Raw genomic sequence first — 57,671 nt, 5'->3', positions numbered from 1 at the left:
TTTCCATGTAAGCTTCAATAGGAGCACAGCTGCAAACTAGGTTTCTGTCACCATAAGCGTCGTCTACGCGGCGAACAGATGGCCAGAATTTATTATCAGCGATATACTCTAATGGATAAGCCGCTTTTTCTCTAGAATAAGGGAAATCCCAAGAATCAGAAGTTAACATTGCTAATGTGTGAGGTGCATTTTTTAATACATTGTTTTTGTCATCAGCAGTTGCAGCTTCAATTTCTTTTCTGATTGAGATAAGCGCATCACAAAAACGATCCAATTCAGCTAAATCTTCAGATTCAGTTGGTTCAATCATTAAAGTTCCGGCAACAGGAAAAGAAACCGTAGGAGCGTGGAAACCGTAATCCATTAAACGTTTAGCGATATCACCAACCTCGATTCCGTTTTCTTTAAATGCACGGCAATCTAAAATCATTTCGTGAGCAGCTCTTCCGCATTCTCCAGTGTAAAGAATTGGGTAGTGGCCTTCGAAACGAGATTTCATATAGTTCGCATTCAAGATTGCGTGCTCTGTAGCACTTTTTAATCCTTCAGCACCCATCATTGTGATGTAGCCGTAAGAGATTAAACATACTAAAGCAGATCCGTAAGGTGCAGATGAAATAGCAGTAATTGCTTGTTCGCCGCCTACTTTTAAGATTGGGTTTGTTGGCAAGAACGGAACTAATTTTTCGTTCACACAAATTGGTCCAACTCCAGGCCCGCCGCCGCCGTGAGGAATAGCAAATGTTTTGTGTAAGTTTAAGTGACAAACGTCAGCACCAATTGTAGCAGGATTTGTTAATCCAACCTGAGCGTTCATGTTTGCACCATCCATATATACTAATCCGCCATTGTCGTGGATTAATTTAGTGATTTCAATAATCGAAGATTCAAAAACTCCGTGAGTAGAAGGATATGTTACCATTAAACAAGATAAATCATCTTTGTGTTCAATTGCTTTTTCTCTTAAATCTTCTACGTCAATATTTCCTTCCGGAGTAGTTTTTGTAACGATGATTTTCATTCCGGCCATAGCTGCAGAAGCAGGATTTGTTCCGTGAGCCGATGAAGGAATCAAACATACATTACGGTGACCTTCGTTTCTTGATAAATGGTAAGCACGAATAGCCATTAAACCAGCATATTCTCCCTGAGCTCCAGAGTTTGGCTGTAATGTTGTTCCGGCAAAACCAGTAATTACATTTAATTGCTGCTCTAATTTTTTAAGCATTGTGATATAACCTTCTGCTTGCTCAACTGGTGCAAACGGGTGAATGCTGTTCCAGTTTGGCATTGAAAGAGGCAGCATTTCAGAAGCAGCATTTAATTTCATCGTACAAGAACCTAATGAAATCATCGAATGATTCAACGATAAATCTTTACGCTCTAATTTTTTGATGTAACGCATTAATTGGCTTTCAGAATGATGATTGTTGAAAACATCATGTGTCAAGAAAGAAGATGTTCTTTCTAATGAAGCTGGTAATTGACTAGCTGTAGTTAATTCAGAAACCGTAACAGCTTCTTTACCTAAAGCTTCAGCAAAAATTGCAATGATTTGGTTGATGTCTGCAACAGAAGTTGTTTCGTTTAATGAAATCGAAACTGATTCAGCATCAGGATAAAAGAAGTTAACTTCGTTTTTCTCAGCAATCGCTTTTACTTTTTGCGCATCAGCTTTTACTAAAATTGTATCAAAGAAAGCTGTGTTTGTTTGGAAAACTCCTAATTTATTTAAAGCTTCAGCAGTAGTAACTGCAGATGCGTGAACTTTGTTTGCAATATATTTCAATCCTTTTGGTCCGTGGTAAACAGCGTACATTCCGGCCATAACTGCTAGTAAAACCTGAGCAGTACAAATATTAGAAGTTGCTTTTTCACGTTTAATGTGCTGTTCACGAGTTCCTAAAGCCATACGTAAAGCGCGGTTTCCGTTTGCATCAACAGAAACTCCAATAATACGGCCCGGCATTGAACGTTTGTACTCATCTTTAGTCGCAAAATATGCTGCGTGAGGACCACCGTAACCCATTGGTACACCAAAACGCTGAGTTGTTCCAACTACTACTGCAGCTCCCATTTCTCCCGGAGAAGTTAAGGCAGCTAATGATAAAATATCAGCAGCAAAGGCAACTTTAATTTCATTTTCTTTTGCTTTAGCAACAAAAGCACCGTAATCGTTTACCTGACCGTATTTTCCTGGGTATTGTAAAATAGCTCCGAAAAACTCAGTTGAAAAATCAAATGTTTCGTGGTTTCCAACAACTAATTCAATTCCAATTGGAGTTGAACGCGTTTGAAGTACAGATAAAGTCTGAGGTAAAATTTCTTCAGAAACGAAGAATTTGTGTGTATTATTTTTCTTTTGATCTCTCGTACGAACGTCAAATAATAACGCCATAGCTTCTGCAGCTGCAGTTCCTTCATCTAATAAAGAAGCGTTAGCAATTTCCATTCCTGTTAACTCAATAACAGTAGTCTGGAAATTTAAGATAGCTTCAAGACGACCTTGAGCAATTTCTGCCTGATAAGGTGTGTAAGCTGTATACCATCCCGGGTTTTCAAAGATGTTTCTCTGAATTGGAGCCGGAACGATAGTTGGATGATAACCCAAACCAATATAGGATTTGAATACTTTATTTTTCTTTCCTAATTCCTGAATGTGGTTTGCGAATTCGTATTCTGTCATAGCAGGATCTAAATTCAAAGGAGCTTTTAAACGAATATCGTCCGGAAGGGTTTCATAAACAAGTTGTTCAATCGAGTCAACACCAATTGTTTGTAACATGTGTTGAAGATCTGTTTCTCTTGGACCAATGTGTCTTAAAGCAAAAGCATCTGTTTTCATTTGTAGCAGTCTATTTTTTAAAGATCAAAAGTAATTTGCCGGGTGTTTTATTTGACGTAATCTCATGCTACACAAGGTTTATTACATTTTATAGTAAATGTGTTGTTTTTTTGTGGCGCAAAATTAAGTATTATTAATAATTTAATGGGTATTTTTAACTTCAATTTTTGTCAATTTTCTAACTAAAGAGTTGATTTGTTACCAATTGATTAGATTTCGGGATATGAAACTTCTAAAACAAATATTTAATTTTTATTTAAACAGCAGTATTCACGTGGCTTTATCGTGTTATGCTTTAGTTCGAATTACGTTTCATGTATTTCATATTCAATACGATGCGCCAATGGCGTTATTTGTTTTTTTTGGAACAATTGTAGGATATAATTTCGTAAAATATGACGCATTAGTCCGCGTAAAGAAAAATCCAATTGGGACTCAATTAAAAATTATCGCCGTTTTAAGTTTTATTTCTTTGATTTTGGTTGGTTATTATTTTTTTCATTTAAAGCGGATTACTCAAATTGTCTCTGTAGTGATTTTTTTGATAACGGCACTTTATACGCTTCCGTTTTTCCCAAACCGAAGAAATGCCCGAAACTGGGCAGGAGTTAAAATTTATATTGTAGCACTTTGCTGGGTTGGTGCGACTTTGGTTTTACCTTTAATAAATGCCGAAATTCCGTTTACAACAGATTTCTTCATCAAATGCATTCAGCGTTTTGTATTGGTTTTTGTTTTGATATTGGTTTTCGAAATTATCGATTTGGCAAATGACGATCCGCATTTGCAAACCGTGCCGCAGACAATTGGCGTTAAGAAAACAAAACTGTTAGGCTTTTTACTTCTGATTCCGTTTTGGTTTTTAGAAGTTTTTATTTCAACATTCAATTACCACGATGCTATTATAAATCTTATCATGGTGACTATGCTGATGTTATTTATCTTTTTTGCCAACTCAAACCGTTCTAAATATTACACTTCCTTTTGGGTTGAAAGTGTACCCATTTTTTGGTGGCTGATGATTGTGTTTTTATAAAAATAATTTGGGCGTGACCCTCCGGGTCGGGCTTTCGGCTATATCTTTTATTCCGCTCCGCTGCATAAAAGGATACCGCCTCTATCCCTCACGCAAAACGTAAAACGAGGAAATTCATTTTTAAAAGAAGATTGCGTTTAAATATTGGGCTTTGCCAAATTAATTTGTTAAAATCTGCGTGAGAAAAAATTATTTCGCTTTCTGTTCCGCCAAAGCTTTACTCAATTCAGCTTTTGCTTCATTTAGTTTTTTTCTTTTTTGTCGATTTTTTCATTGCTTTCCTTGTCTTTAATCGCTTCGTTCAAATCGGCAGTTCTTTCGTTGACTTCTTGCTGTTTCTCTTTTACCTTTTTGTCAAGATCTTTGTTGACTGTTTTGGTGGTGCAGTTTTTTTTGGTTTGCGCAATAGCTTCTTCAACACCTTTAATCTGATTTTTATTTCCAGCTTTTTTTGCAGCAACCAATTTTGTGTTTAATTCACAAAGCTTTCTTTCACATCCTTTTAAATTTGTACAATTGCTTTGAGAAAATCCGATAAAAGAAATGGTAAAGAAAACTACAGTTAATATCGTTTTTAATTTCATAAGTATACTTTTTTGATTTCTAATTATTCATTTTAAGGATAATACTTATAAAAGTAAGCAAATTATATTAAACGACTTTTCCGAAATGGCTTTCAAAATCTTATTTCTTTCCAAAAGAAAATTAGTAAGATGCTTTTCCAAAAACAAAATATCAAAAAGTTCTCCGAATATTCCAAACGGAGTTTCGTATTGCAATTTGTCTTTCATAATTGTAAAGCCATTTTCCTCTTCAAAAATATGTTCGTGTTTAAACGATTTGAATTTGCCTTTCTCCATTTCATCCACAAAATAATCATAGAGATTCATTGCCGTAATTCGACTTTTGTGAGTAAGGTAAAGCCCAAAATGTTTACCTCGCCAAGTTACGGTTTCGTTTAAATTAATTAAACCAGATGTTACACCCGCAATTGCTTTTTCTTTTGACGGACTTGCCGATTGCTGGTGAATGTCGATATTTCTTGCGGCGTCAAAAACGATTTGTTTTGAGGCTTTTATTTGGTTTCGAGGTTTATTGTTGTCATGATTTAAGTCTGTTTTTTACTTACTCTTGTCATTTCGGCGAAATGACAAACTATGTGAATTTGGGTTCTAAATTAAATCTCGAAAAGCCTCATCAATATTCCCAAACTTAAATCGAAACCCATTTTCTAAAAGACGTTTCGGAACTACATTTCGACTTTTTAAAACCAATTCTGTTTCTGTTCGAATAATAAAAGATCCAATTTCCAGAAAGAATTTATTCAGCGGAATTCCGAAAGGAAAACCAGCTGCTTTTCGAAGTTTCTGCATAAAATTGACATTACGAATAGGTTCAGGAGAAACAATATTAATAACGCCAGTCATTTCTTTTTCAATAATAAAGTCAACAGCATTGGCAAAATCATCTTCATGAATCCAGCTTACAAACTGATTTCCATTTCCCTGTTTTCCTCCAAAACCAATTTTTGCCAAAGTCTTTAAAGGAACAAAAGCACCGCCATTTTTTCCTAAAACAATTGAAGTTCGCAAAGCCGTTTTTAAAGTTTTTGGAGTTTCGGTTTTAAAGAATGCTTTTTCCCATGAAAGTGCAACATTTATAGAAAAGTCATTTCCAATTTCACCATCAGCTTCATTCATTTGTTTGTCAAGAGAATATCGATAAATGGTTGCGGTTGATGAATTCAGCCAATGTTTCGGCGGATTTTGACAATTTAAAACGGCTTTATTTAGAATTTTGGTGCTTTCAATTCGGGATAAAAGAATCTCTTTTTTATTCTTTTTCGTATAACGACAGTCAACTGATTTTCCGGCAAGATTGATTAAAACCGTTGCATTTTCTAATTCCTTTTCCCAGCCGGAAAGAGTTCTGGCATTCCAGTTTACATATTTTATTCCGTCAATTGTCTGAGATTTTCCGCGTGTTAGAATTACAATTTCTTCAAATTTATTTTTAAAATGATGGACTAAAACTTGTCCGAGAAAACCTGTTCCGGCAGCTATAATAAGTTTGTTCATTTGTTGAGTTTTGTTTTGTGTCGAATCAAACCCGACAGTCCCGAAGCCTCGGGAGAAAACCTGCCGGGTTTAGTTACGAATTAAGCTTTAAAAACCAATCTTTCTTCTCTTTGAGCTTCTTTTGCTTTTCTTTTTCCTCTAAAAAAGAAATATAAATTGAAGAATAACATGATGCCAAGATAAATAGAAAATCCTCCAATTTTGTAACTTAAATTTTCAATTAATTCCTGATAACTGTCACGGTTTAACTGCATTTCCAAAATCATTAAGGCAAAACCAATGTTTAAAAGATAAAATCCGGTTTCAAAAAGTTTGTTGGTTGCCTGAGCAATATCTTCACGGCCTTTAAATATATCAAGCATAAAGATTTTTCCGTTTTTAAAAAGAGTTTTAGAAACGTAATATGTTAATAATAAAGCGACTGGTAAATAGATTCCGTAACCGATTATAATTTTTGTAGTTTCCATAATATTTAGTTTTTATTGTTATGAATTAGTTTTTGAGCGTATTTAGTTATAATTAAAATGTTGAGGTAATGCAGAATTGAAATAATAAAAATTATAACAGCTGTTTTTATGCAGATGGTTTCAATTAATTGAGTGGATGAAATAATTTTTTGCCAGGAAATTAAAGTCATAGCACAATAGCCAATATTTAAAAGATAATAGGCGAGAAGTAAAACCTGATTTATTTTCTGGCAGAGATCGGCATGGTTTGGAATTAGCTCTAAAACAAAAACATTTCCGTTTTTGTAACAGATTTTTCCAACTTTTAGGATAATGAAAATAGTTATGATGAGATAAATAAAATAACCAATAATATTAAAATTCATGATTTCCAGGTTTACAAGGTTTAATACATTTCTTCCAGAACAGGAATAACCTGCAGTTTTCTTTTATTTTTTACCGTAATTTTTGATCCTTTAGCCAGAAAAATAGAAGTTGGTTTTTGAGTTTGAAGAAATCCGAAATCACTTCCATAATTTTTTTCAAAATCAATATCAATGCGATGATTTAAGACTTCATATTGTTCCCATCTTGGATGTGTAACTTCGTATTCAAAAGTAGTTTCTTGATCAATTTTTGTATACCCAAAATAATGTTCAGTAATAAATTCAGCTTCAGAATCATTTTCAATTTGTGTCAATACATTTTTAGTTTCTAATTCAATTGTATTCCACTCTTTGTCATTTTTCCATTGATAAATAAAAGTATTGGTATTGTTACTTTCAATAATTTCATGTCTCATTTTCTGAGTTTCATAATGTTCCTGATACAAAGTATTGGCAATAAATGTGATTGCTTTTTTAGGAACAATCTCTTTTATGAAAACCACTCCGCGTTTCCATTCGGCGTTTTCAAAACGTTTTACATAAAATCGCAGATTGACTTCTTCAAAATCAACATGAAAAGGAACTTTAATACCTAAAACTTTGGTGTTTTTAAACATAAAACCAACCAGACTGACATAACATTTGTTGTTCCAAATATCGATTTCTGTTCCTTCGGGAAGATATTTTTCTAAAATTTCTCTATCAACCTCATAATTAAATAAGGCTAAATTTTTCCATTCTGCTTTTAAGAAATCCATTTTAATTGTTTTTAAATTTTTAAACTTTCAGAAAAAATTGAAAGTTTGAATTAAATTTTTTTATTTGAGTAATTTGATAACCATACGGCCCAGCCAGTTTTCATTCATTTCTGTTACTTTGTCAAGCATGTTGTCAACTTTTAAAACGAAATCATATAGTTTTTCTGTTTGATCTACAAAGTGTTTTTCTTCAGCAGAATCTTTTGGTTCTATTGTCGAAACTTCTTTTAAGATTTTTAGAGTAGGTTTAATTTCTCTTTTACTTCTTTCTCTGGAGATTTTTACTGCTAGTTCATCCAAATCTTTTTCTGCGGTAAAAAATTCTTTTCTTTCTCCGGCTTTATATTCTTTATAAACAATTCCCCAATCCATTAAACCTCTCAGGTTCATACTTGCGTTTCCGCGGGAAATTTGCAATTCTTCCATAATTTCTTCCATAGAAACAGGTTCATTCGAAACCATTAATAAAGCATGGATTTGTGCCATAGTTTTATTAATTCCCCATTGAGAACCTAAAGCTCCCCAGGTTTGTACAAACTTATTTTTTGCTTCTTTGAATTCCATGAGACAAATGTATATAAAAGTTTTCAAACTTTCAAAAATAATTGAAAGTTTGAAAGTTTTTGCTTCGTTATGTGTAAGAATAGTTTTAGTGTTGTTGTTTTAAGTGGTTCATACATAATATTTTGTGTTTTATGACATTTTTTCTTAGTGTGTAAGAATTGTAATATAATTTCGTTCGTGGAAATATAATTAAGCTAGCCCAAGATCTATTTTCTACTTGATTTAAATGTGGAGCAGAACCCACTATAAAAAACGAGGCGGAACCCGAAAAGCCTTATGAGTAAGGAAAATAAACCAAAAAACAATGTCAATACCTACAAATCAATGCACGGTCTTTGTTCAAGTGTGGGCAGATGTCAATTCACTAAAACAAGGAAGTACTAACGGATGTTATGCTGTTAGTAACAAAAGCCAGCAATCAACTGGTGAAGGTTCGGCAAACTTAACTACTAAAGTAATCACTGGTAGTAATGTATGCTGGTCGGTTTTACCAATCGATCCTCAGTTTGCTAATGAATTTGCAATTACTCAGGTTGGAGCTCAATCTGGATGGGCGACTCCGCCGGCTCCAGTTCCAGGATCTCCTAATATGTTTACAGGACAGCTTACAACATCAACTGTTGGAGGAAATGTTAATTCAAATATAGTATTCAGCTATAATGGAGGAGGGCAATCTATAACAGTAACTCTGCCTGTAACTATTATACCTGTTACTGCTTAATAATTAATTAAAAAATAAAACTATGAATAATAGAACAAATTTAGCTTTTAGCGCAAGCTCTGTAATTCCTGCAAGAGTAATCAATATTGCAGTTGATACAGTCTTTTTATATAGCCAGACTTCTGGTCCATACGCAGGAACTGGTATTTATATGATGGATAATAATGCAGTTGGCGGCAGTACAGGAGAAGGTGGACTTGAGCTGTCTTCACAAGTTACAGCAGGTTTTGGAATCGCATTTAATGTTTTTCCTATTGATGCCGCTGGACAACAGGGAGATACTGTTCAAATTGTGGGGCTTGAGATTTCTAATGGTACAAATATTTTTGGAAATTGGGGATGGCCGGCACCACAGGCGACAGGATCATATCAGTGGTTAGGAACTGCTATGGTTCAAGGACAATGTACTTATCAAATTAAAATAGGAGTATCTGTTGGGGGGGCACCTATGCAGTATTACTGGTGGGACCCATTTTTAACATGCACCGCATAATATTTTAAGTGTATTACAAATTAGTACCTCCTAGTTTCCTCGGAGGTACTAATTCTTTATTATTGAAAATATTTTATATGTCATTCATTAAGAATAAAATTGACAGCAGTTGGTTAAACTCAATAAATTAATACTGTGATTGAAAGTAATAAAGAAATAAGAAAATCTAAAATTGCTCCGTCAACATGTACTGTCTTTATCCAAGTATGGGTTGATGTTAATATGTTGTATACAAACAATCCAGAAAAAGGCTGTTATGTAGTTGATAACAGAAGTAAATATTCTGAATTTGAAGGCACTGATCAATTACAGACTTGCGTTGTGTCTGGCAGTAAAATCTGCTGGAGTATACTGCCTGTTGATCTGCAATATAGCGGCAAGCTAATTATAACTTCAATTAATGTAGAATTTGCCTATAATGACCCGCCTTTGCCTTACGATGATAATTTAAATGTTTGGACTGGAATTGCTGCGGTTACTCTTACACTTAAAAGTATTCCTGGTAATTTAACTTTTAGTTACAATGACAGTTCCTTGAGCCGTACAGTTGTATTGCCTATTTGTGTAAGACCTTCTACGAGCGGATGCTGAGGACTATCTGAAGGACTCGTTTTACGGTGTTTTTGAAAGTCATTTTTAAGATAATTGAAAAAAATAAAAACAGCTTATTTTTTCTTTTGTCATCTTTTTCGAGTTTTATGACTCAGAATTCTCATTTCATAACATTTTTTTAATTATGTCTATCTATCTAATATAGTTTTGGTATAGAAATAAACCCAATCCTATTATTTAAAATGTTGGTTAAAAGCAATTAAATAATAAAACAAATCAAATAGGTGGAGCAGAACCCACTAAAAAAAACGAGGCGGATCCGAAAAGCCATACGAGTAGGAAACCAAAAACGAAAAGTTATGTCAGATTTATTAGCAGGTGCTTACTTAGCAAAAGGCACAATTGGAAATGTTGGAACACCAGGTGCTCCAATTGCATCATTTAGTTTAGTTGTTGTACCATCACAAAATTCTGTTTCTGGTACAGTAGTAATTACTCAGGCTGTACATGGCCCTGATAGCCATATTGTTGTTCCGGTAACTGGAAAAATATATGCAACTGGATTTGGACAATTTACTCAAGTTGTGAGTTTAAAAGGACAGTATGTTCACACTTTCCCTCCTCCTGCAATTGGTGCTTTTTTAGCAGATTTTGATGCTCATTTAGCGATTGATGGTTCATGGAATGGAACAGGAGGTTTTTCATATTATCAACATGATATTGAAAACGTACCAGTAAAAGCTGCTGCAAATTTACAAGCTGAGTTGGCATAAAAAAGACCCCAAATTTTAACAACTCCAAAAACGATATGATTAGGAATTTAATAGAGTTCCTGATTTGGTTACTGTTTTGATTTAAAGGGTCGTCTAGTTTAGACGGCCCTTTTTTATTACCCAAAAAATAAATCTCAAAAAATGAAAAAGAAAACAATTATAACCACAGCAGTTGTTCTTACAGCAGCAGCGGGCTCATTACTTTTTTTGAATAAAGAAAAAATAATGGATAAAACCGCGTATGCCGATAATGCAGCTGAACCTTGTAACTGCGAAGCCAGCTGGTTTCCGCATGAGCAGACTCCCGCGCCAGCAGAAGGCGACGGAAGTCCATTTGATACTTCAAGCACTACCAATTGTATTTTTCATCAATGGTCATGGCAAAAATTTTTATGGGTAACAAAACCTCTTCCAAGCGGCAATCCGCTGTTTTTAGATTCTTTAGATATTGTTACTCCCGAAATGGAACGTGTCAGCCCGCAGCTAGGCGTAAAATTGGTTTTAACCTCAATTGCTCAGGCAGGTCCGGGCGGCGTTTTAGTCTCTAATCCAAAGGTCGTTCCGGGAAAAACGGCTGGCGATACTGTATTTTATTCTATACACGTAAACAAAATATTATTTGATAAAGCAATTATTGCAGCTTCAGAAATCAACAGCGGAAAAACACCTTATTCAAATCTGGAAACATTTCCGGTTGGTTCGCTTGAATTAAAAGTTTCATGGATCAGCACAGCTTCAATTCCAAAAGAAAAATTAGGAGATTACTTTATTACTAAAGCTGCAGTTAAAAATAAAACCGGACAATACGAAGCAAAATCGGTTGCATTATTGGGAATGCATGTTGTAGGAGTTGTAAAAAATCATCCTGAATTTATCTGGGCTACTTTTGAGCATAAAGACATGGCTCCAATTTATGACTGGAAAAATAATTCTGTAACATCAAAGGATGAAAAACTGCTTTATGAAAGCGGTACAGATTCAGGCTTAAAAGGTATTACTTGGGATAGAACTAATAAGAAACCATTAGTGCCAGGTAAAGCATTTGTTCTTTATGAATATGGTGTTCCAAAAGTTGTTGAAACTAATGCATACATGAAAACAAGCCAGTCAGAGCCAGTTAATTTTAATAATATTGATTTCATTAATAAATGTGTAGCTTCAAAACTAAATGATGTTTTCAAAAACTACTTTTACAATGGCTCAATTTGGCTGGATACTGATGGAATGTCTCCTTCAGATCAGGCGAAAGCAATTGTAAAAAGACAAATATCAAGTGTGCTTCCAGATTCATTGGCAAGAGGCTCTTCAAATTTGGCCAATATTACAATGGAAACTTATACGCAGACATTTAAAGACAGCATTCATAAAATTAATGCCGGCAATTTGGTAAACTGCTTTACTTGTCATCAATCTCAAAATTTTGATAAAACCCGCGGTATAGGAAAATCGCCTTTGTATTTAAGCCACATTTTCGAGTCTTACTTATACACAACAAAACCTAAACCGGTAACAGGGAAAAATGCAGGTAATGCTAACCTGAAAGTACAACGTATAGAAGAAACAGAATCACTTAAACTAAAACAGTTTGATGAGTTTGTTCGTAACAATAAATAATACACTAAGGTGTTTTATTGATTTTGCTCCAAAAGGTGAAAAACCGAAGCATTGCTTCGGTTTTTCTATTTATTGTTTGTTTTCTTTTGAAAGAAGTTAGGCTTTTTAAGAATGTTTTTCTGAAAATTATAAAGTTATGTTAATTCACTACTTGAAATTTTAAATTAAATAATGAGAAAGATATTTTTGTAAAAATCACAATTTATGGAATTATACTACACTTTTTCAGTACTTATTGTACTAGCTTCTTTCTTCGCCTATTTGAATTTAAGATTTTTAAAACTTCCGGGAACGATAGGAATCATGATTATTGCCATGTTGGTTTCAGTTGGAATTCGCTTACTGGGAGATTCTTATTTTCCTGCTACTACAAGACATTTTTTTGATTTAATAAAAGAATTTGATTTCAATGAAATCTTAATGGGAGCAATGTTGAATTTTCTTTTATTTGCTGGAGCACTGCACGTAAATATGGCTGATTTGAAAGAACAGAAAGTGCCTATTATGATTTATTCTACAGTAAGCGTTGTATTATCTGCTTTAATTATTTCGATGCTCTTATATTATATCGCACCGTTTTTAGGAATCAATATTCCTTATGTATTCTGTCTGGTTTTTGGAACACTGATTTCTCCAACCGATCCAATCGTGGTTCTGGGAGTTTTAAAAGAAGCCAAAGTTCCTAAAAGAATAGAAACTAAAATTGTTGGAGAATCCTTATTTAACGATGGAGTAGCGGTAGTAATGTTTGCTGTTGTTCTTAAAATGGCAACTGACCCAACATTTGACGTGAGTTTTAGTTCTATCGCCTGGCTTTTTGCAAAAGAAGGAATTGGCGGACTTTTATTAGGAGCCGTTTTTGGATTTACAGCATCAAAAGTCATGAAGAAAATCGACGATTATAAGGTTTCGGTTTTAATAACACTTTCAATTGTAACTGGCGGATTTTTAGTTGCACAGAGTTTACACGTTTCAAGTCCGCTGGCGATGGTTGTTGCCGGATTAATTATTGGAAACTATGGTAAAAAAGTTGCGATGAGCGAAGTAACTAAAGATTACTTAGGAAAGTTTTGGGAACTTATCGACGAAATCTTAAATGCAGTTCTATTCTTATTTATTGGTTTTGAATTGTTATTACTTCCAGATTTGAACAAACAATTGCTAACAGGATTTGTAGCTATTTTTATTGTTCTTTTCTCAAGATTGACTTCTATAGTTCTGCCTTGGAAATTCTTCGACATTTTTAAGTTCTTCGGAATTAAATCTGCTTATAATAAAGGTTCGTTGATGGTTTTGGTTTGGGGCGGAATTCGCGGTGGAGTTTCGATTGCTTTGGTACTTTCTATGCCTGAAGGAGAATATAAAAACCTTTTACTTGAAGTGACTTATATCGTGGTCTTATTTTCAATTGTTGTACAAGGACTTACAGTTGGAAAATTAGCTAAAAGAGTTTTGGAGAAAGAATAAGAAAATAGAATCAAGAATAAAGAGCAAAGAAAATAAATGCTAGAATAAAGATTTTATTTTTAAAACTAAAAAAAGGACTTACTCACTTTTGAGACAGTCCTTTTTTTATAGCTCCAGAGGAGCATAATATTTATAGAAAATGCGATTCCAAATATCAAAAGCTCCAGCGGAGCGACACAATATTTTATTTATCGTTTATCTTCTTTAGAATAGTTCGATTCTCCGTTAATATTAATCTCTCCGCCTAAAAAACGAGGTTCGCGATTTCTCAGAACATCAAAGAAAGATTTAAAAACAGAAAGGTATTCTCTAAAAGTAACATATTTGTATCCTAAATATTCTCCATTATTAGCAGAAAAACCAACTGACTTTATTTCTAATTTGTTGCCAATATAAACCGCACGGTTTAAATGATATTCCTGAGAGATTAAAGTGGCTTTCTTAATTTTGAAAATATGTTTAGCACGATACATTGTTGAGTAAGTATCAAAACCCGCATAATCAACAAATATTTTAGTTGTATCAACACCCTGATTATAACAGTAATTTTTCATTACAGTTAATTCATCATATTCATCACGGCCATTATCTCCCGAAAGTAAAATTTTATTGATACGTTTTGCTTTCCAAAGCATAATTCCGGCATCCAAACGATCTTTTAAATATTTGCTCGGCTGATCTCCGTTAATTCCTGCTCCAAAAATAATTCCCACATCATTTTTAGGTAACTTTTTAATTGAGTAATAAATCTTGGTTTCGGTTGAAGATTTTACCCAATAATTTACTGCAACAATCGCAATTAACCCGATAATGGCAAGGTAAAACGCTATTTTGATATATTTTTTCACGACTTATTTTTGTAAGATTAAGATTTAAAAAATGCGAAGATAGTTAAAGTAAAACAAATAAAAAACCGAAGCATTTCTACTTCGGTTATAATCTGAAATCTATCCCGATAGCTATCGGGTCTAAAATCTAAAATTAAAGCAATCCCGCTCTTTTCAGCAAAGCTTCCGGTTTTGGTTCCTGACCTCTAAAACGTTTGTATAAAGTCATTGGATGTTCTGTTCCTCCTTTTGAAAGAACGTTATCTTTAAATTTCTTAGCAATTTCTTCGTTGAAAATTCCATTTTCATGGAAATATTCAAAAGCATCAGCATCCAGAACTTCAGCCCATTTGTAGCTGTAATATCCAGAAGAATAGCCGCCTTGAAAAATATGAGAAAAAGCGGCACTCATAGCATTTTCTTTTACATCTGGATACAATTGTGTATTAGCAAATTGTTCAGTTTCGAAAGTCTTTAAATCTGTAATAGAAGTTGGATCTTGTCCGTGCCAAGCCATGTCTAATAATCCAAAACTTAATTGGCGCAGCGTTGCTAAACCTTCTTGGAAACTTGCACTTTCTTTAATTTTCTGTACATATTCAATCGGAATGATTTCTCCCGTCTCATAATGATTCGCAAACAAAGCCAAAGCTTCCGGTTCGTAACACCAGTTTTCCATAATCTGACTTGGTAATTCTACAAAATCCCAGTAAACAGAAGTTCCGGATAAACTTGGATAAACTGTATCAGCCAGCATTCCATGCAAACCATGTCCAAATTCGTGGAATAAAGTCGTTACTTCATTAAAAGTTAATAATGAAGGTTTTGTTTCGGTTGGTTTCGTGAAATTACAAACGTTAGAAATATGCGGTCTTTCGTTTACGCCGTCTTTCACATATTGCGATTTGAATGAAGTCATCCATGCACCGTTTCTTTTTCCTTTTCTTGGGAAGAAATCAGCGTAGAAAATAGAAACTAAATTGTCATTAGCATCTTTTACTTCATAAGTGGTAACTTCTTCATGATATTTATCGATATCAAAAACCTCGGTAAAAGTTAAGCCGTATAATTTTTTAGCAACTGTAAAAGCGCCGTCTAATACTTTTTCTAATTGAAAATAAGGTTTCAGCTTTTCATCGTCTAAATTAAAAAGCTGTTGTTTTAATTTTTCAGAATAATAAGCACCGTCCCATTTTTCTAATTGTTCTATTCCGTCCAATTCTTTCGCGAAAGCAGTTAACTCAGCAAATTCTTTTTGAGCTGCTGGTTTAGCTTTTGCCAATAAATCATTTAAGAAAGAGAAAACTTTCTCTGGACTTTCAGCCATTCTTTCTTCCAGAACAAAATGTGCGTGTGTTTTGTAACCTAATAAATTGGCTCTTTCGTGACGGAGTTTAGCAATTTTTAGAACATTTTCTTCATTGTTAAATTCGTTATTCTGAAATGCTTTTGCTCCAAAAGCAATCGCCATTTTTTTACGCAGTTCGCGATTATCAGCATAAGTTAAAAACGGAATATAACTTGGATGATCTAAAGTGAAAATCCAGCCTTCTTTTTCCTGATTTTTGGCTAATAATCTAGCAGCTTCGATCGTTCCTTCTGGTAAACCAGATAAATCTTTTTCATCAGTTAAATGCAATTCGAAGTTGTTGGTTTCTGCTAAAACATTTTCGCCAAATTGTAAACTCAATTTCGATAATTCTTTGTCGATTTCTCTTAACTGGTTTTTCTTGTCTTCTGGCAGATTAGCTCCGTTTCTCGAAAAACTTTTGTATTTTTTATCTAATAAAGTTGTTTGTTCAGGATTTAAACCTAAACTTTCTTTTTGATCGTAAACGGCTTTTACTCTCGCAAATAAATCTGCATTCAAACGAATGTCATTTCCAAATTCTGAAAGTAAAGGCGAAACTTCCTGTGCAATTTTCTGCATTTCGTCATTCGTTTCAGCTGAATTCAAATTGAAGAAAATACTCGAAAGACGATCCAAAATATCGCCTGAATAATCCATCGCTACGATTGTGTTTTCAAAAGTTGGCGCATCTGGATTATTTACAATCGCATCAATTTCGGCTTTAGCCAAAGCAATTCCTTCGTTGAAAGCAGGAACATAATCTTCGATTTTAATTTGCGAAAAAGGCGCGGTATTATGTTTGGTGTTAAAGTATTGTGTTAAAACGCTCATTTTTTTAGTTTTCAGTCTCAGTCCCAGTTTTCAGTATGAAAAAATGAGACTAAAGAGTTGTTTTTTTAGTTTTCAGTCACAGTCTCAATTTTCAGTGCTCTCTGAGACTGAAAACTATTTAAGACTTTCAGCCGCTTTATTAACCGCAGCTTTGAGTTCTTCTTTATAAGAAATAATAGTATCTAAAACTTTTTTGTCATGGCTTCCAATGATTTGCGCTGCTAAAATTCCAGCATTTTTTGCACCGTTTAAAGCTACAGTTGCAACAGGAACGCCTCCTGGCATTTGCAGGATTGATAAAACAGAATCCCATCCATCAATCGAATTGCTTGATTTTACAGGAACTCCAATTACAGGAAGCGGAGACATTGAAGCCACCATTCCCGGTAAATGTGCTGCACCGCCCGCTCCAGCAATAATTACCGAAATGCCGCGAGTATGTGCATTTTTACTGAAATCGAATAATTTCTCTGGCGTTCTGTGTGCCGAAACGATATCTACTTCAACTTCTACATTAAATTGTTTTAATATGTCGATTGCATCCTGCATAACTGGCATATCTGAGATGCTTCCCATTATAATGGCTACTTTGCTCATGTTTTTTATTTGTTTCAAGTTTTAAGTTTCAGGTTTCAAGTTATTTCTGATACTTAAAAAATATTATAGTTTTAAACTGTAAACTGTAAACTGTAAACTGTGACTGCAAACTAATTTAAGCGCTAATCACTTTAATTGTATTCTTAACTTCTTGTGCAATTCGTCTTGCTTCCTGCATATTTTCATTTACAATTGTCACGTGACCCATTTTTCTGAACGGACGTGTTTGTTTTTTACCGTAAATATGCGGTGTAACGCCATCCCAGCCTAAAATGGTTTCGATGTTTTCATATACTACATTTCCAGAATGACCTTCGGCACCCACTAAATTTACCATAATTCCGGCAACTTTACTGTCTGTGTTTCCTAACGGAAGATCTAAAATAGCACGTAAATGATTCTCGAATTGTGAAGTATAACTTGCTTCAATAGAATAATGACCTGAATTATGAGGGCGCGGAGCAACTTCGTTTACCAAAATTTCATCTTCATTGGTTTGAAACATTTCAACAGCCAAAAGTCCAACGTGATTGAATTTTTCTGAAACATTCAAAGCAATTGCTCTGGCTTTTTCTGCCACTTTTTCGTCGATTCTTGCCGGGCATATTACGTATTCAACTTGGTTTGCTTCTGGGTGAAATTCCATTTCTACAACCGGATATGTTTTAATTTCTCCTGATGGATTTCTTACTACAATTACCGCCAATTCGTTTTTGAAAGGAACCATCGTTTCTGCAATACATTCTACATTTGGTAAATCGTCCATGTCTGAAATCTGACGAATTACTTTTACGCCATTTCCGTCATATCCAAACTCGGTGCATTTCCATACAAACGGAATAGTGATTTCGTTGTTTCCAACAGATTTTTGCAAATGTGCAGGACTTTCAAAACGTAAATATGATGCAGTTGGGATATTACTTTGAGTATAAAAATCTTTTTGAGTTCCTTTATTCTGAATTCCTTTTAAAGTTTTAGGAGACGGATATACTTTTACGCCTTCGTTTTCTAACTGCGTTAAAGCTTCAAGGTTTACCAATTCGATTTCAAAAGTCAGAACATCGACTTGTTTTCCAAAATTGTAAACCGTTTCGTAATCCATTAAATCGCCTTTAAAGAATTTGTTGCAGGCAATTTTACTTGGTGCTTCGTCGCTTGGATCCAGAACGTAAGTTTGTATGTCAAATTTTCTGGTGTCGAACAAAAGCATCTTGCCTAATTGTCCGCCGCCTAATATTCCTAATTTAAAATCAGAAGAAAAATAATTCATTTTGAGTTGTGTTTTTGCAAAGATACTTTTTAATCTTTTTTCAGCCAAAATTTAGTTTTTTTCGCCACGAATTGATAAAGTTTTGCCACTCCCGATAGCTATCGGGATAAAAGGATGAAAAATGATTTTCTACTTTTTGTTTTTTGCCACGAATTCACGAATTTTTATTAAACCTATGTTTAAAAATAATTCGTGAATTCGTGGCTATTAAAACTATTCAATTTTTTTTAAAACTTCGCGTGCTACGGCTTTGTAAGCTGCCGAATGATCTCCGTAATCTTTATTCAGGATGATTTGTAATTCAGGATGAATCCAGTCGTAGTGGTTTCCTAAAACATATAATGTTCTTATAGAATATGCTTTTGTCGCAACTTTTACATCATTAATAAGCCAGTCAAAACTTGCCTCTATGCAGTCCTGAAGATTTTTTTCTGATAAATGAATGCTATTTTCGTCTTTTTTATAATGTGATTTCACTAAGAGCTGTACGACTTTTGCAATAGGGCGAATAGAACTTTCGTCTTTTAAAACTTTTAGATTCGAAAAGAAAAAATCAAGATGAGGCTGCAGCCAAAGCAATTCTTCATACGATACAAACTCTAAAATCCAGCAGGCTTTGTGATTGTTTTTGTCTTCGGGCGAAAAACAAATCGAAATTAATTCATTAAACAAATATGGATTTTCGAGAACATCCTGTGCGCACTTTAAACGGTTTTCCCGATAAGCGCTTACATAATCCAGTTTTTCCTGCAATTCAGAAAGTACGGTCATTGAATTTGTTTTGGTTTCAAGCATCTAAAATAAATAATTTAAGGATACGGCTCCGTAATAATTTACAGGAAGTCCCGGATAATAATATCGTGGAGATGAGTTTCCTGTTGGTACTGCATTTGGCAGAATCAGCGAAGCATATTTCTCATTGGTTACATTGTTTACCCCGGCAGAAATATGGCTCGTTAAACCTTGTAAAATTTCAAATCGATAACCAGTTTTTAAATTCAGAATATTGTATGAATCTGAATAAGCTGTGTTGGCATCATTTAGCTGAATTTCTCCCACAAATTGATAATCAGTACTAAAGTAAACGCCAATATTGGTATTTAATGTTATGCCTGCATTAATTTTTTGAGGAGCAACTCCTGTTAGTTTGTTTCCAGAAAAATCATTACCGCTGTCAATAAATTCTTTGAATTTGTAATTTCCTATAGATCCTGCTAAATAAGAGTTCAACGCCAAAAATCGATTAATGGGCCAATTGTGATTTAAAGTAATTTCGATTCCTTCATGAAATGTTTTTCCCGCATTTGTGCCCACATATTGGTCATCGCCGACTCTTTTGGCAACCAGTAAGTCTTTAATCTCCATTCGGTACAAAGATATTTCGGTATAAAGTCTTTTGTTGAAAAAGTAGAATTTTCCACCGACTTCAAAATTATATCCGTTTTCAGGTTTTATGTCAGGATTGATTTTGCCTTCACTTGTAAGTGTTTCTTCTGTGGCAGGAAGTGAAAATCCCCGGCTGACAGAAAAATAAAGTGTTTTTAAAGAATGTGGTTTGTATAGAAATGAAATTTGCGGCGAAAAAATGCCATCATAACTATATTCTTCATTGATGTTTTCTGTATAATTGTTGAGGTCAAATCTGGTTTTGTTATAATTTAAACCTGCCTGAATTTCTAATTGATCAGATAATAAAGTTCTTAATTGGGAAAATATATTGTAGAAATGTCTTTTTTGATCCGTTTCTGTAAGTTGATTTCCCTGCAGACTTCCTAAACCATTATTTTGCTGATAAAGATTTTGAAAAGTATTTCCATTATACGTATCTGTAAAATATTCTGCACCGGCAATAAACTGATTTTCGACTCTTCCAATTTTAAAATTTCCCGAAAATTGAGTTCTTGCACCTGTCGCAAATGTATATTGACGAAGAATATCAAATGGACGAGGTTCGTTGCTGTCTTTATAATTGATAAAAACTGAAGTTGAATTCTTCAAATTTTCATTAATATTAAAATCATAAGCCAATCCGCCCAAAACCGATTTGTATTCTTTATAACCTTTTGAAGCCACCCAGGTTGGCGCTCCAGCTTTTGGATTTGTATTAAAAACTTCTTTACTAATCGAACTCGGAATAAAAGCCTTTAAATAAGTATAATTTGAAAAGTAGGTAAATTTGCTGTTTTCTTTTCGGAATAATTCTCCGGCAAGTGTAATTCCTTCGCGATTATAAGAACTGTTTTCCCGCCAGCCGTCCGTTTTTAAATTGTGGTAGCTGATGTTCAAACTTCCTGATTTTTCATCTAAACCAAAATTCAGGCTGTTTTTTAATAATCCAAAAGAACCAAAAACAGTACTTATTCCCGCACTTTGGTCTCCGTTATTAGAAAGTTGAGGTGAAATTAAAATTGCACCGCCCAAACCTGCGCCATAAACACTCGAAAGCGGACCTTTAATAATTTCGATTTGATTGAGATTTTCGAGATCAATATCATCAATAACCGTTTCGCTGTTTCCGGATGTTAATGGAATACTGCCATAAAAAGCTCTGATTTTATTGGTTCCATAGGTGGTTCTTGCGCCAATACCGCGAATAGAAATTCGGCTTGTTGTAAAATTAGAAGACTGCATAAAAACACCCGGAATTGTATTGATTACCGTTGTAATATCTGTGGTATTATTTTGCAGCAAATCTTTTTTTGAAAGAATACCTATCGAAGCCGGGGTATTTAATAAACTATTATTAATGTGCAGTGAACTGATAACAACTTCTTTCAGCTTTTCAGTTTTGAGAGAATCAATAGTTTTGCTTACCTTTTTTTGTGCTTCTATGTTTTGAAAAACAAAAAGTACAAAAACAAGAAAACAATATTTTTTTAAAATCATAAGATAAAATTAAGGGGCAGCATTTTTTTTAACACATAGAAACATAGCATTGATTGAGGCAAAAAAGGCGTTTCATGTATTTAACAACTTCTTTTTAAGCAAAATCTATGTCTCTATGTGTTTAAAATTTTCTTTTATAGTGGTTCTAATCCCTATCCAGATTGGAATTTGGGTTTTAGAAATTGAAATTTAGAATATTTATTTGGCTGTCACTTTCCAAATAGTATTACTGCTGTCGTCATTTACTAAAAGAGAACCATCGTTCATAACCGTCACGGCAACCGGACGCCCGTAAACTTCTGCCTTATTTTCATCAGAAATAAAACCTGTTAAAAAATCTTCTGGTTTTCCCGAAGGTTTTCCATCTTTAAAAGGAACGAATAAAACTTTGTAACCCGAAATTTTAGAGCGGTTCCAAGATCCGTGTTGTCCAACGAAAACACCATTTTTATATTTTGCAGGAAAAGCATCTTTTGTGTAAAAAGCCAATCCTAATGAAGCTGTATGAGCACCAACCGGAACATCCGGAACAATTGCTTTTTCAACTAAATCTTTTCTTTCGCCTTTCATTCTTGGATCAGGAATACTTCCAAAATAAGAATAAGGCCATCCATAAAAGCCATCTCTTTTTACGCTTGTAATATAATCCGGAACTAAGTCATCGCCTAATTCATCACGTTCGTTTACCGCAGTCCAAAGTTCTTTATTAACAGGATTCCAGTCCATTCCAACCGGATTTCGAAGTCCCGAAGCGTAGATTTTTTCACCAGTTCCGTCAGGATTAATTTCCAAAATTCCGGCTCGGCGAACTTCTTTGTCTACACCATGTTCAGCATTATTACTTCCTGAACCTACAGAAACATAAATTTTGCTTCCGTCCAGACTTGCTAATAAATTTCGCGTCCAGTGATTGTTGTAACCTCCGGCAGGAAGCTCAAGTATTTTTTCGCCTTTTGTTTCTAATTTCAGCGGATTGTTTTTATAAGGATAACGGTATAATCCGTCAGTATTTGCGATGTAGAAAAAGTCTTTTAAAACCAGCATTCCAAAAGGTTTGTTTAAACCAGAAATAAAAACCTCACGAGTTTCAAATTTTCCATCTTTGTCTTTATCGCGCAAAACCGTAATTTGATTTTTACTGGTTCTTGTTCCGCTTTCTACTATAAAAATATCCTGATTAGGAGCAATGTAAGTCCAACGCGGATTTTCGAATCCATCTGCAAATTTTGTTACTGTAAAACCTTCCGGTGCTTTAGGAGTTTTATCTTTTGGCCAGCCAATAACTTTGCTGTTGTTTGTTTTAGATTCGGTTGCATATGGAGGAGGAAGCGTAATGTCTCCAACAGCAGTTTTAACAACATTGCCAGGCTGTTTTGCTAAAGCTTCTTTTTCTTCTTTTTTCACCTGTCCGTTGCAGGCAGTCATTAATGCCAATAGTGGTATTGAAAATAAGGTTAAGGATTTTTTCATTGGTTTTTTGGAGTTAAATAATTATATCAGAACAATTTAATAAAATTAAAAATAGCGACAAGAAGGCATTTGTAAATATTAACTGATCTTTAACATTCGTAAAAAAATATACTTGGACTGCTTATTTTGATATAAACTGTTAAGTTCTAATTCTGTATCTTTGTCCATTATTTTAAAAAGAAAAATAATGATACAACTTCACGATAAACAATTTGTTCCGTTTATTTCGGCTAAAGAAATTGATTTTGCTTTAACCAAATTAGCGGCTCAGGTAGAAGATGATTTTGGAGATGATACTCCTATTTTTATTGGAGTTTTAAACGGTGCCTTTATGGTGGTTTCCGATTTTTTAAAAAAGTATAAAAAACCATGCGAAGTTTCATTTATAAAAATGGCTTCTTATGAAGGAACTGAAACAACAAATTCAGTTAAAGAATTAATTGGAATTAATCAGGATTTGTCAGGCCGAAGTGTTGTCATTATAGAAGATATTGTCGATACAGGAAATACAATCGAAGAGTTGAAGCATTTATTTAAAGCACAAAATGTAAAGCACTTTAAAGTGGCAGCTTTGTTCTTTAAACCAGAGGCTTATAAAAAAGACATGAAAATTGATTATGTGGGAATCAGAATCCCAAATAAATTCATTGTAGGTTACGGACTTGACTATGACGGTTTAGGAAGAAACCTGACTGAAGTTTACAAATTAGCAGAATAATAAACAAAACACAACTATATATTCATTTAAAACTTCTTGAAAAATAAGAAGTAACAACACGTACATTCATTATGATTAACATCGTTTTATTTGGAAAGCCTGGTGCAGGAAAAGGAACTCAGGCAGAATTTTTAAAAGAAAAATACAATTTAACTCACCTTTCTACAGGAGATATTTTTCGTTTCAATTTAAAAAATGATACTGAACTAGGAAAACAAGCAAGAGTTTTTATGGACAACGGAGAATTAGTTCCTTGTGAAGTAACAACTGCAATGTTAATTGACGAAGTAAAAAAACATCCGGATAGTGCAGGATTTTTATTCGACGGATATCCAAGAACTTTAGATCAGGCAGAAGCTTTAGATAAATTTTTACCAACAATTGGTTCTAGCGTAACAGCTACAATTGCTTTAGAAGCTGATGATGAAATTTTGGTAAAACGTTTACTTGAAAGAGGAAAAACAAGCGGAAGAGCTGACGATCAGGACGAAGAAAAAATTCGTGTGAGATATCAGGAATACAACGAAAAAACAGCTCCTTTAATTGGATATTACAAAGATCAAAACAAATTTTACGCTGTTGATGGTATCGGAACTATCGAACAAATCACAGAGCGTTTAACATCAGTTATAGATAATTTGTAACAAACGGATTAAAATAACCCTGTTGCAATTTATAATTGAAAAACCAAATAAATAACGAATCTACTAAACATTGGAAATACTAATAATATTTTTTCTAATACTATTAAACGGAGTTTTTTCTATGTCTGAAATTGCCCTTATTTCAGCTAGAAAAAACCGACTGGAAACAGCAGCAAAAAAAGGAAATAAAAGTGCAAAAACAGCACTCGATCTGGCTAATTCGCCTAATAAATTTTTATCGACAGTTCAAATTGGAATTACCTTAATTGGTATTTTAACGGGTATTTATTCAGGAGATAAAATTACTGCCGACGTTGAGGTTTTTGTTGCAGGATTTGCCGCTTTAAAACCTTACGCACATTCAATTGCGGTTGGAATTGTGGTTGTTGTTTTAACGTTTTTCTCTCTGGTTTTAGGAGAATTGCTGCCAAAACGAATTGGATTAAATTATCCGGAATCGATTGCTAAAATGGTTGCAATGCCAATGAAAGTAATTTCGATAATTACTGCACCTTTTATTTGGTTATTAACTTCTTCAACAGATTTTTTACTGAATATTTTTCAGATAAAACCAACTGCTGACGGGAAAGTTACCGAAGAAGAAATTAAAGCTATCATTAAAGAAGGAACAGAAGTAGGGGAAGTTCAGGAAATTGAACAAGATATTGTGGAGCGTGTTTTTCATATTGGCGACCGAAAAGTAAGTTCGCTTATGACACACCGTAAATCAGTAGATATGCTTCCGTTGAATGCTGATAAAACTAAAATCAAAGAATTAGTTGTTCAGGATTTGCATGCCGTTTATCCGGTTTACAATGAAAATTACGATGATATCGTTGGTGTAGTTACTTTAAAAAACATATTTGCCAATATCGAAAACGACAATTTTGATTTTGCTTCTATAATGACAGATGCTCCTTATTTAATGGAACAAACTACTGCTTACAAAGCTTTAGAAAATTTCAAAAAAACCGGAGTTCATTATGCATTAGTTTCAGATGAATACGGTGTTTTTCAGGGAATGATTACTTTAAATGACATTCTGGAAGCGCTGGTTGGTGATGCATCAGAATTTTACAAAGATGAATTCCAGCTTATAGAAAGAGAAGACGGGTCATGGCTGGTTGACGGACATTATTCGCTGCACGATTTCTTGACGTATTTTGAGTTAGATGAGCTGACAAATGATTACGAAGTAAACACAGTAAGCGGAATGATTATGACTGAGCTTTCTCATATTCCTAAAGAAGGAGAAAAACTGGTTTGGCAGAAATTCGTCTTGGAAGTTGTCGATATGGACGGTGTTAAAATTGATAAAGTGCTTGTAAAAACGCTTAAAGAATAAATAAAAAAGTTTTCAGTCAAAGTTTTCAGCCGCAGTTTGTGCTGAAAATCTGGACTGGCACTGAAAAATAAATAAAATAGAATTTAGAAATAGAAATTAGAGTAATCTAAAATCTAAAATCTAAAATCTGAAATTCAGAAAAATGACAGAAGGAAATTTTGTAGATTACGTTAAGATATATGTTTCATCCGGAAAGGGAGGAAAAGGATCTACGCATTTACATAGAGAGAAATTTATTGAAAAAGGCGGTCCGGACGGTGGAGACGGAGGTCGAGGCGGACATGTGTATTTAGTTGGGAATAAAGGACTCTGGACATTATTTCATTTAAAGTTTGCGCGCCATATTAAAGCTGGTCACGGTGGAGATGGAGGATCAGACAGAAGTACGGGAGCAGATGGAGAAGATAAATTTATTGAAGTGCCATTAGGAACTGTTGTAAAAGACAAAGAAACAGGCGAGGTACTTTTTGAAATCACAGAAGACGGTGAAAAAAGAATTCTGGCAAAAGGAGGAAAAGGAGGTTTAGGAAACTGGCATTTTAGAAGTTCGACTAATCAAACGCCTCGTTATGCACAACCAGGTTTACCTGGTTTAGAAATGGACGTTATCCTTGAACTTAAAGTTTTGGCCGATGTTGGATTAGTTGGTTTTCCTAATGCAGGAAAATCTACTTTATTGTCTGTATTGACTTCTGCAAAACCAAAAATTGCCGATTATCCTTTTACAACCCTAAAACCAAATTTAGGAATTGTTGCTTACAGAGATTTTCAATCTTTTGTAATTGCTGATATTCCCGGAATTATTGAAGGTGCGGCAGAAGGAAAAGGTTTAGGACATTATTTCCTGCGTCATATCGAACGTAATTCAACTTTATTGTTTTTAGTTCCTGTAGATACACCGGATATAAAAGCTGAGTATGATATTTTGGTGAATGAATTAACAAAATATAATCCTGAAATGTTAGACAAAGAACGTCTTTTGGTTATCTCAAAATGTGATATGCTGGATGATGAACTTAAGGCCGAATTAAAAGCTGAATTAGATGTTTCTTTTAAAGATATTCCATATATGCTTATTTCATCTGTTGCCCAGCAAGGTTTGACAGATTTAAAAGATAAGCTTTGGAAAATGCTTAACGAATAATATCATTTTATTATAAATATAAAAACCCGGCAATGCAGATTGCCGGGTTTTTTACTTTCTGTATGACAAAACAAAAAGTATAGAGGATTTTACTTTCTAACTTAAATCCTGTAAAGTTTATAGGCCAAAATTCTTAGAAATTCCAATGTTTAGAGTTTTTCCAAAATTGAAACCTAAATTTTCTTGTCTCGGATCATTTTTTCCATCAAGATTGTCGTAGTTTATTCCTCCGATAGAGAAGTTTAACCCAAAACCATTTTTCATATTAATAAATAAAGCAGGTGTTAAGCTGGCATAAAAACCTTTTGCATTATTTACTGAAGTGTTTTGATACCCTGCACCCAGATCTGCAAAAACAGAAAACATTTGTGAAAGCGGAGTTGAATAACGTACAAAACCTCCAATTTTATATTTTTCAGTTTTATCTATCCCAGTAGTTTTTACATTCATAATTGATCCTTCAACTCCCGCAGTCCATTTTTCTGCAAATTGGTATCCAACTCTTGGTGAGAATTCGAAATTTTCAAGTTTAGAATCTCCTAATTTTTCTGAAGCATATCCAACATTTCCTCCTAATAAAATAGAATTTTTCTGTGCGCTTGCAATTGTTGTAATTAATAATACAACTGCTGCTAATAATTTTTTCATGGTTAATTTATTTAATTGGCGGCAAATTTAGAATAAATATAATTGTAAGAAATGTTTTAAGTTTAAAATTTTATATTGTGAGTTAATTTTTATAAAATGTTTGTGATTTTAATTTTTAAAATCATTTTTAAAATAAATTTTAAGTATTTTTCTATGGTTTAGTTTAAAGATTTCATAATTTATTTGGTTTTAGGATTAATTAAGAATTTCGAAAAATCATCAAATAATCTATTTAATCTGTTTTGTTTTTTGCTTTAATGTTTATTTTTTCTTTGAAAATGAGTTATATTCGCAGAACTTAAACAAAATAACATGAAAAAAATAGTTTTATTCTTGACCATGTGCCTTATGACTTTCCCTATGAGAGCCGATGAAGGAATGTGGTTTTTGATGTTTATCGAAAGATTGAACCATAGAGATATGGAAAAAATGGGCTTGCAATTAACAGCCGAAGAAATTTACAGTATCAATCACCATAGTTTGAAAGATGCTATTGTACAATTCAACGGAGGATGTACAGCTGAAATCGTTTCAAAAGAAGGATTGGTTTTAACAAACCACCACTGTGGTTACAATGCAATTGCTGAACTTTCTACAGCAGAACAAAACTATTTGAAAGATGGTTTCTGGGCTAAACAAAAGAGTGCCGAAATGAAACCAAAATCTCTATATGTTCGTTTCTTTGTTCGTATGGATGATGTTTCTAAAAGAATTTTATCAAAAGTAAACGATCAAATGACTGAAACTGAAAGAAACAAAATCATTCAGCAGGAAATTAGTTTGATTGAAAAAGAAAATAGCGAAAACGGAAAATATACAGTTTCTGTTCGTCCTTTCTTTCAAGGAAATGAATATTACTATTTCGTTTACCAGGATTATACAGACGTTCGTTTAGTGGGAACACCACCAGAAAGCGTTGGTAAATTTGGTGGAGATACAGACAACTGGGAATGGCCTCGTCAAACAGGAGATTTCTCAATGTTTAGAGTGTATGCTGATAAAGACGGAAATCCTGCAGCGTATTCTAAAGACAATGTGCCTTTGAAACCAAAACACTACCTGCCAGTAAGTATTAAAGGTGTAAAAGAAAATGATTTTGCTATGATCTTAGGTTATCCGGGAAGAACAAACCGCTGGATGCCGGCTGGAGGAATTGAGCAAAACATTAAATATGCTTATCCTGCATGGGTTGAAGGTGCTAAAACCGGAATGGATGTAATGAAAAAGTATATGGATAAAGATGCAACTGTTCGTTTGCAGTATGCTTCTAAATATGCTTCTACAGCAAATTACTGGAAAAACCGTCAAGGTATGATCGATGCTTTAACAAAAGCTGGAACGGTTGATACTAAAGCAGAACAAGAAGATAAATTTTATGAGTGGGCAAGTAAACCTGCGAATAAAGAGAAATACGAAAATGTAATTCCAACTATTAACGACTATTACAGAGAAACAAACTTAAAAGCGCGTCATGATAACTATTTAATGCAGCTTTTACGTACTTCAAGCTATGCAACAGGACCTGCAAATTTAGGAAATGCATTGATCGCTTACTTTAACGAAAATGACGCTAAAAAAGCAGAAATGCTTCCTAAAATTAATGCGATGATCGAAAATATCTACGGTGAGTTTTATGAGCCGTTAGAAAAAGATATTTTAATTGCACAATTAAACTTATATGCTGCAAAAGCTTCTGAATATGGTTTAGCAACTCAAATTGCAGCTATGAAAGCGGCTAACAATGGTGATTTTACATCAGATGTTACTAAAGGAGCTGAAATGAGTTATTTTTCATCTAAAGAAAAAATACAAGCATTCATGGCTAATCCAAAACCATTAGCGATTGTACATGATCCGTTGTATATTATTTCTAATGATTTATTGACTAAATACCGTTCTAAAACAGATGATCAGGCAAAAGCAGATGATGGTTTTGCAACTGCTTACCGCGAATTGGTTGAAGGTTTAAGAGAGTCAAAATTGAATGCAATTAAATATCCAGATGCTAACTCAACTTTGAGATTGACTTACGGAAAAGTTCGTGCTTTACCTGCAGATCCGCGTAATGATGCAGCGATCAACAATTATACTACTATGGAAAGCATGGTGAAAAAGTATAAAGCAGGAGATCAGGAATTTGATTTACCAGCACGTTTATTAGAGTTAAATAAGAAAAAAGATTTCGGCCAATATGCTGATAAAGCAGGTTACATGCCGGTAAACTTTTTAACTGATAATGATATTACAGGTGGAAACTCAGGTTCTCCGGTTCTTAACGGAAAAGGTGAGTTAATTGGAATTGCTTTTGACGGTAACATCGAAGCTATGGCTGGAGACGTTATTTTTGATTCTAAATTACAAAGAACTATCAACGTTGATATTCGTTATGTACTTTGGCTTATTGACAAATACGCAGGAGCTAAAAACATTATTGACGAATTGTCGATTGCTAAATAATCTCAATTTATTTATAAAATTAAACCCGACAGATTTTAAATCTGTCGGGTTTTTATTGTCTTTAATTTTGAAAGAGATGTCAGGCTGAGCGAAGTCGAAGCTCTTCGTTGCGGGGCTTCGACTTCGCTCAGCCTGACAAAATATAGATTATTTTTTTGGAATTTACTATTGAACTTTTACTCGAATGCCTTTGGTATGACTTGCAAATTCAGGAGCATACATACTTTGGATTGTAGTAATTCCGTTTGAGAATTCACCGCTGTTGTTTACTCGAATATCATATTCTAAAACGTAAGTTCCTTTGTTGATTTGATCAAAAAAGAAATGTGTTGCTGCATCTTTGGTACTCATATAATAACCCAGACGATTTTTGTATTGATATTGAGAAAGTACATTTACAGGTTCAAAACAAGAAGCTCTCATGTCTTTTAAATGAACATATTCTGAGTCTTCTTTCGCAGTAATAATCAAACGAACTGTAACCAGATCACCTGTTTTTAAAGGATCTTTAGACGTAATTCTGTGCAGCTGGTCTCCTTTTAAAGAGCTTTTCTTTATGTACAATTCTTTTGAAACTGATAAAACGGCTCCGGAGTTGTTTTTAATTTTATCTAAATCTTCAAAATACTGCCAGTAAACGCCGCCAAATCCCGGGACTTTAGATTTGTTTTGAATGCTTATTGAAGCCATTTCTTTTTTTACTTCTTCGGCTTTCCAGTTTAATTTGATATAACCCGTTTCGGCTTCTTTTTGGTTTTCTGCCAGTTTCTTGGTCATGATTTTTTCATCTCCCAATTTAATAATAGTATTGTCTTTTACAGAAAGCCAGTCTGTACCCTGCATTAATAAAGCATAAACGGCTTCGGTTGTAGATTTAGTTGTCGGCCAGTTTTTGGTCTGTTTGTTTTTTAATAACCAGACTTTCATTGCATCAACAGATTTCGTGTCGTTAGATATTTCAGCGAAAGCCTCAATTAATAAAGCCTGAGTTTCTATAGGTGCCTGATACCAATACCATCCGGATTTATTCGCAATCCAGTACATTCCCCAATCTTCATTGTTTGATGAAGTTTCTTTTAGGCTTTCTACAATTTTTTTAGCAGTTTCTTTTTCACCAAATCGATTTAGGGTTATTGCTGCCAATCCCTTTTCATAAATAGAATAATTGAGCCAGTCTTTTTTAGCTTTATCCAGATACAATTGGATTGTTTTCTTTAATGTATCAGACTGCGGATATTTTTCTAAATAGAAACTTCTGGTATACAAATAATGAAGATCAGAATAAGGATTGTACCAGATTAACTTATCAACCTCTTTTAAGTTTTTGGTTCTTGTTTTATGGTATTCTATAAATTTACTGTCCAAAAACGGAATCCCGTTTTTAGCAATTTCATCGGCTTTATTTCCAGCCGTTTTTGTGAGTTTATTTAAATGTCCTAAACCGGCTAAAATATGTCTGGTTATATATTCATTTTCATAACCGCCTTCGAACCATGAAAATGCTCCTGAAGTATTTTGTTTTTGTTTTAATTTTTCAAAAGCACTTTCTAAAGAAGTTTTCATTTTTTCTAAATCAAACAAAAGAGCCAGATTCTTTTTCTTTTCATCTTCGCTTTGCGCATCATTCAACCAAGGCGTTTCGGCGAGAATTAAAGATTTTAATTCTTCGTTTTCTTCCAGTTTAGAAACAGGTTTTCCACTTTTTCTCCATTCTTCAAAAACAGATGCAATTTTAGGATTGCTGGAAATAATTTCTGAAGCTAAAGAATTGGCATAATAACGTGCAAAAGTCTGTTCAGCACATTCATGTTCATATTCCATTAAATAGGGCAAGGATTGAATCGCCAGCCATGTAGGATTTGAAGTATACTCAAAAGTAAACTGATGATTTTTTAAAGTTGTAGAATTATTGTTTTTTAAATTTTCGAAGGTATATTCTTTTGTAGAATTTTCTTTTACCCATACCGGAATACTTTCTGTTACGAGCATATTATTGGTCAACACAGGAAGAATGTTTTCTTCACCGTCTGAGAAATTGCCGGCTTTTGCTATAATTTTATACTGAACGCCCTGTAAGCCTTCCGGAATTGTAATTGTCCAGTTTACAGAAGTATTGCCATGAGATGAAATGGTGAAATTTTTAATGTTTTTTGTATTCAACATTTTATCATCAATTGGCTGCATAGTTACAGCATCAAAAAATTGTAAAGAAGCAATTCCTGTTTTGGCCTGATCTGTCATATTAGAGATTTTGGCATTGATCACAATTTCATCTTTTTCTCTAAAAAAGCGAGGGAAATTAGGAACCACCATTAATTCTTTTTGTGTAATAACACTTTTCTCTAAATAGCCGGAAACTGCATCTTTGTTATGTGCCAGTAAACGGAATTTCCAAGCGGTTAAAGCTTCAGGCGATGTGAAATTAAAACTTACTTTTCCTTTAGAATCAGTTTTTAAATTAGGCAAAAAGAAAGCAGTTTCAGAAAGATTTTTTCTCGCTTTTACCTGACTTAAGGCTTCAAGAGCTTTTTTGGTTGTAACGATAATGGCGCCATTTGCAGCTTTGCTTCCGTATAGTGCAGTTGCTTTTTCTGGATCTAATGTCTCAATTGAAAGAATCTCTTTTGGATCAATATCTTTAATGTTAGTCATAATTTCACCATCGACAACATAGATAGGTTCATTTCCTGCTATATTGCTGTTCCCTCTAACTTGTATTCCAGGTGCTTTTTTACTTGCATTAAAACTACCTGTCAGAACTTCCTCTTTCATGACAGAAGGAGCAGCAAGAGGTGCACTTGCCGCTAAAACAGCATCAGCTTCTCCCTCAATCATTGCACCTCCCACTTTTTTGTCTTTTAGTTCAGCGATTGTTATGCCCGCGTAAGCAGTACCAAATCGGCTGTTGTAAAAGTCAAAGCCAAACCAGTTAAGTTTTATTTCATCAGAATGAAAATCAATTTGAGGGAATATTTCGTTTAAGTTTTCTAATGATAAATACGCCATGTCAAAACCTAATACAGATCTTGTCATAACAGAATTATAATAATAAGGATCAAGCTTTAGAAGGTTCCAGTCTTTTTTAGTGAATTGGTCTAATGAGCTGTCGTACATTGAAGCTAAAACTTCGGCTTCTATTTTTGCAGATACGCCATTTAATTTAAACGACCAGGTTTCGGCGCTTCCGGGTTGAATTTTATTTCTAAAAGTTTCAACTATCCATTCTAGTTTTTGTTCCTCCGTTTTAAGATCTGCAGTTATGGCATCAGTAAAACTGGCATTATCGAAAATGCTTTCAAATCCTATTTTTATCTCTTTTTCAAATTCGCTTTTCAGCGGAATTTTAATTACAGCTTCATGATTTTGCAAATGAAAGGTATCTTCAAAATATACTTTATTTTGGTAATTTCCATTTGCAGTAATATAAAGTTCAGGAATTACCGAAGACAGCTTAACAAGTACAAAACCATCTTTTTTAGGATCATCATTCATTTGCTCTGCCGAGAATAAACGATCTGAATGGAATTTGTCCTTGCTTTGTTTGATGTTGAAGTTGGTTGTAGATTCAATTGTATTTTGAAAACTGTCTTTGGCAGAAAACACAATCTTATAATTTCCGGATTTATAATTTGAAATGAAATCAAGAATGATTTTTTTGTCTTTTTGTGTGTCTACTTTCTTTGAAAACAATAAAATTTCTGGAGATTTCTCTGCAAATAGATTTTCGTTGATCTCATACGGAAATAAGGCTTCAAATTCTTTAGCAGAAATAGTTTCAATTTCAGGTCTGTTAAAGATTCTTGGTTTAAATTTATTTGGGAACGGACTCACAAAGTACAATTTGATTTCGCCTTTGGCAGCCAGAAATTGCCCGTTTAAATTTGTGCTGTTTAGAATAATTTCGTTTTTATCTTTTGTTTCAATGCTATTTGGCACAAGGGCATCGATAATTAAATCATGGTAACCCACTTTTACCGTTGTTACCGCTGAATGTGTTTCGCCGTTTATATCTGTAACCGAAACATTAATTTCATAATTGAAAACAGGTCTTTGTTCTTTAGAATTATTATTTGAAGGTAAAGCTGTAAAGTCAATTGTGAATTTTCCTGAGGCATCGGTTTTGGTTTCGCCAACTGCTAAAGTCTCGTTTTCTTCGCGCCCGTAATAATTTCTAAAATAGGTTGTGTATCGGTTTACGCTGTATTTAACAACCGCGTCAGAGATACTGCTTCCGGCAAAAGCGATTGCTGTTCCTTTTATTTTAACTGATTCGTTAAGTTTAAAACTTTCTTTTTTGGCATCGAAAGTAACTTCAAATTTTGGACGTTTGTATTCTTCAACACTAAAATAAGTAGTAGAATAATTAAAATTAGTAGTATTCCAAAACGCAGCTGCTGTTTCCTTTTTGGTGTAATCATCTGGTCTTTGCACGCTGATATGGAAATCACCTGTCAAACCATTTTTTGGCAGAACAAATTCACCCGAAAACGAACCAAATTCATTTGTTGTTAATTCAAATTCATTTATTTTTTGGTAGTTAACATCGTTTACAACAACTTTAAAAGGCGTGTTTGGTACTACACTTGATTTGTTTTTGCTTTTTTGAATTGCAATACCTTTAAAATATACAGTTTGTCCCGGTCTGTAAATGGCTCTGTCTAAATAAAATTCGACTTTGGCACTTGCTCTTTCGTTTTCAGACAAACCATAATCAGAGACATATCTCAGGTAGTTTTTGTGAATTAAAATACTGTCATTTCCTATTGAAAATTCAACAGGTTCATAATTATAACTTTCGTTTTTCAATTGTAATGATACAATTCCTTTCGAGTCAGTTTTGGCAGTAGAAGTTGACGATTTTACTGTTACATTTTCAAGAGGTTTTCCGGTTTTTCGATCTAAAACCTGATAGTTTTCAATTTTATCTTGCCTCGTTGCCAAAACAGAAATGTTTGAAACCGTAATAACTTCGTAAGCAGAAGCTTTTTTGTTTTTAATATCAGAATCACTTTCAAAATACACTAAGTAGTTCCCAATGGTTAATTTAGGAAGCAGCAGTTCAGTATTGTATTCAAAATAATCGTTCTTGTTTTTTAAATCATAATTCTGTGAAACTACAGGAGTTTGATTTTTTATTGTTGATTTGCACAAGCTGTCTCTTGCTGTTTCAGATTGTTTTTGAAATTTCTTTACCTGAGATAAATTGATTTTATAATAAGAAACTTTCAGCCCGTTCAGGTTTTTATAACTTATATATGTTCTGGTGTTTTCATTATCGTAAATATACTTTTCAAGTTGAATGGATACTGACTTTTCAGTAAGTTCTCTCTTTTTTAATAAAGCTAAATTTGCCGTATTGGTTTTTTTATTGATTTGTATAATCTCATCAAGTATTTTGAGGGCTTCGATATTATTTTTTGGATAAAACTCTTTTGAAGCTTTATTGGCTAAAAGTTCTGCTTTTTCAAGTTTTATTTTTTGAAGAAGATTTTCATCTTTAGCGATTTTTTCTACTTTGTCTAAATACTGGCTGAAAGCTTCATCAGAATGAACTAATGTATTATTACAGTATTTTATACGTTCAAATTGATTTTCTAATGATGGATTGTCTTTTTCTTTTTTCTGGTATAACTCAAGGGTTTTCTTTAAATACTCCTCTTTTATAAAATCAAAATTAAGGGTTAAAAATGATTCAGAACTGCCCAATAATTTATCTGAGTGCTGGAAAAGGTCTGAATATGGAATATTCCAGCTTTCGGTTTTATCTTTATAAAAAGTTATGTTTTCATCTAATAAATAGTCGTACAAACTTGCGTTTTTGAATTTGTCTGAAGTAAATTCAAAAATTAAGGCATAGTTATTTAAAGGTGTTTTTTTTAGAATTTCTTCATTTTCTAATGTTTTATTGTAAAGCGCTATAATCTCTATTTCTGGTGTTAAATAGATCGAAGCATTATCATGCGTAATACCATCAACTGAAGCTGTATCAATTGTTGCTGCAGCCTTGTCAATTAAAGAAGCTTCATCATCAACAACAGCTGCAGCGCTGTCTACTGCAACTGCATAATCATCATAATTTGAATAATGATTAAGACATTTTGCATAAATCAATGTTAATATGGCTTTTGACGGAATTGAAACACGATTTATATCGGTTTTTAGGTTGTCCAGAATTTTTGTTTTGGCATTTTCGTCAATTACCGTTAAATATTTGGCCTGATAAAAAAAGCATTTTATCATTTCGGTTTCATTCTTTTTCGCTGTTGCTTTTTTGTAAATTTTGGCAACTAATTCATTTGCGGATTTAATTTTGCCTTCGTTTTCAAATGCAATAACTTTTGCCCAGTTTTTATCATTTTGCTGAGCAAACAGGGTGGAAGAAATCAAAGTAAATACAAATAACATATTTTTCATAGAGTGGTTTTTAGTATATAGAGGCCTTTTTTTATTAAATGGTTGGGATGCGCGAAAAATAATTTTTGTACAAATTACTAATTTATCCCCAAAACCAAATGTGACATTTTATATTTCCTTATTTTTGAAAATTATTATTGAGTTTTATTAGTTACTTGCTATTTCGATTAACTGATTAAACAGTTTAACGATTAAACATTTTAAATGAAAACACATTTCATTGCCATTGGCGGAAGCGCGATGCACAACCTTGCATTAGCATTACATAATAAAGGATATCAGGTTACAGGAAGCGACGATGCTATTTTTGAACCTTCAAAATCAAGATTAGAAAAAAAAGGAATTCTTCCTGCTGAATTGGGCTGGTTTCCTGAAAAAATAACGGCAGATATTGATGCCATTATTTTAGGAATGCACGCAAAAGCTGATAATCCTGAATTATTAAAAGCGCAGGAATTGGGATTGAAAATTTATTCATATCCAGAGTTTTTATACGAACAGTCTAAAAATAAAACTCGTGTTGTGATTGGTGGTTCTCACGGAAAAACTACGATTACTTCGATGATTCTTCATGTAATGCATTATCATAATATTGCAGTTGATTACATGGTAGGAGCACAGCTGGAAGGTTTTGATACTATGGTGCACCTTACAGAAGAAAATGATTTTATGGTTTTGGAAGGCGATGAGTATTTATCTTCACCGATAGACAGACGGCCAAAGTTTCATTTGTATCAGCCAAATATTGCTTTAATTTCTGGAATTGCCTGGGATCATATTAATGTTTTTCCAACGTATGAGAATTATGTAGAGCAGTTTGAAATTTTTATTGAAAAAATTACCAATGGCGGAATTTTGGTTTACAACGAAAATGACCCAGAAGTAAAACGTGTTTCAGAAGCCGCAACAAATCCAATTCGTAAATTACCTTACAGCACACCAGAATATTCTGTTGCCGATGGTGTAACACTTTTAAAGACTCCCGAAGGCGATATGCCAATTGAAGTTTTTGGAGCTCACAATTTAAATAATTTAGCTGGAGCAAAATGGATCTGCCAAAATATGGGAGTTGACGAAGAAGATTTCTACGAAGCAATTGCAAGCTTTAAAGGTGCTTCTAAACGTTTAGAAAAAATCGCCGAAGGAAAAGGAAAAGTAGCTTATAAAGATTTTGCACATTCGCCAAGTAAAGTTGCTGCAACAACTAAAGCGGTTAAAGAACAATATCCAAACAGAACTTTAGTTGCGTGTTTAGAATTACACACTTACAGCAGTTTAAATGCTGCATTTTTAAAAGAATATGAAGGAGCATTAGAATTTGCTGATGTTGCCGTTGTGTTTTATTCGCCAGATGCCGTTAAGATTAAACAGCTTGAAGAAGTTACTTATGAGCAGATTGCAGCTGCATTTAACAGAAAAGATTTGATTATTTATACGAATCCAACTGAATTTAAAGAATATTTATTCAACTTAAATCTTGATAATTCTGCACTTTTATTAATGAGTTCAGGAAACTACGGAGGTTTGAATTTTGATGAAGTAAAAGGGTTGATTAATTAGAGAATTAGCCAATTTGAAAATTAGATAATAGGCCGGCTGTAAAAACAGCCGGCTTTTTTTAATATACTGTTTCTGTTTTTTATTTTTCGGATATGATTTGAAAAGCTATAAGAAGATTAAAAATTTAAAATCAAATATATTTTTTGAAAGATTTTTCTTCTTTTTGGTATATATTCGCTTTTTAAATTATTTGATTATGGAAGGAAGTCATTTTGCTATAAAAGATTGGTCAGAAGATGATAAGCCTCGCGAAAAATTAATGCTTAAGGGCAAAGAGGCTCTGAGTGATGCTGAATTAATGGCTATTTTAATTGGTTCTGGAAGTCGTAACGAATCTGCTGTTGCATTAAGCCAGCGGATTTTAGCTTCTGCTAAAAATTTAAACTCTTTATGGAAAATGTCTGTTTCGCAGTTAATAAAGTTTAAAGGAATAGGAGAGGCCAAAGCAGTTTCAATTGTTGCTGCATTAGAATTAGGCAGAAGACAGAGAGCGGAAGATATATTGAAGTTAAAAAAAATAACTTCGAGTAAAGATGCCTTTACTATTATGCAGCCAATTATTGGCGAACTTCCTCACGAAGAATTTTGGGTGCTTTTTCTTAATAATTCAAATAAGGTAATTTCTAAAGCACAATTGAGTAAAGGAGGAATTGCCGGAACAATTGTAGATGTGCGGTTGGTTTTTAAATTGGGATTAGAAAATGGCGCTACTGGTTTGATTTTGTGCCATAATCATCCTTCTGGAGAGTTAAATCCAAGTCAGGCTGATAAACAGATTACTAAGAAAATAAAAACGGCAGGGGAGATATTAGATGTTAAAATTTTAGACCATTTGATTATAACTGAAACAAAATATTATAGTTTTGTAGATGAAGGAATTTTCTAATCTATGAATACTAATATTACAGACATTTTTTTTGATTTAGATCATACATTGTGGGACTTTGATAAAAACTCTCAAATGGCTTTTGATCGTATTTTTAAAAACAATTTCGAAGGAATCAAAATTGAAGATTTTATTGAAAAATATCTTCCAATAAACCAGGAATGCTGGAGATTATATCAAAACGATCAAATTACACATCAGGAATTGCGTTATAATAGACTGAAGCTTTCTTTTGATGCTTTGAACTATTCAATGACGGATGAAAATATTGATCAGATTTCAAACGATTATATAGAGTTTCTAACAGATAATAATTATCTTTTTGATGGTGCTATTGAGGTTCTGGAATATTTAAAACCAAAGTATAAACTTCACATTATTACGAATGGTTTTGCTCATGTTCAGGAAAAGAAAATTAATAATGCTTCGCTTGGAGGTTATTTTACGACGATTACGAATTCTGAATTAGCAGGTGTTAAGAAGCCAAATAGTATTATCTTTGATTATGCTGTCAATTTGGCTCAGTCATCAAAAGAAAACAGCATTATGATTGGAGATGATTTTGATGCCGATGTTAACGGAGCTTTAAATGCAGGTATGGACGCTATTTTTTTTAACGTAAAAAATATCGAAACACCTGAAAACTATAAACAAATTAATCATTTATTAGAACTTAAAAAATATTTATAATTATGAAATTAAAAGTTTTATTGACTTTGCTTCTTTGTTCGGTTATTGGATTCTCGCAATCTATTAACGACTATAAAGCTGTAATAATACCAGTAAAGTACGATTTTATGAAAACTGAAAATCAGTACAGATTAGCAACTTTAACAAAATCTAATCTTCTTAAAGCGGGTTTTAAAGCTTATTATGCTAATGAAGAAATGCCGGCAGGTTTAGGTGACAGATGTGAATTGCTTTATGTTGATGTAAAAAAAGACAATGCTTTTTTGGTGACAAAGCTTTTTGTAGAGTTTAAAGATTGTTATGGGAAAATAGTTTATACATCTGAAACAGGAAAGAGCAGGGAAAAAGATTATGAAGCAGCTTATAAAGAAAGCTTAGATAACGCTTTTATTTCTATTATTGCACAGCATTATAAATATAATGGTAAAACAGTTACAACTCAGGCAGCACAAACAAGTACTCCGGTTGTTTCAACGGTTGCAGCGACTACTGTGATTCCTACTCCGGATGTTTCAGATCCAAATTTATTATATGCACAGCCAACTGAAAATGGATATCAATTGATTGACAAAACACCAAAAGTTGTCATGAAGTTACTTAAAACGTCACGTCAGGATTCTTTTATAGCAATTAAAGATGGCGTTCAAGGTTCTTTAAATGCAAAAGATAATGGCTGGTATTTTGAATACTACCAAAACGATAAATTAGTTTCAGAAAAAATTTCTGTAAAATTTTAAATAAAATACGGATTTAATATCCGTATTTATCTTTCCAGCGGTTCTTTAAAAATTCGCGGTTGCTGTTCTCTCTTGAATTGCTTCCCGGATTGTAAAGAACCGTTTCTTTTATAGCATCAGGAAGAAATTCCTGTTCGGCAAAATTATTGGCATAATCATGCGAATATTTATAGTCTTCACCATAACCTAACTCTTTCATAAGTTTAGTCGGCGCATTTCTTAAGTGAATTGGAACTGGTAAATCGCCCGTTTGTTTTACTAACTGCTGTGCGTTTCCAATTGCCATATACGACGCATTGCTTTTTGGCGATGTTGCCAGGTAAATAGCGCATTGGCTTAAAATGATTCGGCTTTCCGGATATCCAATTGTAGAAACGGCCTGAAAAGTATTATTAGCCATGATAAACGCCGTTGGATTTGCATTTCCAATATCTTCACTCGATAAAATAAGCATTCTTCGTGCTATGAATTTTACATCTTCACCGCCTTCGATCATTCTTGCCAGCCAATAAACGGCTCCGTTTGGGTCGCTTCCTCTTATCGATTTTATAAAAGCAGAAACAATGTCATAATGCTGCTCTCCGGTTTTATCATACAAAACGGTATTTTGCTGAACCAGTTCCAGAACACGATCATTGGTTATAATTATTTCATCACTTGCAGATGCATTAATTACAAGTTCAAAAATGTTGAGTAGTTTTCTTCCGTCACCTCCAGAAAGTCTTAATAAAGCTTCTGTTTCTTTAAGGGTTATATTTTTTGAAGAAAGTTCTTTGTCAATTTTTATGGCGCGGTGTAATAACGCTTCTAAATCATCTTTCGTAAATGCGTTTAGTATATAAACCTGACTTCGGGATAATAATGCGGGAATGACCTCAAAACTTGGGTTTTCTGTGGTTGCGCCAATAAGTGTGATCCATCCTTTTTCAACTGCAGCTAAAAGTGAATCTTGCTGCGATTTGCTGAATCGGTGAATCTCATCAATAAATAAAATAGGATTTTTGGCAGTAAAAAGTCCTCCGCTTTGTTTGGCTTTTTCAATTACATCTCGAATATCTTTAACTCCAGAATTTATGGCACTCAGTTCATAAAAGGGACGTTTAGATTCTTGTGCAATAATTTGTGCCAGAGTCGTTTTTCCAGTTCCCGGCGGTCCCCAAAAAATTAAGGACGGAATTATTCCTTTCGAAATTTGCTGCGTTAAAGAGCCATTCGGGCCTACCAAATGACTTTGACTTATATAATCTTCTAGTGTCCGTGGGCGAATACGCTCTGCTAAAGGTGCTTCCATTTTGTAAAATTACTATTTTCAAAATTAATTTTATTGCTTCAAGAGTGATATACGAATTCAATTGTAAAACATTTAACAAAAAATCATGCAGCTGACAAAATATCAGTAGATTTTCTTTGGATAGTTTTTTGATGTCGGTATCTACAACTTTGACCTGAAACTATATGAATGATAATCACTTTAAATTTTCGAATGCAGTTGTTGGACTTCCGCTGTTTTTTGTGCTTTTTTTATGGATAATTTATTGGATTCAAATTCGTTTTGATGTCGATTTTTATCAAAACGGAATTTATCCGAGAGATTTTTCCGGATTGCAAGGTGTATTATTTAGTCCTTTTATTCACGAAAACTTAGAGCATTTATATAATAATTCAATTCCGCTTTTAGTATTATTGGCAGCATTGCAATTTTTTTATCCGAAACAGTCATTTGTGGTAATTGTTTTTGGAATTTTATTTTCGGGCTTAATAACCTGGATTATCGGCAGGGCAAATTTTCATATTGGAGCAAGCGGACTAATTTATGTTTTGGTCAGCTTTATTTTCTTTAAAGGAATTCAAACTAAATATTATCGATTAGTGGCACTTTCATTGTCGGTTATCCTGCTCTATGGCGGAATGATCTGGTATGTATTTCCAGATGTTGATAAAACAATCTCCTGGGAAGGTCATCTGGGCGGATTCATAACAGGATCTGGACTTTCACTGTATTATAAAACTCCCGAATATACAAAACCTATAATTTACGATTGGCAAAGACCAGACTTTGATCCTTCAGCTGACCCTTTCATGAAACATTTTGATGAAGATGGTAATTTTGTGAATACCGAAGTTGTTGAAGAAGAAACAGAAAATTTAGATTCTTTTTTTAATTCAAATATTACTGTAAATTATATTGTAACAAAATCAGAATCAGGAGATAAAGGTTGAAATGTAAACGGAGTTTAATTAAAATGCTTAATTTTGTTAAAGACCATTTTTAATTTCATTTTCTGATAGTATGAAAAAACTTTTTTTTACAGGTTTGATTTTATTGATTTTAGGAAATAAATCTTTTGCACAATGTGAGATAAAAAACAGAGTTCTTGCAGATGGTTCTATGATTTACTATTCTGACCCCGAAGTGTTTTATACAACAAAATCTAAATCATTAAAAATAAATATTGTAACAGATAAAGAAAGTTATTTTGTTGCCTTGCAGCCAACTCCTTTCCCTGAAAAAAAGATAGGTAAAAAAATTACAGATGATTTAGTGATACATCTTGCAGATAAAAATGCCTACAAGCTGACTCATTATGATACGCAGTATATACAAAATGATTCTGTTATGCAGGTTTTGTATTTAATAGATTCTAAAGACTTAGAAGCTTTCTCTAAGTTTGAAGCTCTTGTAGCGACAATAAACATGAAAGGGACAGAGTTTATTCGAGATTATAATTTCAAACTCCACAAAGATGAAATTGTAAAACAACTAGCTTGTTTTTTAAAGAAAGAAGATAAGTAAAACTTATTCATCATTTTCGGAATGAGTTTGATGTAAAAGTTTTTTGCTTAGGTTTTTAAACAGATTGTTGAAAGTAAGAGTTAGTGAACCTGCATTTACGATTTGATTTCCGTTATCTCTAGGCAGATATTCGTTTGCATAGGTTATTTCAAGTTGAATGTCATCTGTAAACAAATACCCGGCTCCAAGATTTAATCTGTTTCTGTCAAAAAAACTTAATCCAGTTACTTTGGTTTCTGATTTTAAGAAGATTTCATCAGAAGCTATTGCGTAAACAACACCACTTCGGAGAACTTTACTATTTATTGGTTTTAAGTATTTAATTTGCTGCCGATATCGAATCACATTTTCATAAGTGTCATCTTGGTTTCTCATGTGTCGAAGTTCCGTTCGCATTCTTGTGCTAAGTGTGTATCCCGTTTTATGAAAATAATAAATACCCTGTAAAGCAAACCGCCACTCAGGAGATTCAAACTGACCAATTTCCGGAACATCTTTGTTGTTGTAATAAGCTATAAAAGAAGAAAGCTTCCAACGCGGATTTAAATAATAGTGTCCCCACCCGCGAAAAGATCTTTGTGTATTTTGTTCAAATATATTCGGTGATGATTCTGTACTGCTGTAGCTAGTGCCAAGATTTAGTTCTGTTGACCATTTTTCATTGATGGTTCTGTTAAATTGAACTTCTCCCCAAAATTGATTGTAGTGTATGTTTTGTCCGCAGCTAATACTTGTAATTAATAACATTACAAGTATTGAACATGCTTTTTTATTGAGTATGGTATGATTAGGGTTTAAAGACATAAATTATTTTATTTAATTGTCATTCCTAATTCTATGTTACTTAACTTCTTTGACGGACAGCTTCGTATAAAAATGCCCCACAGGCAACAGATACATTCAATGATCCTATAGATCCAAACATTGGTAATTTAGCTTTTTCATCTACGATTTTAAGAACAGAAGGATTTATTCCTCGATCTTCAGATCCCATTATAATAGCTAATGGTTCATTTAATGATAAGTCATAAATATTTTGATCTGTTTTTTCAGTTGCAGCTACTGTTTTAATTCCCGAACCCTGTAAATAAAAAATAGCATCTTTAATATGTTCAACCTTGCAGATTGGCACATTAAAAACAGCTCCTGCCGAAGTTTTAACAGTGTCGCCATTTACCGGCGCTGAACCAGCTTTTTGAACAATGATACCATTTACACCAGTACATTCTGCAGTTCTGATTATAGCACCAAAATTTCGGGCATCAGAGATTTGATCTAAAATTAAAAAAAGAGGTTTTGAACCCGAGGCAATAGTTGATTCAACAAGATGTTCTATATCGATAAAACCAATTGGTGAAATTGTAGCAACAGCACCCTGGTGGTTGTTTGGCGTTAACCGATTTAATTTTTCAACAGGAACGTAAGAGAAATTGATGTTGGCACGTTTCATAACCTTCATCAAATCTTTCATTAACTCTCCAGAAATCTCTTTTTGTATAAATACTTTGTCGACTTCCTGACCTGCTTGTATTGCTTCTATAATGGCTCTAATGCCAAATATTTGATGTTCTTTTTCCATAGGACAAATATAGGTATATTGTTTATATAAAAAAACCATCCCGAATGGGATGGTTTTAAATATATAATCTTAGAAAAGATGATTAATCTTCTTCTACTACAGATAATACTCCTTCTTTGAAAGAGAATTTAAGCTCTTGGCTAGTTGCACCTTGAACTTTGTCACTAACTTTTAAGATTCCAGTGTAAAGAACATCGTGGTATTCTGGAGATGATGCAGTTCCGAAGTTAACACTTCTTGTAACTTTGTAAACTACAACATCACCAACATTTAAATTAGTTAATGAAGTAACTTTTGCACCTGCAGTATAGGCAGTTTCAGCAGCAAATAAATTAGCAGTAGCATAATCTAAACCAGCAGCTTTAACAAAATCAATTGGAGTTTCTCCAAAAGCAGCGATACCGAATGGGCTTACAAATTGTATTTCAGCATTAGCAGTGTTTGTAGAATCATAGCTTGATCCTGTTAAGAAACTAAATTTGCTAGCAGAAGCACTATTAGAGATACTTCCATTTAATGCAGATCCGAAAGTTTGATCAGCGATAGTAACTGTTGTTGAGATTACATCTGTTTGAGTTCCTGCAGTAACAGTAAATCTATAAGTGATTTTATCTCCAGCTACAAGTCCTCCATATGTAGAGTAAGGAATGTTAGCGATGTCAATAGTTCCTGCTGTAGTTGCGAAAGTACCAGGAAGCGAACTAAAAGCTCCATCATTTTTGCTCCATTCTCCTACTACAGATTGAATAGTTGTTGTAGCTTTTTTAACTGTAGCATAATGAATTTCTACTGGAGTTGGATCGTTAAGTTTAAAAGATGATACTCCGCTTGTAGCATTTGTTACAAGGTCACCATCATCGTTATATACTTTCCAAACAATTCCTTTTCCTACTGTAAGTGTGAAAGGCATTGTTGTTGTAGAACCGTCTGAATAAGTTGAAACGATTAACAACGAAAAAGTACCAGTTTTAGCAATGTTTACCGGAGGTGTAGCTGTATTAGGGAAAACGTCAAAGCTTCCTAATGTAGAAGTATTGAATGAAGCAACACCATCAGCAATTGTAGCATCAGAAACTTTAGCTCCACGTACAAATACTTCGCTTGCAGCAGCGGTATTTTTGTAAATCTCAACTTTAGTAGCCGTTACTCCTTCTTTAGTATAAATTTTAGAAGGCAGGTTATAGTTGTTGTCTAAACGGCTGATACTAGCCGTTTGTGGAGCAACACTTCCTCCTACATTATCTGCCATTGCAACATCGTCATCTGAAGAACAAGATGCGAAAGCAACAAGCATAGCTAATGCAGCAATTTGTTTTATATATCTTTTCATATTAATATTATTAATTATTAGAATTTATCCCAGAAAACGTGAGTTGTTACTTTGTCGTTACCTAGTTTAGAAACCGCAGCTTGGTAATTAGTTTTGTTCAACGTTTGCTCAATTCCAGGGTAAGAATAACGTTTAGGAACTTCAGTGATATCACCAAAAGTACCCGCTGGAGCAACAAGAGCAGGGAAGTCAAGTCTTCTGTAAGAAGTCCATGCTTCAAATCCTCTGTTATAGTAAGCAATCCAAGCTTGTTCACCAATTTTTTGTTTCCAAGTTCCAGCTGCAGTAGCATAAGCAACTTCTGGTTTTGTTAAGTAAGCAGCGATATCAGTATTAGAAACATTCCAATCTTGTAATGAAGCAGTAACTGCATTGTTGTAATGAGTTGCAGCAGAACCAGCAGTGATGCCTCTTTCTACAGCCTCAGCTAACAAGAATTCAACTTCAGAATAAGTTAATAATACACCAGGATATGTTGGAGCCTGAATTGTTGTAGTAATATGAGAGAAGCTTCCGTATACGTTAACTGAACCATATTTTCCACCAAGATACTGTCCAGATCCTTCTGGGAATTCTGTAAAGTATTTAGCTCTTCTTGGATCTTGAAGTGCATTTAATTTATTTACAAAAGTATCTGCAGGGATAAAGTCATTACGTCCACTAGCTACTAAATCAACATATAATGGGTTAGCATTTGGCTGTGTACTTGCGTAAGTCATATATGCACCATCTGCGCTTGATGTAAAAATACCATCTGTAATTGCAGCGTTAGCTTGTGTAGTTGCATAAGCAGCATCTACATCATGCATGTTAATTGCCATTCTTAAACGTAATGAATTAGCAAATTTTGCCCAGCTTGCAGTATTACCTCCGTAGATTAAATCAGCAGAACCAAAACTTCCTACGCTTGTATCTAAAGAGTTTGAAGCAGCAGTTAATTTTGCAATAAGATCTTTGTAGATCGTTTGAGCGTCATCATACTGTGGTAATGGATAATTAAGGATATCTAAAGCCTGAGTATAAGGAACATCTCCAAATGTGTCAACTAAAATACCATAAGAATAAGCTGAAACGATATCAATAATTGCAATTTTATTATCTATAGCAATTGCTTCTTCAGCTGTTCCTACGAAATTTGCTTTTTGAGAAACTAATAGGTTTCTAGCCTCTTTGTAATCTCTTAATACGTCACGGTAGTAAACTAACCAGTGAGTATCTGGAATTTTACGTCCTGTAAGATCGTATTGAGATTCTTGAGGATATTGTACCTCTGCCCAGTGTTGAGCAAATAATCTAAAAACATTATAGTTTACAGAAGTACTTGTTACTTGGTCAACCATTGCGTGTTCTGCATTAGTGAATAAGTAATTAGCTTCAGTATATGTTGGACGTTTAGTGTCCGTATTTAATCCTGTAATATCATCAGTACATGATGAAGCAAACAGGCTTATGATCGGGATTAATAATAATAGTCTATTTTTCATAGCTTAGAATTTTATTGTTAGGTTACAACCAATGTTTCTAGTTGTAGGTAAAGATCCTAGAGATACACCCATAGAACCAGCGTTAGATCCTAATCCACTTTCTGGATCTGCATCAGGAAGGTTTTTTTGGATTATCCATAAGTTAGATCCAATAAGAGAAACTCTCATGTCTGTCAATTTCATTTTAGAAACTAATGAACTTGGTAAAGAATATGAAATATTAACCTCTCTTAATTTGATGAATCCAGCGTCGTAAACAGCTACTTTTCTTGGACCATTAGTGTAAGCATTAGTTACAGCTCCTTGAGCAGCTACTACGTACTCAGTTCTTGTAGTGTTAGGAGTTCCATCAGCGTAAACACCTGGAAGGATAATACCACCACCATTAGCTACAGTATTTCTTAAAGGATTTCCTAAATCGTTAAGTCCTCCAGTTTCGTCTGTTAATCCAGTTCCAATTCCATACCATTGGTCAGTTGAGAATACATCTCCACCGTGTTTAGCATCGATTAAGAAGCTGAAAGATAAGTTTTTGTAAGAGAATTTGTTGCGGATACCACCAATCCAGTCTGGATTAACGTTTCCAATAATGTTGTTTGTAGATGTGTTTACTACGTATCTTCCTGTTGTAGGGTTGATAATTGGTTGACCATCTGCAGTGTAAGTGTAGTCAGTTCCTTTTAAAACTCCAAAAGGTTGTCCTACTACAGCATTTAATGTAACAGTACCAGGGAATGAACTAATTTGTAAGTTTTCGATTCCGTCAGCTAAAGCTGTTACTTTATTTTCGTTTTTAGACCAGTTAACCATAATGTCCCAAGCGAAATTGTTTGTTTTAACTGGAGTTGCGTTAAATTGAACCTCGATACCTTTATTTTGGATGTTAGCAGCGTTAATATAACGGCTAGAATTACCAGTTGCAGTAGAGTAAGGAACGTTAATAGCTTCTCCGTTGTTTACGTTTTTGTAAACACTCACGTCAAAACCTAACCTTCTTTTAAAGAATTGCATCTCAAGACCAATCTCTTGTGTTTTTGTTTTAATTGGCTCTAAATCTGGGTTGTTTTTGATGTTATTTACTGAGTATTGTTGTTGTCCGTTAAATGCGTCAAGTTTAGAATAAGTATCTATTAAAGCTTGTCCTGGCGTACCAAGTGGGCTTTCAGAATAACCTGCTCTAAGTTTACCAAAAGTTAACCAGCTAGCGTCGATTGCTTTAGTGAATACCCAGCTTCCTGAAACAGAGTAGCTTTCTAATGCATTGTTATCTACTGGTAAGTTAGAAAATGCATCTCTACGTGCAGTAGCATCTATGAAAAGTGCATCAACATAACCTAATGAAGCAGAAACATAGTAACTGTTTACACCACTTTTTGTAGCTCTTTCATATGGATATGGACTTGCGTCAACAGAGTTAGCTAAGCTGTAAAGTCCAGGAATGATAAGACCTCCTTGTGTAGAAGCAGTAATTGTATTGAATACGTTTCTTCTGATAGTTCCCCCAGCTACACCATTTAAACTAAATTTCTCTCCGAAATTTTTCTTAAATGTAAGTAATAAATCGTAGTTCTGCTCAGAGAAGTTACCATTGTAACGTTGGTAACCTGATTTTTCGTCTAATGCATTGATACCAAAAACTTTTGATACAGATCCAACAGCAACTCTTTCTTCACGAATCTCATCATAAGTATCTGTAGAGATTTTTGCAGTTGCAGATAACCATTCAGCAATTTTGTAAGTAAAGTTTGCGTAACCTACAAAACGGTTTCTTGTGTCATTTTGATAGTTTTGGTAACGCTCAAAATAAGGGTTGTTCCAATAAGCTGGAGATCCATCTTCGATAGATTTTCTATTCCAAGTAATGTTTTGTCCTCCAGAGTTGTTGTAAGCTTGTTCTAATTCTTTAATATCAACATTTGTCTGCCACCACTGACGGAAACCAGAGATCATGTTGTCACTGTATCCAGTCATGTTTCTACCAACAGCATTCTGATTTGAGAAGTTAGCAAAAGTGCTAAGAGATAATCTGTCAGAAAATTGGTGGTTTATTTTTAAACTGAAGTTGTTTTTGTTTATTTCACTATTTGGTAAAATACCAGTTTGTTTAGTGTTAGTATAGTTAAAAACAATGTTCGATTTGTCGTTAGCATCTTCGAAAGAGATACTGTTTACTAATGAAAGTGAGTTTTTAAAGAATGAAGTAGGGTCATTAGCTGCAGCCTTCCAAGGAGTAGCTTTTCCATAATTTGGGTTTCCTGGATATGCAGAAAAAGCATCCCATTGGTAAACATTGATTGAAGGATCATATGCGCTACCTACAGAAGCATCATCTCCAAAACCTACAACTCTGTCAATTACACCGTCTCCATCAACATCTGTATTGTTTGTGAAAGATCCAGATCCGTAACCAGCACCGTAATTTTTTTGATATTTTACGAAAGTACTTTTATCAATAGAACCAGATACTACTTCAGATGAAACAGTAATTCCAAGTCCTTTTTTAGCTTTACCTTTTTTAGTAGTAATCATTAATACCCCGTTACCAGCTAAATATCCGTATAATGCAGATGCAGCAGCACCTTTCAATACGTTGATACTTTCGATGTCTTCTGGGTTAATGTCCATACCATTGTTACCATAGTCATAACCTTGTCTACCTGTTGATTGTGATGTTAAACCGTCAGTAGAAGTGTTTGAGTTGTTGATTGGCATACCATCAATAACAATAAGCATCTCGTTAGTTTGTCCAATAGCTTTTACACCACGTGAGATAGCACTTGTAGAACCTCCAAAGTTTGAGTTTCTAGTAATATTAACACCGGCTGCTTTACCTGAAAGTTCGTTCAAGAAGTTACCACTTGAAGTTCCGCTTCTTAAGTCAGAACCTTTAACCTCTTGAGTTGCGTATCCAAGAGATTTTTTCTCTCTTTTGATACCCAAAGCTGTTGTTACTACAACACTTTCAAGTTCTTGTGCATCTCCGCTCAATTTTACATTGATTACAGATGAACTTGCTGCTACTTCTTGAGTTTTCATCCCAATGTAGCTAAATACCAAAACTTGGCTTGAAGATGCTTTGATAGAGAATTTACCATCAAAGTCAGTTTGCGTTCCTGCTTTAGTTCCTTTAACTAATACACTAACACCTGGCAAAGGCATTCCTGCATTATCAGAAACTGTTCCAGAAACAGCTCTTTCTTGCGCAAAAGAAAGTTGCGCAACTAGTACTAATAAAAGCACTAAGAATCCATTGAACTTTAGTTTCATTTTTAAATATTTTGAATTAGTATCGCAAAACTCTTAATAATTTGTTAACTTTCCTAATATTAAAAGCTTTTTTTTTAGTTAAATTATGATTTTGCTCTATGATTTTGTTTTTTTATTGTTAATAAAAGCATCTGATTTAGGAATTCTCAGAATTTAAGGTAAATTATGATAATAATTAAAAATATTTAGACTGGAATAAATGTTAAATTTATTAATACTTAGTCTTTTATTGTTTTTTTTATAACTTTTATACTATAAAAATTATACTCTTTATGATAGGCTTTTTGTTAAAAATGATTTTCTTTTATAAAAAAAGCTTCTTATATGTATAAAAAACGCAGAAGTGTAATTTTATTTTTTTTGTTAAAAAATGACTTTATGATAATTTAACAATGAGGTTTTAATTGTGTTTTTTTAGAGGTTAATATCTTTTTTTAACTCTCAGGTGTTTGTGTTTTATGGTGTTTGAATTAGAATTTTACATTATAGGATAAGTTTAAAATGCTATTGTAAAATTTAATATTGCTATTGTTTATTGTACCGTTTGCTATTGTTAGTTTTAGAAGTCCGTTGGATGTTAATATTCCAACGCCTATTCCGATTGAAACTAGATTGTTGAATTTCTTATTTTCAGGAGATGTTTGGTCTTGGTATAAGCCGTAATCTAAAATTGAATGAAGATAAAGATTTTGATTTGCCAGAAAGCGATATTCTGTTAATAGTAAATTTATACTGTTGCCTTGTAAGCTGTTTTCTGCAAATCCTCTAATCGAACTCATTCCTCCAAAGCGAAATAGTTCATTGTTTATGTAATTTGTGCTTTTTAGATAAAGAAGTTGTGGGTTGATGTATATTAAATTCTTCTTGTTCAGTTCGATGTTGTATGCTAAATTTAGATTTGTGTAAAATTGACTGCTTGGTTCTGCTGTTTCTGGCAAGTTGTTGGTGTTTCTTTTTCCGTATCCTAGTGTGCAGTTAAAAAAAGACTTTAATGGAAAAAGAGTGTTGGTATGGTCAATTTTCTTGTATTCGTAATTTGATGTAATAAATGAATTCTTAAAGTCGCTTATTTTTGAATTGTTTGTGTTTTGGATGTCGCTTGATTCTGTTGCTTGGTAGCCTAAGTAAATTTTTGAATTGTAATTTAAGAGATATCCCAGTTCGATAGCTGTTTTTGTATTTTGAAAAGTGCTGTCTTGTTTAAAAATATTTAACTGTGCCTTTATTGCGAGCGAAGTTTTAAATATGTAGGGTATTTCTAATTTGGTGTTAAAAGTTTTTTGTTGATTTCCGTCGCTTTTCCAGTATAATGAAAAATGTTCCCCAGCATGGAGAGTGTTTATTAATGAAACGTCTAAGTAGCCATTCAATCTTATTTTTTTGTCTTCATTGTTTGAAAATCCAATAAAACCGTCAAAAGTGTTTGCTTTTCTTTTTTCTATATAAGTATAGATTTTTGTAGAGTCATTCGTAAAAAGTATTTCAGGATATTTTGTTTGTGAAACAAACTCAAAATTATTAATGTCTTCGTAAAGCTCTTTTAATATTTCTTGATTAAAAGTTTTATTTAGATATTTTTTGTTGAGTTGTTTTAGATGACCTTTAGGAAAGAAATCGGTTGAACTCTGATTTGTGTAATTTAGGATGATTGAATTTACGACTCGTTTTTTTTCTTTTTTGAAATTCAGATCAGCATAAATTATTGCGTTTTTTCTTTGAATGTTTTCTAGTTTGATTTTGTTGAGTGAGTAACCTGATTTTTCAGCAATTGAAGTTTCTTTTTCTAGATAGCTTTCGATTTCACTATAAGGTATGATTACGGTGTCGTTTTGTTTCTTTTTAAAATTAGAAATGGTATAATTTGTACCTATATATATATGAATGTATTTTGTTTTGTTTTTTAATTCGAAAACGGAAATGTATGTACTGTCATTTGTTTTTTTAGTTTCAATAATCTTGTTGTCTATATAGCCTTCTTTTGAAAGTTTTTTAGAAATGTTTTTAATTTCGTCGAAAAGTGATTTCGTGTTATGGTGGATTGTTTTGTAGGATAAAGAGTCAATAGTTTTGTTTTCAAGGATATTCGAACCGTTTATTTTTAGGTAAAAGTTTTGAGTGTAAGCCGAGGTGCTTATTAAAATGAAAAAGAAGGTTTGAAAAAATAGTTTCAAGAATAAAGGTTTTGTTTGGTTATATGTGATGCAAATATCTATTGTTTGTTTGTAAAAACATACAATTAAATAATGTTGTTGAAAATTAATAGATTAACGTTTGTATAGTGAAATTTATTTTATACATTTGCAACCCCGTAAAAAGCGGGAATTTAATATCATATTAATTTTTAGTATTAATTATGCCAACAATTCAACAATTAGTAAGAACAGGAAGAACTCAGATAACTAAGAAGAGTAAATCGGTTGCTTTAGATTCTTGTCCTCAAAGAAGAGGGGTTTGTACGCGTGTTTACACTACTACACCAAAAAAACCAAACTCTGCAATGCGTAAAGTTGCGCGTGTGCGTTTGACAAATGGTAATGAGGTGAATGCTTACATTCCTGGAGAAGGACACAATCTACAAGAGCACTCGATAGTATTAGTTAGAGGCGGAAGGGTAAAAGATTTACCAGGTGTTAGATATCATATCGTTCGTGGAGCGCTTGATACGTCAGGTGTTGCGGGAAGAACGCAAAGAAGATCTAAGTACGGTGCTAAACGCCCAAAAGAAGCAAAAAAGTAATTTAAAAACTTTTAAGAAAAAGACATGAGAAAAAGAGCGGCAAAGAAAAGACCACTTTTACCGGATCCTAGGTTTAACGACCAATTAGTAACACGTTTTGTGAATAACTTAATGTGGGATGGTAAGAAATCTACAGCTTTTAAAGTATTTTATGATGCTATTGATATCATCGAAACTAAAAAGCAAAATGATGAAAAAACTTCATTAGAAATTTGGAAAGATGCTTTAACAAACGTTATGCCTCACGTAGAAGTGCGTAGCCGTAGAGTTGGTGGAGCTACATTCCAAATCCCAATGCAGATTCGTCCGGACAGAAAAATTTCTATGGCTATGAAGTGGTTAATACTTTATGCTAGAAGAAGAAATGAAAAATCTATGGCACAACGTTTAGCATCAGAGTGTTTAGCTGCTGCTAAAGAAGAAGGTGCTGCGGTTAAGAAAAGAATGGATACTCACAAAATGGCAGAGGCTAATAAAGCATTCTCTCACTTTAGATTTTAATTCGTAAAGAAATGGCTAGAGATTTAAAATATACAAGAAATATCGGGATTGCTGCTCACATTGATGCTGGTAAAACAACAACTACTGAGCGTATTCTTTTTTATACTGGAAAATCACACAAAATTGGTGAGGTACACGATGGTGCTGCAACAATGGACTGGATGGCGCAAGAGCAAGAAAGAGGTATTACAATTACGTCTGCTGCTACAACTTGTACTTGGAACTTTCCAACTGAGCAGGGAAAAGTTATTCCTCAATCATTACCTTATCACTTCAATATTATTGATACTCCTGGGCACGTTGACTTTACTGTAGAGGTAAACCGTTCTTTACGTGTACTTGATGGTTTAGTTTTCTTGTTTAGTGCTGTTGATGGTGTTGAGCCTCAATCAGAGACTAACTGGAGACTTGCAGATCAATATAGAGTTCCTCGTATGGGATTCGTAAACAAAATGGACCGTCAAGGGGCTAACTTTTTAGCTGTATGCGGACAGGTTAAAGATATGTTGAAATCGAATGCGGTTGCAATTACTTTGCCTATTGGTGATGAAGCAGATTTTAAAGGTATTGTTGACTTAGTAAAAAATCAAGCTATTGTATGGCATGATGAAACACAAGGGGCTACTTTTGATATCGTTGATATCCCTGCTGATATGGTTGACGAAGTAAAACACTATCGTTCTATTCTTATTGAAGAGATTGCTACTTATGATGAGAATCTTTTGGATAAATACATGGAAGATGAAAATTCTATTTCAGAAGAAGAAATCAACAATGCATTAAGAGCTGCTACTATTGATATGGCAATTATTCCAATGCTTGCTGGTTCGTCTTTCAAAAACAAAGGTGTTCAATTTATGTTGGATGCAGTTTGTAAATATTTACCATCTCCTTTAGATAAAGAAGGTATTGAAGGTATTCATCCTGATGATGCTGATTTATTAGAAGAGGATCAAACTAAAATCTTGCGTAAGCCAGATGTTAAAGAGCCATTTGCTGCTTTAGCATTTAAAATTGCTACTGATCCATTCGTTGGTCGTTTAGCTTTCTTCCGTGCTTACTCTGGGCGTTTAGATGCAGGTTCTTATGTTTTAAATACTCGTTCTGGAAATAAAGAAAGAATTTCTCGTATTTACCAAATGCACGCGAACAAGCAAAATCCAATCGAATTTATTGAGGCTGGAGATATTGGAGCTGCTGTTGGATTTAAAGATATTAAAACAGGAGATACTCTTTGTGATGAAAAGAATCCAATTGTATTGGAATCTATGAAATTCCCGGATCCTGTAATTGGTATTGCTATTGAGCCAAAAACAAAAGCTGACGTTGATAAAATGGGTATGGCTTTAGCTAAATTAGCTGAAGAGGATCCAACATTTACAGTTAGAACTGATGAAGCTTCAGGGCAGACAATTATTTCTGGTATGGGTGAGCTTCACTTAGATATCTTAGTAGATCGTATGAAGCGTGAATTTAAAGTTGAAGTAAACCAAGGTGAGCCTCAAGTTGAATACAAAGAAGCGTTTACAAGATCTGCAACACATAGAGAGACTTACAAGAAACAATCTGGAGGTCGTGGTAAATTCGGTGATATCGTATTTACAATTGAGCCTGCTGATGAAGTTGATGGTAAAGTTCCAGTTGGATTACAATTTATCAATGCTGTAAAAGGTGGTAACGTTCCTAAAGAATATATCCCTGCTGTTGAAAAAGGATTTAGAGAAGCTATGAAAACTGGTCCGTTAGCAGGATATGCTGTGGATAGTTTAAAAGTAACTTTAACTGATGGATCTTTCCACCCTGTGGATTCTGATGCATTATCTTTTGAGTTAGCTGCAAGAATGGGTTATAAAGAGTCAGGACGTGCTGCTGGAGCTGTTATTCTTGAGCCAATCATGAAAATCGAAGTTATTACTCCAGAAGAAAACATGGGTGATATCGTAGGTGACTTGAACCGTCGTAGAGGTCAGGTTAATGATATGGGTGATAGAAATGGTGCAAAAACTATTAAGGCAGATGTGCCTTTATCAGAAATGTTTGGATATGTAACTACATTAAGAACATTATCTTCTGGTAGAGCTACTTCTACAATGGAGTTTTCTCACTATGCAGAAACACCTTCTAATATTTCAGAAGAGGTAATCAAAAAAGCAAAAGGTAACGCTTAATTTTAAGAAAATGAGTCAAAAAATCAGAATAAAACTAAAATCTTACGATCACATGTTGGTAGATAAATCTGCTGAAAAGATCGTGAAAACAGTAAAAACTACTGGAGCGGTTGTAACAGGTCCAATCCCGTTGCCAACTCACAAAAAACTTTTCACTGTGTTGCGTTCTCCGCACGTTAACAAAAAAGCGAGAGAGCAATTTGAAGTAATGTCATACAAGAGATTGATTGATATTTATTCATCTTCATCTAAAACTATTGATGCTTTAATGAAACTTGAGTTACCAAGTGGTGTTGAAGTAGAGATTAAAGTATAATTTTATTATATTTTTTATATAAAAAGCGAGTCAGAAATGTCTCGCTTTTTTTGTTTTTGAATTATGGGCTTTTTTGTGTGATTTTAAAATGTTGTAAGTTTAATATTTTTTTTGCCAATTTTTGTAAAGCCCTTTGTTTTAAAGCTATTCGAATGATTTTTGTTGTTGTTTTATTAATTAATTGTTAAGCGTAAGTCGATTGTAAAAGAGTAAAAGAGTTTGAAGAATTAGATTGGAAAAAGTTGTTTTTGATGCTGGTTTGAAGCTTGGATTTTGATTATGAGCGATTTAATTTTTGTAACTGTTTGGTATATTCAATTTTAATGTCTACTTTTGCACTCCCTGTTTGGAAATTTCTGTTATTTTCAAATTGAAGGGAATTTTAGTAATTAATAATTAATATTTATGTCTGGGTTAATTGGTAAAAAAATCGGCATGACTAGTATTTTCGACGAAAACGGGAAAAACATTCCTTGTACAGTAATCGAAGCTGGACCATGTGTTGTTACCCAAGTCAGAACCAACGAGGTTGACGGGTATGAAGCGTTGCAACTTGGTTTCGATGACAAAAACGAGAAACATTCTACTAAAGCTGCTTTAGGGCACTTTAAAAAAGCTGGAACTGTTGCTAAGAAAAAAGTCGTTGAATTCCAAGATTTTGCAACTGAGCAAAAATTAGGAGATCTTATTGATGTTTCTATTTTTGAAGAAGGAGAGTTTGTAGACGTGCAAGGTGTGTCTAAAGGTAAAGGTTTCCAAGGTGTTGTTAAACGTCACGGTTTTGGTGGTGTTGGACAAGCTACACATGGTCAGCACAACCGTTTAAGAGCACCAGGTTCTGTAGGAGCATCTTCTTATCCATCTAGAGTATTCAAAGGAATGCGTATGGCTGGAAGAATGGGAGGAGATAATGTAAAAGTTCAAAACCTTAGAGTTTTAAAAGTAGTTGCTGAAAAGAATCTACTTGTTGTTAAAGGATGTATTCCAGGACACAAAAACTCTTACGTAATCATTCAGAAGTAATGGAAGTAAAAGTATTAGATTTCAACGGAAAAGATACTGGAAGAAAAGTTCAACTTTCTGATTCAGTATTCGCAATTGAACCGAACAATCACGCAGTATATCTTGATGTTAAGCAATATCTTGCTAATCAAAGACAAGGTACTCATAAAGCTAAAGAAAGAGCTGAAGTAACTGGAAGTACGCGTAAGATTAAAAAGCAAAAAGGTACGGGTACGGCTCGTGCGGGAAGTGTTAAGAATCCTTTGTTTAAAGGTGGAGGAACAG

The 57,671-nt window shown here is 33.7% G+C and carries 47 protein-coding genes (2 of these 47 running past the window's edge); 24 read left to right on the top strand and 23 right to left on the bottom strand.

Features of this window, described 5'->3' with window-relative positions; translation table 11 throughout:
* Positions 1–2,845, bottom strand: partial view of an aminomethyl-transferring glycine dehydrogenase gene (gcvP, locus tag ACTJIW_RS02120; protein WP_440715284.1) — the 5' portion only. It extends 5 nt beyond the left edge of the window; only the first 2,845 of its 2,850 coding nucleotides appear in the window; its start codon is at positions 2,843–2,845; its stop codon lies off the left edge, out of view.
* Positions 2,846–3,068: 223 nt separating this feature from the next.
* Between gcvP and ACTJIW_RS02115 the strand changes: the two genes are divergently transcribed.
* Positions 3,069–3,881: a hypothetical protein gene (locus tag ACTJIW_RS02115; protein WP_440715285.1), complete on the top strand. Its 813-nt coding sequence runs from the start codon at positions 3,069–3,071 to the stop codon at positions 3,879–3,881.
* Positions 3,882–4,123: 242 nt separating this feature from the next.
* On the opposite strand, the gene ACTJIW_RS02110 is transcribed toward ACTJIW_RS02115, so the two are convergent.
* From ACTJIW_RS02110 to ACTJIW_RS02085, 6 genes are all read right to left on the bottom strand, one after another.
* The gene (locus ACTJIW_RS02110; RefSeq protein WP_440715286.1) at positions 4,124–4,465 is read right to left on the bottom strand and encodes a DUF1090 domain-containing protein; all 342 of its coding nucleotides are present in this window, start codon (positions 4,463–4,465) and stop codon (positions 4,124–4,126) included.
* Between the two features lie 588 nt (positions 4,466–5,053).
* Entirely contained in the window at positions 5,054–5,959 is a 906-nt protein-coding gene (locus ACTJIW_RS02105) for a TIGR01777 family oxidoreductase (protein ID WP_440715288.1), read from the bottom strand.
* An 80-nt stretch (positions 5,960–6,039) separates the two neighbouring features.
* On the bottom strand, positions 6,040–6,426 hold the full coding sequence (locus tag ACTJIW_RS02100) for a hypothetical protein (RefSeq protein WP_440715289.1): 387 nt from the start codon (positions 6,424–6,426) through the stop codon (positions 6,040–6,042).
* A 5-nt stretch (positions 6,427–6,431) separates the two neighbouring features.
* On the bottom strand, positions 6,432–6,791 hold the full coding sequence (locus ACTJIW_RS02095; protein ID WP_073409088.1) for a hypothetical protein: 360 nt from the start codon (positions 6,789–6,791) through the stop codon (positions 6,432–6,434).
* Between the two features lie 20 nt (positions 6,792–6,811).
* Positions 6,812–7,549, bottom strand: a complete 738-nt coding sequence (locus ACTJIW_RS02090; protein WP_440715290.1) for a YqjF family protein — start codon at positions 7,547–7,549, stop codon at positions 6,812–6,814.
* 60 nt (positions 7,550–7,609) lie between these two features.
* Positions 7,610–8,113: a GbsR/MarR family transcriptional regulator gene (locus tag ACTJIW_RS02085; RefSeq protein WP_440715291.1), complete on the bottom strand. Its 504-nt coding sequence runs from the start codon at positions 8,111–8,113 to the stop codon at positions 7,610–7,612.
* A gap of 304 nt (positions 8,114–8,417) precedes the next feature.
* On the opposite strand from ACTJIW_RS02085, the gene ACTJIW_RS02080 reads away from it, so the two are divergent.
* The 6 genes from ACTJIW_RS02080 (at position 8,418) to ACTJIW_RS02055 (ending at position 13,733) form a co-directional block, all read left to right on the top strand.
* Positions 8,418–8,834 carry a hypothetical protein gene (locus ACTJIW_RS02080; RefSeq protein ID WP_012022530.1) on the top strand — a complete coding sequence of 139 codons (417 nt, stop codon included), beginning with the start codon at positions 8,418–8,420 and terminating at the stop codon, positions 8,832–8,834.
* A gap of 22 nt (positions 8,835–8,856) precedes the next feature.
* Positions 8,857–9,327, top strand: a complete 471-nt coding sequence (locus tag ACTJIW_RS02075) for a hypothetical protein (RefSeq protein ID WP_012022529.1) — start codon at positions 8,857–8,859, stop codon at positions 9,325–9,327.
* A 135-nt stretch (positions 9,328–9,462) separates the two neighbouring features.
* On the top strand, positions 9,463–9,918 hold the full coding sequence (locus tag ACTJIW_RS02070; RefSeq protein WP_440715292.1) for a hypothetical protein: 456 nt from the start codon (positions 9,463–9,465) through the stop codon (positions 9,916–9,918).
* 320 nt (positions 9,919–10,238) lie between these two features.
* Positions 10,239–10,652: a DUF1842 domain-containing protein gene (locus ACTJIW_RS02065; protein ID WP_012022527.1), complete on the top strand. Its 414-nt coding sequence runs from the start codon at positions 10,239–10,241 to the stop codon at positions 10,650–10,652.
* A 141-nt stretch (positions 10,653–10,793) separates the two neighbouring features.
* Complete coding sequence (locus tag ACTJIW_RS02060; protein ID WP_440715293.1) at positions 10,794–12,266, top strand: hypothetical protein; 1,473 nt, start codon at positions 10,794–10,796, stop codon at positions 12,264–12,266.
* Between the two features lie 204 nt (positions 12,267–12,470).
* Positions 12,471–13,733 carry a cation:proton antiporter gene (locus tag ACTJIW_RS02055; RefSeq protein WP_012022525.1) on the top strand — a complete coding sequence of 421 codons (1,263 nt, stop codon included), beginning with the start codon at positions 12,471–12,473 and terminating at the stop codon, positions 13,731–13,733.
* Positions 13,734–13,921: 188 nt separating this feature from the next.
* Here ACTJIW_RS02055 and ACTJIW_RS02050 read toward each other — a convergent pair whose 3' ends face one another.
* The 7 genes from ACTJIW_RS02050 to ACTJIW_RS02020 form a co-directional block, all read right to left on the bottom strand.
* Positions 13,922–14,581 (bottom strand): SanA/YdcF family protein, encoded by a 660-nt coding sequence (locus tag ACTJIW_RS02050; RefSeq protein WP_440715294.1) that lies wholly within the window; start codon positions 14,579–14,581, stop codon positions 13,922–13,924.
* A gap of 133 nt (positions 14,582–14,714) precedes the next feature.
* Complete coding sequence (locus tag ACTJIW_RS02045; RefSeq protein WP_440715295.1) at positions 14,715–16,742, bottom strand: M3 family metallopeptidase; 2,028 nt, start codon at positions 16,740–16,742, stop codon at positions 14,715–14,717.
* A gap of 114 nt (positions 16,743–16,856) precedes the next feature.
* Positions 16,857–17,339: a 5-(carboxyamino)imidazole ribonucleotide mutase gene (gene purE, locus ACTJIW_RS02040; protein WP_111285019.1), complete on the bottom strand. Its 483-nt coding sequence runs from the start codon at positions 17,337–17,339 to the stop codon at positions 16,857–16,859.
* A 115-nt stretch (positions 17,340–17,454) separates the two neighbouring features.
* On the bottom strand, positions 17,455–18,609 hold the full coding sequence (locus ACTJIW_RS02035; protein ID WP_440715296.1) for a 5-(carboxyamino)imidazole ribonucleotide synthase: 1,155 nt from the start codon (positions 18,607–18,609) through the stop codon (positions 17,455–17,457).
* A 213-nt stretch (positions 18,610–18,822) separates the two neighbouring features.
* The gene (locus ACTJIW_RS02030; RefSeq protein WP_044048202.1) at positions 18,823–19,380 is read right to left on the bottom strand and encodes a hypothetical protein; all 558 of its coding nucleotides are present in this window, start codon (positions 19,378–19,380) and stop codon (positions 18,823–18,825) included.
* A gap of 24 nt (positions 19,381–19,404) precedes the next feature.
* Complete coding sequence (locus ACTJIW_RS02025; protein ID WP_440715297.1) at positions 19,405–21,495, bottom strand: TonB-dependent receptor; 2,091 nt, start codon at positions 21,493–21,495, stop codon at positions 19,405–19,407.
* Positions 21,496–21,693: 198 nt separating this feature from the next.
* Complete coding sequence (locus ACTJIW_RS02020; RefSeq protein WP_440715298.1) at positions 21,694–22,965, bottom strand: PQQ-dependent sugar dehydrogenase; 1,272 nt, start codon at positions 22,963–22,965, stop codon at positions 21,694–21,696.
* Positions 22,966–23,152: 187 nt separating this feature from the next.
* Between ACTJIW_RS02020 and hpt the strand changes: the two genes are divergently transcribed.
* From hpt to obgE, 4 genes are all read left to right on the top strand, one after another.
* Positions 23,153–23,683 carry a hypoxanthine phosphoribosyltransferase gene (gene hpt / locus ACTJIW_RS02015; protein WP_073409078.1) on the top strand — a complete coding sequence of 177 codons (531 nt, stop codon included), beginning with the start codon at positions 23,153–23,155 and terminating at the stop codon, positions 23,681–23,683.
* A gap of 71 nt (positions 23,684–23,754) precedes the next feature.
* The gene (locus tag ACTJIW_RS02010; RefSeq protein ID WP_012022512.1) at positions 23,755–24,327 is read left to right on the top strand and encodes an adenylate kinase; all 573 of its coding nucleotides are present in this window, start codon (positions 23,755–23,757) and stop codon (positions 24,325–24,327) included.
* A gap of 70 nt (positions 24,328–24,397) precedes the next feature.
* A complete protein-coding gene (locus ACTJIW_RS02005) occupies positions 24,398–25,672 on the top strand; it encodes a hemolysin family protein (RefSeq protein ID WP_073099567.1) in 1,275 nt (424 codons plus the stop codon).
* A 142-nt stretch (positions 25,673–25,814) separates the two neighbouring features.
* Complete coding sequence (obgE, locus tag ACTJIW_RS02000) at positions 25,815–26,816, top strand: GTPase ObgE (RefSeq protein ID WP_012022510.1); 1,002 nt, start codon at positions 25,815–25,817, stop codon at positions 26,814–26,816.
* Positions 26,817–26,933: 117 nt separating this feature from the next.
* Here obgE and ACTJIW_RS01995 read toward each other — a convergent pair whose 3' ends face one another.
* Positions 26,934–27,464, bottom strand: coding sequence for an outer membrane beta-barrel protein (locus ACTJIW_RS01995; protein WP_440715299.1), 531 nt, complete (start codon positions 27,462–27,464; stop codon positions 26,934–26,936).
* A 312-nt stretch (positions 27,465–27,776) separates the two neighbouring features.
* On the opposite strand from ACTJIW_RS01995, the gene ACTJIW_RS01990 reads away from it, so the two are divergent.
* Positions 27,777–29,921 carry a S46 family peptidase gene (locus tag ACTJIW_RS01990; RefSeq protein ID WP_440715300.1) on the top strand — a complete coding sequence of 715 codons (2,145 nt, stop codon included), beginning with the start codon at positions 27,777–27,779 and terminating at the stop codon, positions 29,919–29,921.
* Positions 29,922–30,086: 165 nt separating this feature from the next.
* Here the strand turns inward: ACTJIW_RS01990 and ACTJIW_RS01985 are convergent, their stop codons facing one another.
* Positions 30,087–36,335: an MG2 domain-containing protein gene (locus ACTJIW_RS01985; RefSeq protein ID WP_440715301.1), complete on the bottom strand. Its 6,249-nt coding sequence runs from the start codon at positions 36,333–36,335 to the stop codon at positions 30,087–30,089.
* 204 nt (positions 36,336–36,539) lie between these two features.
* Between ACTJIW_RS01985 and ACTJIW_RS01980 the strand changes: the two genes are divergently transcribed.
* The 4 genes from ACTJIW_RS01980 to ACTJIW_RS01965 all read left to right on the top strand — a co-directional run bounded on the left by ACTJIW_RS01980 (position 36,540) and on the right by ACTJIW_RS01965 (position 40,208).
* A complete protein-coding gene (locus ACTJIW_RS01980) occupies positions 36,540–37,895 on the top strand; it encodes a UDP-N-acetylmuramate--L-alanine ligase (protein WP_440715302.1) in 1,356 nt (451 codons plus the stop codon).
* Between the two features lie 196 nt (positions 37,896–38,091).
* Positions 38,092–38,781, top strand: coding sequence for a RadC family protein (gene radC, locus ACTJIW_RS01975; protein WP_012022505.1), 690 nt, complete (start codon positions 38,092–38,094; stop codon positions 38,779–38,781).
* A 3-nt stretch (positions 38,782–38,784) separates the two neighbouring features.
* Positions 38,785–39,471, top strand: a complete 687-nt coding sequence (locus ACTJIW_RS01970; protein WP_121360079.1) for a YjjG family noncanonical pyrimidine nucleotidase — start codon at positions 38,785–38,787, stop codon at positions 39,469–39,471.
* A 2-nt stretch (positions 39,472–39,473) separates the two neighbouring features.
* Positions 39,474–40,208 (top strand): hypothetical protein, encoded by a 735-nt coding sequence (locus ACTJIW_RS01965; protein ID WP_121360080.1) that lies wholly within the window; start codon positions 39,474–39,476, stop codon positions 40,206–40,208.
* 13 nt (positions 40,209–40,221) lie between these two features.
* Here the strand turns inward: ACTJIW_RS01965 and ACTJIW_RS01960 are convergent, their stop codons facing one another.
* Positions 40,222–41,499 (bottom strand): replication-associated recombination protein A, encoded by a 1,278-nt coding sequence (locus ACTJIW_RS01960; RefSeq protein ID WP_121360081.1) that lies wholly within the window; start codon positions 41,497–41,499, stop codon positions 40,222–40,224.
* Positions 41,500–41,663: 164 nt separating this feature from the next.
* Here ACTJIW_RS01960 and ACTJIW_RS01955 point away from each other — a divergent pair, with 164 nt between their 5' ends.
* Positions 41,664–42,428 (top strand): rhomboid family intramembrane serine protease, encoded by a 765-nt coding sequence (locus tag ACTJIW_RS01955; RefSeq protein ID WP_440715303.1) that lies wholly within the window; start codon positions 41,664–41,666, stop codon positions 42,426–42,428.
* A 70-nt stretch (positions 42,429–42,498) separates the two neighbouring features.
* Complete coding sequence (locus ACTJIW_RS01950) at positions 42,499–43,002, top strand: hypothetical protein (protein ID WP_073409068.1); 504 nt, start codon at positions 42,499–42,501, stop codon at positions 43,000–43,002.
* A gap of 3 nt (positions 43,003–43,005) precedes the next feature.
* Here ACTJIW_RS01950 and ACTJIW_RS01945 read toward each other — a convergent pair whose 3' ends face one another.
* The 6 genes from ACTJIW_RS01945 to ACTJIW_RS01920 all read right to left on the bottom strand — a co-directional run bounded on the left by ACTJIW_RS01945 (position 43,006) and on the right by ACTJIW_RS01920 (position 52,833).
* Positions 43,006–43,806: a DUF2490 domain-containing protein gene (locus tag ACTJIW_RS01945; RefSeq protein WP_440715304.1), complete on the bottom strand. Its 801-nt coding sequence runs from the start codon at positions 43,804–43,806 to the stop codon at positions 43,006–43,008.
* 40 nt (positions 43,807–43,846) lie between these two features.
* Positions 43,847–44,581, bottom strand: coding sequence for a 23S rRNA (guanosine(2251)-2'-O)-methyltransferase RlmB (rlmB, locus tag ACTJIW_RS01940; protein ID WP_012022498.1), 735 nt, complete (start codon positions 44,579–44,581; stop codon positions 43,847–43,849).
* An 82-nt stretch (positions 44,582–44,663) separates the two neighbouring features.
* Positions 44,664–45,911 carry a hypothetical protein gene (locus ACTJIW_RS01935; RefSeq protein ID WP_121360085.1) on the bottom strand — a complete coding sequence of 416 codons (1,248 nt, stop codon included), beginning with the start codon at positions 45,909–45,911 and terminating at the stop codon, positions 44,664–44,666.
* 17 nt (positions 45,912–45,928) lie between these two features.
* Positions 45,929–47,395 (bottom strand): SusD/RagB family nutrient-binding outer membrane lipoprotein, encoded by a 1,467-nt coding sequence (locus ACTJIW_RS01930; RefSeq protein WP_433813778.1) that lies wholly within the window; start codon positions 47,393–47,395, stop codon positions 45,929–45,931.
* A 3-nt stretch (positions 47,396–47,398) separates the two neighbouring features.
* Entirely contained in the window at positions 47,399–50,662 is a 3,264-nt protein-coding gene (locus ACTJIW_RS01925) for a SusC/RagA family TonB-linked outer membrane protein (RefSeq protein WP_440715305.1), read from the bottom strand.
* 470 nt (positions 50,663–51,132) lie between these two features.
* Complete coding sequence (locus tag ACTJIW_RS01920) at positions 51,133–52,833, bottom strand: hypothetical protein (RefSeq protein ID WP_440715306.1); 1,701 nt, start codon at positions 52,831–52,833, stop codon at positions 51,133–51,135.
* A 182-nt stretch (positions 52,834–53,015) separates the two neighbouring features.
* Between ACTJIW_RS01920 and rpsL the strand changes: the two genes are divergently transcribed.
* The 6 genes from rpsL to rplD all read left to right on the top strand — a co-directional run.
* Positions 53,016–53,399 (top strand): 30S ribosomal protein S12, encoded by a 384-nt coding sequence (rpsL, locus tag ACTJIW_RS01915; protein WP_007136570.1) that lies wholly within the window; start codon positions 53,016–53,018, stop codon positions 53,397–53,399.
* A 24-nt stretch (positions 53,400–53,423) separates the two neighbouring features.
* The gene (gene rpsG / locus ACTJIW_RS01910) at positions 53,424–53,900 is read left to right on the top strand and encodes a 30S ribosomal protein S7 (RefSeq protein WP_012022493.1); all 477 of its coding nucleotides are present in this window, start codon (positions 53,424–53,426) and stop codon (positions 53,898–53,900) included.
* A gap of 11 nt (positions 53,901–53,911) precedes the next feature.
* The gene (fusA, locus tag ACTJIW_RS01905) at positions 53,912–56,068 is read left to right on the top strand and encodes an elongation factor G (protein ID WP_012022492.1); all 2,157 of its coding nucleotides are present in this window, start codon (positions 53,912–53,914) and stop codon (positions 56,066–56,068) included.
* Positions 56,069–56,078: 10 nt separating this feature from the next.
* The gene (rpsJ, locus tag ACTJIW_RS01900) at positions 56,079–56,384 is read left to right on the top strand and encodes a 30S ribosomal protein S10 (RefSeq protein WP_007803605.1); all 306 of its coding nucleotides are present in this window, start codon (positions 56,079–56,081) and stop codon (positions 56,382–56,384) included.
* A gap of 405 nt (positions 56,385–56,789) precedes the next feature.
* Complete coding sequence (gene rplC, locus ACTJIW_RS01895; protein ID WP_012022491.1) at positions 56,790–57,407, top strand: 50S ribosomal protein L3; 618 nt, start codon at positions 56,790–56,792, stop codon at positions 57,405–57,407.
* On the top strand, positions 57,407–57,671 hold the start of the coding sequence (rplD, locus tag ACTJIW_RS01890) for a 50S ribosomal protein L4 (protein WP_012022490.1). The gene runs 365 nt beyond the window's last position; 265 of the gene's 630 nt are visible here — the first part of the coding sequence; it begins with the start codon at positions 57,407–57,409; its stop codon lies off the right edge, out of view. Before rplC ends, rplD begins: the two co-directional genes overlap by 1 nt.

The sequence above is a fragment of the Flavobacterium sp. 22659 genome (assembly GCF_052044235.1).
GTDB lineage: Bacteria > Bacteroidota > Bacteroidia > Flavobacteriales > Flavobacteriaceae > Flavobacterium > Flavobacterium johnsoniae.
This window is presented reverse-complemented; position numbering and strand designations above follow the sequence as displayed.

Bases quoted from the DNA above. Each gene is read 5' to 3' on its own strand.
- ACTJIW_RS02115 (WP_440715285.1), top strand. From the start codon at position 3,069: ATGAAACTTCTAAAACAAATATTTAATTTTTATTTAAACAGCAGTATT.
- ACTJIW_RS02110 (WP_440715286.1), bottom strand. From the start codon at position 4,465: ATGAAATTAAAAACGATATTAACTGTAGTTTTCTTTACCATTTCTTTT.
- ACTJIW_RS02105 (WP_440715288.1), bottom strand. From the start codon at position 5,959: ATGAACAAACTTATTATAGCTGCCGGAACAGGTTTTCTCGGACAAGTT.
- ACTJIW_RS02100 (WP_440715289.1), bottom strand. From the start codon at position 6,426: ATGGAAACTACAAAAATTATAATCGGTTACGGAATCTATTTACCAGTC.
- ACTJIW_RS02095 (WP_073409088.1), bottom strand. From the start codon at position 6,791: ATGAATTTTAATATTATTGGTTATTTTATTTATCTCATCATAACTATT.
- ACTJIW_RS02090 (WP_440715290.1), bottom strand. From the start codon at position 7,549: ATGGATTTCTTAAAAGCAGAATGGAAAAATTTAGCCTTATTTAATTAT.
- ACTJIW_RS02085 (WP_440715291.1), bottom strand. From the start codon at position 8,113: ATGGAATTCAAAGAAGCAAAAAATAAGTTTGTACAAACCTGGGGAGCT.
- ACTJIW_RS02080 (WP_012022530.1), top strand. From the start codon at position 8,418: ATGTCAATACCTACAAATCAATGCACGGTCTTTGTTCAAGTGTGGGCA.
- ACTJIW_RS02075 (WP_012022529.1), top strand. From the start codon at position 8,857: ATGAATAATAGAACAAATTTAGCTTTTAGCGCAAGCTCTGTAATTCCT.
- ACTJIW_RS02065 (WP_012022527.1), top strand. From the start codon at position 10,239: ATGTCAGATTTATTAGCAGGTGCTTACTTAGCAAAAGGCACAATTGGA.
- ACTJIW_RS02060 (WP_440715293.1), top strand. From the start codon at position 10,794: ATGAAAAAGAAAACAATTATAACCACAGCAGTTGTTCTTACAGCAGCA.
- ACTJIW_RS02055 (WP_012022525.1), top strand. From the start codon at position 12,471: ATGGAATTATACTACACTTTTTCAGTACTTATTGTACTAGCTTCTTTC.
- ACTJIW_RS02045 (WP_440715295.1), bottom strand. From the start codon at position 16,742: ATGAGCGTTTTAACACAATACTTTAACACCAAACATAATACCGCGCCT.
- purE (WP_111285019.1), bottom strand. From the start codon at position 17,339: ATGAGCAAAGTAGCCATTATAATGGGAAGCATCTCAGATATGCCAGTT.
- ACTJIW_RS02035 (WP_440715296.1), bottom strand. From the start codon at position 18,609: ATGAATTATTTTTCTTCTGATTTTAAATTAGGAATATTAGGCGGCGGA.
- ACTJIW_RS02030 (WP_044048202.1), bottom strand. From the start codon at position 19,380: ATGACCGTACTTTCTGAATTGCAGGAAAAACTGGATTATGTAAGCGCT.
- ACTJIW_RS02025 (WP_440715297.1), bottom strand. From the start codon at position 21,495: ATGATTTTAAAAAAATATTGTTTTCTTGTTTTTGTACTTTTTGTTTTT.
- ACTJIW_RS02020 (WP_440715298.1), bottom strand. From the start codon at position 22,965: ATGAAAAAATCCTTAACCTTATTTTCAATACCACTATTGGCATTAATG.
- hpt (WP_073409078.1), top strand. From the start codon at position 23,153: ATGATACAACTTCACGATAAACAATTTGTTCCGTTTATTTCGGCTAAA.
- ACTJIW_RS02010 (WP_012022512.1), top strand. From the start codon at position 23,755: ATGATTAACATCGTTTTATTTGGAAAGCCTGGTGCAGGAAAAGGAACT.
- obgE (WP_012022510.1), top strand. From the start codon at position 25,815: ATGACAGAAGGAAATTTTGTAGATTACGTTAAGATATATGTTTCATCC.
- ACTJIW_RS01995 (WP_440715299.1), bottom strand. From the start codon at position 27,464: ATGAAAAAATTATTAGCAGCAGTTGTATTATTAATTACAACAATTGCA.
- ACTJIW_RS01990 (WP_440715300.1), top strand. From the start codon at position 27,777: ATGAAAAAAATAGTTTTATTCTTGACCATGTGCCTTATGACTTTCCCT.
- ACTJIW_RS01985 (WP_440715301.1), bottom strand. From the start codon at position 36,335: ATGAAAAATATGTTATTTGTATTTACTTTGATTTCTTCCACCCTGTTT.
- ACTJIW_RS01980 (WP_440715302.1), top strand. From the start codon at position 36,540: ATGAAAACACATTTCATTGCCATTGGCGGAAGCGCGATGCACAACCTT.
- radC (WP_012022505.1), top strand. From the start codon at position 38,092: ATGGAAGGAAGTCATTTTGCTATAAAAGATTGGTCAGAAGATGATAAG.
- ACTJIW_RS01970 (WP_121360079.1), top strand. From the start codon at position 38,785: ATGAATACTAATATTACAGACATTTTTTTTGATTTAGATCATACATTG.
- ACTJIW_RS01965 (WP_121360080.1), top strand. From the start codon at position 39,474: ATGAAATTAAAAGTTTTATTGACTTTGCTTCTTTGTTCGGTTATTGGA.
- ACTJIW_RS01960 (WP_121360081.1), bottom strand. From the start codon at position 41,499: ATGGAAGCACCTTTAGCAGAGCGTATTCGCCCACGGACACTAGAAGAT.
- ACTJIW_RS01955 (WP_440715303.1), top strand. From the start codon at position 41,664: ATGAATGATAATCACTTTAAATTTTCGAATGCAGTTGTTGGACTTCCG.
- ACTJIW_RS01950 (WP_073409068.1), top strand. From the start codon at position 42,499: ATGAAAAAACTTTTTTTTACAGGTTTGATTTTATTGATTTTAGGAAAT.
- ACTJIW_RS01945 (WP_440715304.1), bottom strand. From the start codon at position 43,806: ATGTCTTTAAACCCTAATCATACCATACTCAATAAAAAAGCATGTTCA.
- rlmB (WP_012022498.1), bottom strand. From the start codon at position 44,581: ATGGAAAAAGAACATCAAATATTTGGCATTAGAGCCATTATAGAAGCA.
- ACTJIW_RS01935 (WP_121360085.1), bottom strand. From the start codon at position 45,911: ATGAAAAGATATATAAAACAAATTGCTGCATTAGCTATGCTTGTTGCT.
- ACTJIW_RS01930 (WP_433813778.1), bottom strand. From the start codon at position 47,395: ATGAAAAATAGACTATTATTATTAATCCCGATCATAAGCCTGTTTGCT.
- ACTJIW_RS01925 (WP_440715305.1), bottom strand. From the start codon at position 50,662: ATGAAACTAAAGTTCAATGGATTCTTAGTGCTTTTATTAGTACTAGTT.
- rpsL (WP_007136570.1), top strand. From the start codon at position 53,016: ATGCCAACAATTCAACAATTAGTAAGAACAGGAAGAACTCAGATAACT.
- rpsG (WP_012022493.1), top strand. From the start codon at position 53,424: ATGAGAAAAAGAGCGGCAAAGAAAAGACCACTTTTACCGGATCCTAGG.
- fusA (WP_012022492.1), top strand. From the start codon at position 53,912: ATGGCTAGAGATTTAAAATATACAAGAAATATCGGGATTGCTGCTCAC.
- rpsJ (WP_007803605.1), top strand. From the start codon at position 56,079: ATGAGTCAAAAAATCAGAATAAAACTAAAATCTTACGATCACATGTTG.
- rplC (WP_012022491.1), top strand. From the start codon at position 56,790: ATGTCTGGGTTAATTGGTAAAAAAATCGGCATGACTAGTATTTTCGAC.